At 41.4% G+C, this 57,465-nt stretch carries 64 protein-coding genes and 1 pseudogene (2 of these 65 cut by a window edge); 54 read left to right on the forward strand and 11 right to left on the reverse strand.

What is annotated here, in order from left to right; all coding sequences use genetic code 11:
- A protein-coding gene (gene holA / locus QSJ37_RS14090) for a DNA polymerase III subunit delta (RefSeq protein WP_285755733.1) crosses the window boundary here: on the forward strand, positions 1-1,021 show its 3' portion. The gene continues 14 nt to the left of window position 1, outside the view; the window shows 1,021 of its 1,035 coding nt (coding positions 15-1,035); its start codon lies off the left edge, out of view; the stop codon is at positions 1,019-1,021.
- Positions 1,022-1,070: 49 nt separating this feature from the next.
- On the opposite strand, the gene rpsT is transcribed toward holA, so the two are convergent.
- The gene (gene rpsT / locus QSJ37_RS14095; protein WP_015864556.1) at positions 1,071-1,340 is read right to left on the reverse strand and encodes a 30S ribosomal protein S20; all 270 of its coding nucleotides are present in this window, start codon (positions 1,338-1,340) and stop codon (positions 1,071-1,073) included.
- Between the two features lie 222 nt (positions 1,341-1,562).
- On the opposite strand from rpsT, the gene gpr reads away from it, so the two are divergent.
- The 13 genes from gpr to deoC all read left to right on the forward strand — a co-directional run bounded on the left by gpr (position 1,563) and on the right by deoC (position 16,421).
- On the forward strand, positions 1,563-2,681 hold the full coding sequence (gene gpr, locus QSJ37_RS14100; RefSeq protein ID WP_285755734.1) for a GPR endopeptidase: 1,119 nt from the start codon (positions 1,563-1,565) through the stop codon (positions 2,679-2,681).
- A gap of 87 nt (positions 2,682-2,768) precedes the next feature.
- Positions 2,769-3,968 carry a stage II sporulation protein P gene (spoIIP, locus tag QSJ37_RS14105; RefSeq protein ID WP_285755736.1) on the forward strand — a complete coding sequence of 400 codons (1,200 nt, stop codon included), beginning with the start codon at positions 2,769-2,771 and terminating at the stop codon, positions 3,966-3,968.
- Positions 3,969-3,982: 14 nt separating this feature from the next.
- Entirely contained in the window at positions 3,983-4,312 is a 330-nt protein-coding gene (locus QSJ37_RS14110; RefSeq protein WP_285755737.1) for a YqxA family protein, read from the forward strand.
- 210 nt (positions 4,313-4,522) lie between these two features.
- Entirely contained in the window at positions 4,523-6,352 is a 1,830-nt protein-coding gene (gene lepA / locus QSJ37_RS14115) for a translation elongation factor 4 (RefSeq protein WP_483313615.1), read from the forward strand.
- A 74-nt stretch (positions 6,353-6,426) separates the two neighbouring features.
- On the forward strand, positions 6,427-7,575 hold the full coding sequence (hemW, locus tag QSJ37_RS14120) for a radical SAM family heme chaperone HemW (RefSeq protein ID WP_285755739.1): 1,149 nt from the start codon (positions 6,427-6,429) through the stop codon (positions 7,573-7,575).
- Between the two features lie 76 nt (positions 7,576-7,651).
- Positions 7,652-8,686, forward strand: a complete 1,035-nt coding sequence (hrcA, locus tag QSJ37_RS14125; RefSeq protein WP_062752958.1) for a heat-inducible transcriptional repressor HrcA — start codon at positions 7,652-7,654, stop codon at positions 8,684-8,686.
- A 98-nt stretch (positions 8,687-8,784) separates the two neighbouring features.
- Positions 8,785-9,411: a nucleotide exchange factor GrpE gene (grpE, locus tag QSJ37_RS14130; protein ID WP_285755740.1), complete on the forward strand. Its 627-nt coding sequence runs from the start codon at positions 8,785-8,787 to the stop codon at positions 9,409-9,411.
- A 21-nt stretch (positions 9,412-9,432) separates the two neighbouring features.
- Positions 9,433-11,262, forward strand: coding sequence for a molecular chaperone DnaK (gene dnaK / locus QSJ37_RS14135; RefSeq protein WP_285755742.1), 1,830 nt, complete (start codon positions 9,433-9,435; stop codon positions 11,260-11,262).
- 142 nt (positions 11,263-11,404) lie between these two features.
- Positions 11,405-12,547, forward strand: coding sequence for a molecular chaperone DnaJ (gene dnaJ / locus QSJ37_RS14140; RefSeq protein ID WP_285755743.1), 1,143 nt, complete (start codon positions 11,405-11,407; stop codon positions 12,545-12,547).
- 5 nt (positions 12,548-12,552) lie between these two features.
- Complete coding sequence (prmA, locus tag QSJ37_RS14145) at positions 12,553-13,491, forward strand: 50S ribosomal protein L11 methyltransferase (RefSeq protein WP_285756146.1); 939 nt, start codon at positions 12,553-12,555, stop codon at positions 13,489-13,491.
- A gap of 15 nt (positions 13,492-13,506) precedes the next feature.
- Positions 13,507-14,256 carry a 16S rRNA (uracil(1498)-N(3))-methyltransferase gene (locus QSJ37_RS14150; RefSeq protein WP_285755744.1) on the forward strand — a complete coding sequence of 250 codons (750 nt, stop codon included), beginning with the start codon at positions 13,507-13,509 and terminating at the stop codon, positions 14,254-14,256.
- Positions 14,257-14,267: 11 nt separating this feature from the next.
- Positions 14,268-15,623, forward strand: a complete 1,356-nt coding sequence (mtaB, locus tag QSJ37_RS14155; protein ID WP_285755746.1) for a tRNA (N(6)-L-threonylcarbamoyladenosine(37)-C(2))-methylthiotransferase MtaB — start codon at positions 14,268-14,270, stop codon at positions 15,621-15,623.
- A 126-nt stretch (positions 15,624-15,749) separates the two neighbouring features.
- Entirely contained in the window at positions 15,750-16,421 is a 672-nt protein-coding gene (deoC, locus tag QSJ37_RS14160; RefSeq protein ID WP_285755748.1) for a deoxyribose-phosphate aldolase, read from the forward strand.
- On the opposite strand, the gene QSJ37_RS14165 is transcribed toward deoC, so the two are convergent.
- On the reverse strand, positions 16,418-17,350 hold the full coding sequence (locus QSJ37_RS14165) for a Na/Pi symporter (protein WP_285755749.1): 933 nt from the start codon (positions 17,348-17,350) through the stop codon (positions 16,418-16,420). The genes deoC and QSJ37_RS14165 overlap by 4 nt on opposite strands.
- Positions 17,351-17,503: 153 nt before the next feature.
- Between QSJ37_RS14165 and rpsU the strand changes: the two genes are divergently transcribed.
- From rpsU to QSJ37_RS14270, 21 genes are all read left to right on the forward strand, one after another.
- A complete protein-coding gene (gene rpsU, locus QSJ37_RS14170; RefSeq protein WP_008879912.1) occupies positions 17,504-17,677 on the forward strand; it encodes a 30S ribosomal protein S21 in 174 nt (57 codons plus the stop codon).
- 14 nt (positions 17,678-17,691) lie between these two features.
- Positions 17,692-18,141 (forward strand): GatB/YqeY domain-containing protein, encoded by a 450-nt coding sequence (locus tag QSJ37_RS14175; protein ID WP_015864539.1) that lies wholly within the window; start codon positions 17,692-17,694, stop codon positions 18,139-18,141.
- Positions 18,142-18,258: 117 nt separating this feature from the next.
- Positions 18,259-18,543 carry a sporulation protein YqfC gene (gene yqfC / locus QSJ37_RS14180; RefSeq protein ID WP_015864538.1) on the forward strand — a complete coding sequence of 95 codons (285 nt, stop codon included), beginning with the start codon at positions 18,259-18,261 and terminating at the stop codon, positions 18,541-18,543.
- A 21-nt stretch (positions 18,544-18,564) separates the two neighbouring features.
- Complete coding sequence (gene yqfD, locus QSJ37_RS14185) at positions 18,565-19,752, forward strand: sporulation protein YqfD (protein WP_285755769.1); 1,188 nt, start codon at positions 18,565-18,567, stop codon at positions 19,750-19,752.
- Positions 19,753-19,754: 2 nt separating this feature from the next.
- On the forward strand, positions 19,755-20,717 hold the full coding sequence (locus QSJ37_RS14190; protein WP_285755771.1) for a PhoH family protein: 963 nt from the start codon (positions 19,755-19,757) through the stop codon (positions 20,715-20,717).
- 54 nt (positions 20,718-20,771) lie between these two features.
- Entirely contained in the window at positions 20,772-22,877 is a 2,106-nt protein-coding gene (locus tag QSJ37_RS14195) for an HD family phosphohydrolase (RefSeq protein WP_285755773.1), read from the forward strand.
- The gene (ybeY, locus tag QSJ37_RS14200) at positions 22,874-23,344 is read left to right on the forward strand and encodes an rRNA maturation RNase YbeY (protein ID WP_285755774.1); all 471 of its coding nucleotides are present in this window, start codon (positions 22,874-22,876) and stop codon (positions 23,342-23,344) included. Before QSJ37_RS14195 ends, ybeY begins: the two co-directional genes overlap by 4 nt.
- 3 nt (positions 23,345-23,347) lie before the next feature.
- Entirely contained in the window at positions 23,348-23,701 is a 354-nt protein-coding gene (locus tag QSJ37_RS14205; protein WP_285755776.1) for a diacylglycerol kinase family protein, read from the forward strand.
- A 47-nt stretch (positions 23,702-23,748) separates the two neighbouring features.
- Positions 23,749-24,228, forward strand: coding sequence for a cytidine deaminase (locus tag QSJ37_RS14210; protein WP_015864532.1), 480 nt, complete (start codon positions 23,749-23,751; stop codon positions 24,226-24,228).
- Positions 24,221-25,129, forward strand: a complete 909-nt coding sequence (gene era, locus QSJ37_RS14215; protein WP_285755777.1) for a GTPase Era — start codon at positions 24,221-24,223, stop codon at positions 25,127-25,129. Before QSJ37_RS14210 ends, era begins: the two co-directional genes overlap by 8 nt.
- Before the next feature lie 98 nt (positions 25,130-25,227).
- Entirely contained in the window at positions 25,228-25,371 is a 144-nt protein-coding gene (locus QSJ37_RS14220; RefSeq protein WP_285755779.1) for a YqzL family protein, read from the forward strand.
- A 29-nt stretch (positions 25,372-25,400) separates the two neighbouring features.
- Positions 25,401-26,192 (forward strand): DNA repair protein RecO, encoded by a 792-nt coding sequence (recO, locus tag QSJ37_RS14225; RefSeq protein WP_285755780.1) that lies wholly within the window; start codon positions 25,401-25,403, stop codon positions 26,190-26,192.
- 126 nt (positions 26,193-26,318) lie between these two features.
- Positions 26,319-26,948 (forward strand): transcriptional regulator CcpN, encoded by a 630-nt coding sequence (ccpN, locus tag QSJ37_RS14230; RefSeq protein ID WP_281255503.1) that lies wholly within the window; start codon positions 26,319-26,321, stop codon positions 26,946-26,948.
- Between the two features lie 20 nt (positions 26,949-26,968).
- Positions 26,969-27,769, forward strand: coding sequence for a pyruvate, water dikinase regulatory protein (locus tag QSJ37_RS14235; RefSeq protein WP_285755781.1), 801 nt, complete (start codon positions 26,969-26,971; stop codon positions 27,767-27,769).
- 312 nt (positions 27,770-28,081) lie between these two features.
- Positions 28,082-28,531 (forward strand): YaiI/YqxD family protein, encoded by a 450-nt coding sequence (locus tag QSJ37_RS14240; RefSeq protein ID WP_285755782.1) that lies wholly within the window; start codon positions 28,082-28,084, stop codon positions 28,529-28,531.
- 37 nt (positions 28,532-28,568) lie between these two features.
- A complete protein-coding gene (dnaG, locus tag QSJ37_RS14245; RefSeq protein ID WP_285755783.1) occupies positions 28,569-30,374 on the forward strand; it encodes a DNA primase in 1,806 nt (601 codons plus the stop codon).
- A 31-nt stretch (positions 30,375-30,405) separates the two neighbouring features.
- On the forward strand, positions 30,406-31,530 hold the full coding sequence (gene rpoD / locus QSJ37_RS14250; RefSeq protein ID WP_285755784.1) for an RNA polymerase sigma factor RpoD: 1,125 nt from the start codon (positions 30,406-30,408) through the stop codon (positions 31,528-31,530).
- 80 nt (positions 31,531-31,610) lie between these two features.
- Positions 31,611-32,150, forward strand: coding sequence for a hypothetical protein (locus tag QSJ37_RS14255; RefSeq protein WP_285755786.1), 540 nt, complete (start codon positions 31,611-31,613; stop codon positions 32,148-32,150).
- 127 nt (positions 32,151-32,277) lie between these two features.
- Entirely contained in the window at positions 32,278-32,640 is a 363-nt protein-coding gene (gene cccA / locus QSJ37_RS14260) for a cytochrome c550 (RefSeq protein ID WP_285755787.1), read from the forward strand.
- Positions 32,641-32,735: 95 nt separating this feature from the next.
- The gene (locus QSJ37_RS14265; RefSeq protein ID WP_285755788.1) at positions 32,736-33,440 is read left to right on the forward strand and encodes a tRNA (adenine(22)-N(1))-methyltransferase; all 705 of its coding nucleotides are present in this window, start codon (positions 32,736-32,738) and stop codon (positions 33,438-33,440) included.
- Positions 33,437-34,558, forward strand: coding sequence for a Nif3-like dinuclear metal center hexameric protein (locus tag QSJ37_RS14270; protein WP_285755789.1), 1,122 nt, complete (start codon positions 33,437-33,439; stop codon positions 34,556-34,558). The genes QSJ37_RS14265 and QSJ37_RS14270 overlap by 4 nt, the downstream gene beginning before the upstream one ends.
- A gap of 41 nt (positions 34,559-34,599) precedes the next feature.
- Here QSJ37_RS14270 and QSJ37_RS14275 read toward each other — a convergent pair whose 3' ends face one another.
- Both QSJ37_RS14275 and vrrA read right to left on the reverse strand, forming a co-directional pair.
- On the reverse strand, positions 34,600-35,547 hold the full coding sequence (locus QSJ37_RS14275; RefSeq protein WP_015864519.1) for a 4-hydroxy-3-methylbut-2-enyl diphosphate reductase: 948 nt from the start codon (positions 35,545-35,547) through the stop codon (positions 34,600-34,602).
- 93 nt (positions 35,548-35,640) lie between these two features.
- Positions 35,641-36,171, reverse strand: a complete 531-nt coding sequence (gene vrrA / locus QSJ37_RS14280) for a VrrA/YqfQ family protein (RefSeq protein ID WP_285755790.1) — start codon at positions 36,169-36,171, stop codon at positions 35,641-35,643.
- A gap of 180 nt (positions 36,172-36,351) precedes the next feature.
- On the opposite strand from vrrA, the gene QSJ37_RS14285 reads away from it, so the two are divergent.
- Both QSJ37_RS14285 and QSJ37_RS14290 read left to right on the forward strand, forming a co-directional pair.
- Positions 36,352-37,659, forward strand: coding sequence for a DEAD/DEAH box helicase (locus tag QSJ37_RS14285; protein WP_285755791.1), 1,308 nt, complete (start codon positions 36,352-36,354; stop codon positions 37,657-37,659).
- Positions 37,660-37,687: 28 nt separating this feature from the next.
- Complete coding sequence (locus tag QSJ37_RS14290; protein ID WP_285755792.1) at positions 37,688-38,584, forward strand: deoxyribonuclease IV; 897 nt, start codon at positions 37,688-37,690, stop codon at positions 38,582-38,584.
- A gap of 12 nt (positions 38,585-38,596) precedes the next feature.
- Here the strand turns inward: QSJ37_RS14290 and QSJ37_RS14295 are convergent, their stop codons facing one another.
- Positions 38,597-38,863 carry a DUF2624 domain-containing protein gene (locus tag QSJ37_RS14295; RefSeq protein WP_285755793.1) on the reverse strand — a complete coding sequence of 89 codons (267 nt, stop codon included), beginning with the start codon at positions 38,861-38,863 and terminating at the stop codon, positions 38,597-38,599.
- Positions 38,864-38,955: 92 nt separating this feature from the next.
- Between QSJ37_RS14295 and QSJ37_RS14300 the strand changes: the two are divergent.
- The 4 genes and pseudogenes from QSJ37_RS14300 to zur all read left to right on the forward strand — a co-directional run.
- Positions 38,956-39,124, forward strand: a pseudogene (locus QSJ37_RS14300) (YitT family protein); the annotation flags it as partial.
- Positions 39,125-39,223: 99 nt separating this feature from the next.
- Positions 39,224-39,982: a metal ABC transporter ATP-binding protein gene (locus QSJ37_RS14305; protein WP_062752932.1), complete on the forward strand. Its 759-nt coding sequence runs from the start codon at positions 39,224-39,226 to the stop codon at positions 39,980-39,982.
- Positions 39,983-39,997: 15 nt separating this feature from the next.
- Positions 39,998-40,831 (forward strand): metal ABC transporter permease, encoded by an 834-nt coding sequence (locus tag QSJ37_RS14310; protein ID WP_285755794.1) that lies wholly within the window; start codon positions 39,998-40,000, stop codon positions 40,829-40,831.
- A gap of 6 nt (positions 40,832-40,837) precedes the next feature.
- The gene (gene zur / locus QSJ37_RS14315) at positions 40,838-41,263 is read left to right on the forward strand and encodes a zinc uptake transcriptional repressor Zur (protein ID WP_285755796.1); all 426 of its coding nucleotides are present in this window, start codon (positions 40,838-40,840) and stop codon (positions 41,261-41,263) included.
- 22 nt (positions 41,264-41,285) lie between these two features.
- On the opposite strand, the gene QSJ37_RS14320 is transcribed toward zur, so the two are convergent.
- On the reverse strand, positions 41,286-41,846 hold the full coding sequence (locus tag QSJ37_RS14320) for a hypothetical protein (protein ID WP_285755797.1): 561 nt from the start codon (positions 41,844-41,846) through the stop codon (positions 41,286-41,288).
- Positions 41,847-42,133: 287 nt separating this feature from the next.
- Here QSJ37_RS14320 and QSJ37_RS14325 point away from each other — a divergent pair, with 287 nt between their 5' ends.
- Complete coding sequence (locus QSJ37_RS14325; RefSeq protein WP_285755799.1) at positions 42,134-42,484, forward strand: DUF4190 domain-containing protein; 351 nt, start codon at positions 42,134-42,136, stop codon at positions 42,482-42,484.
- Between the two features lie 25 nt (positions 42,485-42,509).
- On the opposite strand, the gene ispG is transcribed toward QSJ37_RS14325, so the two are convergent.
- Together ispG and QSJ37_RS14335 are read right to left on the reverse strand one after the other, a co-directional pair.
- Complete coding sequence (ispG, locus tag QSJ37_RS14330) at positions 42,510-43,601, reverse strand: flavodoxin-dependent (E)-4-hydroxy-3-methylbut-2-enyl-diphosphate synthase (RefSeq protein ID WP_285755800.1); 1,092 nt, start codon at positions 43,599-43,601, stop codon at positions 42,510-42,512.
- Between the two features lie 89 nt (positions 43,602-43,690).
- Entirely contained in the window at positions 43,691-44,020 is a 330-nt protein-coding gene (locus tag QSJ37_RS14335) for a LysM peptidoglycan-binding domain-containing protein (protein ID WP_285755801.1), read from the reverse strand.
- 176 nt (positions 44,021-44,196) lie between these two features.
- On the opposite strand from QSJ37_RS14335, the gene QSJ37_RS14340 reads away from it, so the two are divergent.
- The 3 genes from QSJ37_RS14340 to pstA are packed head-to-tail and all read left to right on the forward strand — an operon-like array spanning position 44,197 to position 46,957.
- A complete protein-coding gene (locus tag QSJ37_RS14340) occupies positions 44,197-45,093 on the forward strand; it encodes a phosphate ABC transporter substrate-binding protein PstS family protein (protein WP_285755803.1) in 897 nt (298 codons plus the stop codon).
- 60 nt (positions 45,094-45,153) lie between these two features.
- Complete coding sequence (pstC, locus tag QSJ37_RS14345; protein WP_285755804.1) at positions 45,154-46,044, forward strand: phosphate ABC transporter permease subunit PstC; 891 nt, start codon at positions 45,154-45,156, stop codon at positions 46,042-46,044.
- A gap of 1 nt (position 46,045) precedes the next feature.
- A complete protein-coding gene (gene pstA / locus QSJ37_RS14350; protein WP_285755805.1) occupies positions 46,046-46,957 on the forward strand; it encodes a phosphate ABC transporter permease PstA in 912 nt (303 codons plus the stop codon).
- A 28-nt stretch (positions 46,958-46,985) separates the two neighbouring features.
- On the opposite strand, the gene QSJ37_RS14355 is transcribed toward pstA, so the two are convergent.
- Positions 46,986-47,762, reverse strand: a complete 777-nt coding sequence (locus tag QSJ37_RS14355) for a DUF1189 domain-containing protein (RefSeq protein ID WP_285755806.1) — start codon at positions 47,760-47,762, stop codon at positions 46,986-46,988.
- Between the two features lie 232 nt (positions 47,763-47,994).
- Here QSJ37_RS14355 and sodA point away from each other — a divergent pair, with 232 nt between their 5' ends.
- From sodA to pstB, 4 genes are all read left to right on the forward strand, one after another.
- Entirely contained in the window at positions 47,995-48,609 is a 615-nt protein-coding gene (sodA, locus tag QSJ37_RS14360) for a superoxide dismutase SodA (RefSeq protein ID WP_015864503.1), read from the forward strand.
- A gap of 135 nt (positions 48,610-48,744) precedes the next feature.
- Positions 48,745-50,031 carry an MFS transporter gene (locus QSJ37_RS14365; protein ID WP_285755807.1) on the forward strand — a complete coding sequence of 429 codons (1,287 nt, stop codon included), beginning with the start codon at positions 48,745-48,747 and terminating at the stop codon, positions 50,029-50,031.
- Between the two features lie 92 nt (positions 50,032-50,123).
- Positions 50,124-52,253, forward strand: a complete 2,130-nt coding sequence (locus QSJ37_RS14370) for a peptidoglycan D,D-transpeptidase FtsI family protein (protein WP_285755808.1) — start codon at positions 50,124-50,126, stop codon at positions 52,251-52,253.
- Positions 52,254-52,481: 228 nt separating this feature from the next.
- Positions 52,482-53,294 carry a phosphate ABC transporter ATP-binding protein PstB gene (gene pstB / locus QSJ37_RS14375; RefSeq protein WP_285755810.1) on the forward strand — a complete coding sequence of 271 codons (813 nt, stop codon included), beginning with the start codon at positions 52,482-52,484 and terminating at the stop codon, positions 53,292-53,294.
- 47 nt (positions 53,295-53,341) lie between these two features.
- Here pstB and QSJ37_RS14380 read toward each other — a convergent pair whose 3' ends face one another.
- Positions 53,342-53,791, reverse strand: coding sequence for an endolytic transglycosylase MltG (locus QSJ37_RS14380; protein WP_285755812.1), 450 nt, complete (start codon positions 53,789-53,791; stop codon positions 53,342-53,344).
- Positions 53,788-54,141 (reverse strand): hypothetical protein, encoded by a 354-nt coding sequence (locus QSJ37_RS14385; RefSeq protein ID WP_373467248.1) that lies wholly within the window; start codon positions 54,139-54,141, stop codon positions 53,788-53,790. The genes QSJ37_RS14380 and QSJ37_RS14385 overlap by 4 nt, the downstream gene beginning before the upstream one ends.
- 161 nt (positions 54,142-54,302) lie before the next feature.
- Between QSJ37_RS14385 and rpmG the strand changes: the two genes are divergently transcribed.
- The 5 genes from rpmG to QSJ37_RS14410 form a co-directional block, all read left to right on the forward strand.
- Positions 54,303-54,452, forward strand: a complete 150-nt coding sequence (rpmG, locus tag QSJ37_RS14390) for a 50S ribosomal protein L33 (protein WP_015864497.1) — start codon at positions 54,303-54,305, stop codon at positions 54,450-54,452.
- An 86-nt stretch (positions 54,453-54,538) separates the two neighbouring features.
- Complete coding sequence (locus tag QSJ37_RS14395) at positions 54,539-55,108, forward strand: 5-formyltetrahydrofolate cyclo-ligase (protein ID WP_285755813.1); 570 nt, start codon at positions 54,539-54,541, stop codon at positions 55,106-55,108.
- Complete coding sequence (locus tag QSJ37_RS14400) at positions 55,101-55,880, forward strand: DUF92 domain-containing protein (protein WP_285755814.1); 780 nt, start codon at positions 55,101-55,103, stop codon at positions 55,878-55,880. Before QSJ37_RS14395 ends, QSJ37_RS14400 begins: the two co-directional genes overlap by 8 nt.
- Positions 55,881-55,996: 116 nt before the next feature.
- The gene (locus QSJ37_RS14405) at positions 55,997-56,173 is read left to right on the forward strand and encodes a hypothetical protein (RefSeq protein WP_285755815.1); all 177 of its coding nucleotides are present in this window, start codon (positions 55,997-55,999) and stop codon (positions 56,171-56,173) included.
- A 205-nt stretch (positions 56,174-56,378) separates the two neighbouring features.
- Positions 56,379-57,465, forward strand: the 5' portion of a protein-coding gene (locus tag QSJ37_RS14410; RefSeq protein ID WP_015864493.1) for a rhomboid family intramembrane serine protease. The gene runs 83 nt beyond the window's last position; 1,087 of the gene's 1,170 nt are visible here — the first part of the coding sequence; its start codon is at positions 56,379-56,381; its stop codon lies off the right edge, out of view.

The following is a 57,465-nucleotide window of genomic DNA, read 5'->3' on the forward strand; positions in this document are numbered from 1 at the left end:
TTGGGGAAAAATTAAAAAACGACGTTTGTCTTCCCTTTATTTATTGTATGGAACTGAATCATTTTTATTAACGGAAACGTATGAACTTCTGGTTCGTACGGTATTAACGGAAGAAGAGCGGGAATTTAATGTATCTGTGTACGACTGCGAAGATACTCCTGTGCAAACAGCGCTAGAAGATGCGGAAACATTTCCGTTTTTAGGGGAAAGACGAGTGATTCTTATTAAAAATCCTTATTTTTTTACAGCGGAGAAAGAGAAAGAAGTAGAGCATGACTTAAAAAAATTAGAATCGTACATAATGTCCCCTTCCCCTTTTTCGATTGTCGTCTTCGTTGGACCGTATGAAAAACTAGATGAACGCAAAAAAATAACGAAGCTAATGAAGGAACACGCGGAAGTTTTTGTCGCATCTCCGCTTGCCGAAAAAGAGCTGCGCGAATGGATTGTGGAAAGAGCAGGACAAAGCGGCGTAATGGTGGAAGAACATGCGATTGACACTTTGCTAAAGCTGGCAGGAACGAATTTAATGACACTTGCGAACGAATTGGACAAGCTCGTTTTGTTCGTTGGACCGGGCGGAATGATCCAGCAGGAAACCGTTGAAAAGCTTGTATCGCGCACGTTGGAGCAAAATGTGTTTGTATTAGTGGAGAAAGTGACGAAACGGCAAATCGGTGATGCACTGCAAGTATTTTATGACTTGCTGGAGAATAATGAAGAGCCGCTGAAAATTTTATCGCTTCTTGCCGGTCAATTTCGTCTTTTATATCAAGTAAAATGGCTTGCGGCAAAAGGATATGGGCAGCAACAAATTGCTTCCATCTTAAATGTGCATCCGTTTCGGATTAAACTTGCCATGGGACAAGCGGCGCTGTTTTCGGAAGAAGAGCTTACGACAGTGATGCGGCAAATTGCTGAGGCTGACTATGAAATGAAGAGCGGAACAATGGACAGGCAGCTCGTTATGGAGCTATTGTTGATGAGATGGAATGAAGGGATCGCAAAGAATATCCAATGAAACAATTTTATCAGAATAAGAAAAACGACCTGCTGCCAGGTCGTTTTTCTTAAGATGCAATAATGCTGTTTAGTTTTTTTGCTAAGCGGGATTTCTTGCGACTTGCTGTGTTTTTATGAATAAGACCTTTTGTTACCGCTTTGTCTAATTTTTTGGAAGCAATGATGAATGCTTCTTGAGCTTTTTCCACATCTTTTAATTCAACAAACGCTTCAAATTTTTTGATCGCCGTACGCATTGCAGATCTCATTGAAGCGTTATGAGCGCGACGTTTTTCACTTGTTTTTGCACGTTTAATTGCGGATTTAATGTTTGCCACGTTCTCTCACCTCCGTCATCTTGCCATCTCTGTCCTTGGTTGATCATTTCCGTTATTAGGAACATGTAAGAACAAGTGTTATTCTATCAAACGAGGTTAAATTATGCAAGAGTATTCAAGCAAAAATACTTTACTGATTGCGAAAATGTTTGCGCAAAACGAATGGAAAATGCAAAAAGCGGTGAAAATAAAAGAAAAATGATACGTTTTAGGAGGAACGATATGAACCGCTCAATCGATTTAAGCATGTATTCGGTACGAACCGATTTAGCGATCGAAGCACATGAAATAGCTGTGGAAGAGCGTCTCCAACAAAAAAGGGAAAGCGCTTCCCCTATTGAAGGAGTCATTATTCACGATCGCGAAATAGACGGGATTAAATTGTCGCATGTAGAAGTAACGGAAGAAGGAGCAAAATCGATTGGTAAAAAACCGGGAAAGTATTTAACCATTGAAGCACAGGGAATTCGTGAACATAATACGGAGTTGCAACAGAAAGTACAAGATATATTTGCGAAAGAGTTCAACGCATTTTTGCGAAAATTGGACATTAGAGAAGAATCAAGCTGTCTTGTTGTAGGATTAGGTAATTCGAATGTGACACCAGATGCGTTAGGTCCGCTAACGGTGGAAAATCTACTTATTACAAGACATTTATTTTATCTTCAACCGGAGAGCGTAGAAGAAGGATTTCGTCCAGTAAGCGCGATTGCTCCAGGTGTGATGGGGACGACAGGGATTGAAACAAGCGATATTATTCACGGAATTGTGGAAAAAACAAAACCAGATTTTGTGATCGTCATTGATGCGTTAGCGGCACGATCGATTGAACGGGTCAACGCAACGATTCAAATTTCTGATACGGGAATTCATCCAGGTTCAGGTGTAGGGAATAAACGAAAAGAATTAAGTAAAGAAACGTTAGGTATTCCCGTTATTTCTATCGGTGTTCCAACGGTTGTCGATGCTGTATCGATTACAAGTGATACGATCGATTTTATTTTAAAACATTTTGGAAGGGAAATGCGTGAAGGGAAGCGGCCGTCTGGTGCTCTCGCTCCAGCGGGATGGACGTTTGGAAAGAAAAAGAAGCTTACAGAGGAAGATATGCCATCAACGGAGCAACGTTCGACATTTCTTGGCATAATTGGCACGTTAGAGGAAGAAGAAAAACGCAGACTCATTTATGAAGTGCTTTCTCCACTCGGTCATAATTTAATGGTTACTCCGAAAGAAGTCGATATGTTTATTGAAGATATGGCAAATTTATTAGCGAGCGGATTAAATGCTGCATTGCATGAACAAATTGATCAAGATAATACCGGTTCTTATACACATTAATGAAATAAAATAGAGAAAAAAGAAGTTCTATCTTTCCTGGCTTGCCCATACGTTAAATTAGTAGACAAGCTGGGAAAGGGTGAGAACATGAAAAAGTGGCGTTCTCCGCAAATGATGGTTACGGTACAAGGTGCGAGTCTAAAAAAAGTGATTATTTTAGCGGTATTAGGATGTATGATGATGTTTATGCTAGTAGGAGCTATTACGTCATTAAAACCGGAATACCGTATTTCGTCTTCCTCTGTCAACAATATGACGAACCATTTTTCACAAGAAACGTTTATTCATTTATTTAGTTTTGAAAATCATTATTTTTCGCAACTGTTGCCAAAGGAGCGGCAAAAGCCGAATTATTCAGCATTATTGTTTCGCATGGCCACAAGCATCAACCCTGACGACCCGCGCAGTTTGCTTGGCGGCGAGCTCCCGGGATTTGCGCTGTATGACAGCAAAATTATCGTAGCAGGGGAAGGGACGGATTATACAAACATGCCGTACGAATCTGCTCCGCCGCTGGAGGTAATGCTAGCAGAACGGCAAGCTTCTTTAGAGAACTTGGAAGAAGCAGACAAAAAAAATAATGAAAAACAAATTCCTCCACCGTCCCAAACGACAGGAGGAAAAAAAGTTGTATATATTTATCATACACATACACGTGAATCGTACTTGCCTGCCTTAAAAGGAGTTACAGATCCTGATTTAGCGTTTCATCGCACAGTAAACATCACGAAAGTGGGAGAAAAACTAGCGGAAGAGATGGAAAAACGAGGAATTGGAGCGGAAGTAAGCACCATTGATATTGTAGGAGAGCTGCAGAAAAAAGGCATGAAATATTACCAAGCGTACGATATGTCTAGAAAAACAGTTGTCGAAGCAATGAGCCGCAATCATGATTTGCAATATTTGATCGATATTCACCGTGATTCACGAAGACGGAAATATACGACCGTTACGATTAATGGAGTGGATTATGCCCGCATTGCGTTTATTATCGGAGGAGAAAACGCAAAGTACGAAAAAAATTTGCAGCTGGCCACACAACTCCACCATTTGCTGCAAAAGAAATATCCTGGGCTGAGCCGAGGGGTTATCGAAAAAAAAGGAGCGGAAACGAACGGAAAGTTTAATCAAGACTTATCGGAAAATGCGATTTTAATTGAGTTTGGTGGAGTCGACAACACGTTTGAAGAGCTATTCCGGTCTGTATCTGCTGTTGCCGATGTTTTTAGCGAATATTATTGGCAAGCGCAAAAAGTTCAAGCACCCGCACCGGCAGAAAAACGATAAAGGAGCGGAGTGGTATGGTTAAATTTACTATTAAATTTTTTTTAGCGGCAATGATTCTTTTTTTTGGAGTGTTGCTCGGCATGCAGCAGGCGAATGAAGGCCTGCAAAAGATGAGAGGATATGATGATTCATCGTTTCCTTCCGTATTTCATATTTCAAAAGACAAAAATGGGGAAGTAGAAGCGTCCGTATTGGGAAACAAAGTGATGGCAGAAGATTTGCAAGAAAAGAAAGAAAAAATCGAAAATATGAAAACGTTCAATCTGTTTTCCGAGCTTGGCAAACAATTTGCCGAAGCGGTAAGATCATTGATGGAACAGGTGCTTTCCTTTTTCGAAAAATGATAGGAAAACAGCGTGTTATTGGCATGTTTCTATGTGATCAAAAATAAATAGAAAGATGGCGTGATAACATTGGCGGAATAGTACAAATTTTCGCCAATGTTTTTCTTTATCATCATGAAAGTTTGCAAAACTATGTCATTGAATCTTGCTTGTTGTGTTGCTATAATCAAAGCTAGTGTAGTTTCGGGAAATAGCGGGAGTGAGAAAATGATGAATCGGGAAGAGAAATTAAAACGACGCGATCGAATTCGCAACTTTTCCATTATCGCTCATATAGATCATGGAAAATCGACGTTGGCAGACCGAATTTTGGAAAAAACCGGAGCGCTTTCGGAGCGGGAAATGAGAGAACAAATACTAGATTCGATGGAATTGGAACGGGAGCGCGGAATTACGATTAAGCTGAACGCTGTTCAGTTAAAGTATAAAGCAAAAAATGGCGAAGAATATATTTTTCATTTAATTGATACACCTGGGCATGTCGATTTTACGTACGAGGTGTCGCGGAGCCTTGCCGCTTGCGAAGGGGCGATTCTTGTCGTCGACGCAGCACAAGGAATTGAGGCACAGACGCTGGCAAACGTCTATTTAGCGATTGATAATAATTTAGAAATTTTGCCGGTCATTAATAAAATCGATTTGCCAAGCGCTGAACCGGAACGCGTTCGTCAAGAAATTGAAGAGGTAATCGGGCTTGACGCATCGGAAGCAGTACTTGCTTCTGCGAAGGTCGGCATTGGCATCGAAGAGATTTTGGAACAAATCGTTGAGAAAATTCCAGCACCGTCCGGAGATCCGGATGCACCGTTAAAAGCGCTTATTTTTGATTCGATGTACGATTCGTATCGCGGTGTAGTTGCTTATATTCGCGTGATGGATGGAACAGTAAAGCCTGGGCAAAAAATTAAAATGATGTCGACAGGCAAAGAATTTGAAGTGGCAGAAGTCGGTGTGTTTACGCCGAAACCGAAGCTGGTCGATGAATTAACGGTGGGCGATGTCGGCTTTTTAACTGCGTCCATTAAAAATGTGAGCGATACGCGCGTCGGCGATACGATTACCGATGCGGAAAATCCGGCAGCGGAGCCGCTGCCAGGATACCGTAAGCTAAATCCGATGGTATTTTGCGGCATGTATCCGATTGATACGGCACGTTATAACGATTTGCGCGAAGCGTTAGAAAAATTGCAATTGAACGATGCTGCTTTGCACTTTGAACCGGAAACATCGCAAGCGCTTGGGTTCGGCTTCCGATGCGGCTTTTTAGGATTATTGCATATGGAAATTATTCAAGAGCGCATTGAACGCGAATTTAACATTGATTTAATCACAACAGCGCCAAGCGTTGTATATAAAGTATATTTAACGGATGGTACGGAAGTCCAAGTTGACAATCCGTCCAATATGCCGGATCCACAAAAAATCGATCATGTCGAGGAGCCGTATGTAAAAGCGACCATTATGGTGCCGAACGATTATGTCGGACCAGTGATGGAGCTATGCCAAGGAAAACGCGGCAACTTTGTCGATATGCAATATTTAGATGAAAAACGAGTAACATTAATTTATGAAATTCCATTGTCGGAAATTGTGTACGATTTCTTTGATACACTAAAATCAAGCACAAAAGGATACGCATCGTTTGACTATGAACTGATTGGTTATAAACCGTCGAAACTCGTGAAAATGGATATTCTTCTTAACGGCGAAAAAATTGATGCGCTTTCTTTCATTGTTCATCGTGATTCTGCTTATGAACGTGGGAAAGTGATTGTAGAAAAATTGAAAGATGTAATCCCTCGGCAACAGTTTGAAGTGCCTGTGCAAGCAGCAATCGGCAATAAAATTATCGCTCGTTCCACGATTAAAGCGTTGCGCAAAAACGTCTTGGCGAAATGTTACGGTGGAGACGTATCACGGAAACGAAAGCTTCTTGAGAAGCAAAAAGAAGGAAAGAAACGAATGAAGCAAATCGGCTCGGTGGAAGTTCCACAGGAAGCGTTTATGGCGATCTTAAAAATCGACGATAATAAAAAGTAAGGAAGATTGTATACAAGGCTGTCTCTTCGCTTTTTTGGGATAGCCTTGTTTATTTTTAAGAAAGGATGTTTATCTTGGTAAAATCAGCTTATTTCCATATTCCGTTTTGTGCGCAAATATGTTATTACTGCGATTTTAATAAAGTATTTTTTCATGGACAGCCAGTCGATGAATATTTAGAAGCAATGGAAAATGAAATGAAACGGACGGTGGAAGCATTTCCAACGGATCGGATTGATACGTTGTTTGTTGGCGGGGGAACCCCGACTGTTTTAGAAATGAAGCAGCTCGATTTTTTCCTGCAAAGCATTTATAAGCATTTCCGCTTTTCTATTCATGAAGTAGAGTTTACGTTTGAGGCAAATCCGAATGAGCTTTCCAAAGAAAAACTACAGTTGTTAAAAGAAGCGGGGGTCAATCGCTTAAGTTTCGGTGTTCAAACGTTTGATGATTCATTATTAAAAGCAATTGGACGAACTCATCGTTATGAAGATGTCATGAAAACGATTGCCTTGGCAAAAGAAATCGGTTTTGAAAATATTAGCATTGATTTAATGTACGGACTGCCGCAACAGACGTTAGCACAGTTCCAAGCGGATTTAGAGATCGCCTTTTCTCTTGACATTCAACATATTTCTGCTTATTCACTCATCATTGAACCGAAAACCATTTTTTACAATTTGATGAGAAAAGGAAAACTGCTATTACCAACTGAGGAAGAAGAAGCGCAAATGTATGAAGAAGCGATGCGGCAAATGGAAATACACGGGTACCACCAATATGAAATTAGTAATTACGCGCGTCCTTCCTTTGAAAGCCGCCATAACTTAACGTATTGGAACAATGAAGAATATTATGGAATTGGCGCGGGCGCTCACAGCTACGTAGGCGGCGTTCGGCGTGCGAATATCAAACCGATCAATAAATATATTGAGACAGTTCAAGAAACAGGTTTCCCGTATTTGGAAGTTCACCATGTAACGGTATCGGAACAAATGGAAGAAGAAATGTTTTTGGGGCTAAGGAAAACGGAAGGAGTATCTAAGCAGCGCTTTCTTGAAAAGTTTGGGATGAGCGTCCATGATGTATTTGGCCGAGCGATCGCTGCGGAAAAACAAAAAGGGCTGCTCGAAGAAACACAAACGCATATTCGATTGACTCATCGGGGGAAATTGCTAGGAAACGAGGTGTTTCAAGCGTTTATCGCGGAATCTAAACATTGACATTAGCATATGGATTTGATACTGTAATAATAGATTTAGCACTCGGGATGTTTGAGTGCTAACAGAGGTGATGAGCGTGTTAACGGATCGCCAATTGCTTATTTTACAAGTCATTATCGATGATTTTATTCGTTCAGGACAGCCTGTCGGTTCGCGGACGTTATCGAAAAAACATGAAATTGCTTTAAGTTCGGCGACAATCCGCAACGAAATGGCTGATTTAGAAGAACTTGGATATATTGAAAAAACGCATGTTTCATCAGGCAGGGTACCGTCGGAAAAAGGCTATCGTTATTATGTCGATCATTTGTTGTCCCCGCAACGTTTGACACAGGAAGATATTCAAAAAATCAAATCTATTTTTGCTGAGCGAATTTATGAACTGGAGAAAGTGGTCCAAAAATCAGCGCAAATTTTATCTGATTTAACAAATTATACATCGATTGCACTTGGGCCAGCTGTGAAAGAGAATAAGTTAAAACGAATTCAAATTATTCCGCTGAATCAGCAAACAGCTGTAGCCATTATTGTTACAGATACAGGACATGTGGAAAACCATGTGATTACCGTTCCTGCTTCTGTAAACCCTTCTGACCTCGAAAAAATGGTCAATATTTTAAACGAACGGTTAATCGGGGTTCCGCTTATAGATTTGAAAGATAAAATTTATAAAGAAGTGGCGGACGTTTTGCGAACGCATATTCATAACTATGACAGCATGTTGAAAACCATTGTAGATACGCTTGACATACCGCAAGAAGAAAAAATGTTCTTTGCCGGGACAACGAATATGTTAAACCAGCCTGAATTTAGCGATATTCAAAAAGTCCGTTCACTAATGAAAATGATTGAGCAGGAAAAAGATTTTTACCGGTTGTTGCGCAAACATAATCGAAAAGGAATTCAAGTAACGATTGGCCGGGAAAATCAATTAAGCGGAATGGAAAACTGCAGCCTCATTACCGCTACGTATTCGATTGGCAATGAACAGCTGGGGACGATCGCTATCCTTGGACCGACACGAATGGAATATTCACGTGTCATTACCATTTTAAATCGTGTCGCTTCTGACTTATCAACCGCATTGACAAAATGGTATCAAAACAATTAACAATGGTCATATTGGATAATGGATGGATTTGCACAATCCATCCTTTCCTTGTGACTATTTATACATAGAATAGGCCGCTTTAAAGGGAGGTGAAACCGATGGAAAAAGAGCAGAAAGCAGCACAAGAACAGGCTACATACGAACAGGAACCGTTAAATACGGAACCGCAAGAGGAAAAAGTAGAGAAACATGAAGTAAATGAACATCAAGAAGAAATTGAAATAGAAGAGCAAGAAAAAGCACAAGAAGAGCAAAACGATGAATTGGCGGCGGCAAATGCAAAAATTGCTGAACTGGAAGCGAAAATAAAAGAAATGGAGAACCGCTATCTTCGTTTATACGCCGATTTTGAAAATTTCCGCCGTCGTACAAAAATGGAAATGGAAGCAGCTGAAAAATATCGCGCCCAAAGCTTGGTTAGCGACCTTTTGCCTGCTTTGGACAACTTTGAGCGTGCGTTAAAGATAGAGGCTGATAACGAACAAGCAAAATCGATTCTGCAAGGAATGGAAATGGTGTATCGCTCCGTGTTGGATGCGCTGAAAAAAGAAGGAGTAGAAGCGATCGAAGCGGTTGGCAAACCGTTTGATCCGAACTTGCATCAAGCCGTGATGCAAGTAGAAGACAGCAATTATGAGCCGAATACAGTTGTGGAAGAATTTCAGAAAGGTTATAAACTGAAAGATCGTGTCATTCGTCCAGCAATGGTGAAAGTAAGCCAATAAAGTAGTAGGAGGGTGATGTTTATGAGTAAAATTATCGGTATTGACTTAGGTACAACCAACTCATGCGTCGCTGTGCTAGAAGGCGGCGAACCAAAAGTAATTCCAAACCCAGAAGGAAACCGAACCACTCCTTCTGTTGTGGCGTTTAAAAACGGCGAACGTTTAGTCGGAGAAGTCGCCAAACGTCAGGCAATTACCAATCCAAACACCATCATTTCGATTAAACGCCATATGGGAACGGATTATAAGGTAGAAATTGAAGGAAAAAAATATACACCACAAGAAATTTCGGCAATTATTCTACAATACTTAAAATCATATGCAGAAGACTATTTAGGCGAACCAGTGACAAGAGCGGTAATTACCGTTCCGGCGTACTTTAACGATGCGCAACGCCAAGCGACAAAAGACGCAGGGCGCATCGCTGGATTGGAAGTAGAACGGATCATTAACGAGCCGACAGCAGCGGCGCTTGCGTACGGTTTGGATAAAGAAGAAGATCAAACGATCCTCGTTTACGACTTAGGCGGCGGTACGTTTGACGTATCGATCCTTGAACTTGGTGACGGGGTATTTGAAGTAAAAGCGACTGCCGGCGACAACCATCTTGGCGGCGACGATTTTGACCAAGTCATCATCGATTACTTAGTAGAGCAATTCAAACAAGAACACGGCATCGATTTATCCAAAGACAAAATGGCGTTGCAACGCCTTAAAGATGCTGCGGAAAAAGCGAAAAAAGAACTTTCCGGCGTAACGCAAACGCAAATTTCATTGCCGTTCATTAGCGCAAATGAAACGGGGCCATTACACTTAGAAACGACATTAACAAGAGCGAAATTTGAAGAGCTATCCGCCCATCTAGTTGAACGGACAATGGGACCGGTACGTCAAGCGTTGCAAGATGCGGGATTGACGCCTTCGGATATCGATAAAGTGATCCTTGTCGGCGGTTCGACGCGCATTCCAGCGGTACAAGAAGCGATTAAACGCGAGCTTGGAAAAGAGCCGCATAAAGGCGTTAACCCAGACGAAGTGGTAGCGATCGGCGCGGCGATTCAAGGCGGTGTCATTGCCGGTGAAGTAAAAGACGTCGTTCTTCTTGACGTAACGCCGCTATCGCTTGGAATTGAAACAATGGGTGGCGTGTTTACAAAATTAATTGAACGCAACACAACGATTCCAACAAGTAAATCACAAATTTTCACTACGGCAGCCGATAACCAAACAACGGTTGACATTCATGTGCTGCAAGGCGAACGTCCGATGGCTGCTGACAACAAAACGCTCGGCCGTTTCCAATTAACAGATATCCCACCTGCACCACGCGGCGTACCGCAAATCGAAGTAACGTTTGACATCGACGCCAACGGTATTGTCCATGTTCGCGCGAAAGATTTGGGCACAAACAAAGAACAATCCATTACGATTAAATCTTCATCCGGTCTTTCTGAAGAAGAGATTCAACGAATGATTAAAGAAGCAGAAGAAAACGCGGAAGCGGACAGAAAACGTAAAGAAGCGGCAGAACTTCGCAACGAAGCCGACCAATTAGTATTCACGACCGAAAAAACATTAAAAGAGGTAGAAGGAAAAGTAGACGAAGCAGAAGTGAAAAAAGCGCAAGAAGCAAAAGACGCGTTAAAAGCTGCGCTTGAGAAAAACGACATCGATGACATTCGCAAAAAGAAAGAAGCGCTTCAAGAAATCGTACAGCAGCTTTCCATTAAGCTATACGAACAAGCGGCAAAACAAGCACAAGCTCAGCAGCAGGCAGGAGCCGGCGGCGCTGAGAAAAAAGACGAAAATGTTGTCGATGCAGAATTCGAAGAAGTAAAAGACGACAAATAATAAATCTAAAAAAGTCAAAGTCAGGCCTGTCTTGGCTTTGACTTTTTTGCTAATAAGGAGATGCCGGTTAAATCTATTGCAATAAAAAAGAGATAAATGTAAAATAACCCTTATGTGAGTGAATCGGGAGTGGATGATCATCATGGCGAAACGAGATTATTACGAAATTCTCGGAGTGAGCAAAAACGCGACAAAAGAAGAGATTAAAAAAGCGTACCGAAAACTTTCGAAAAAGTATCATCCAGATATTAACAAAGAACCAGATGCGGCAGAAAAATTCAAAGAAATTAAAGAAGCGTATGAAGTACTAAGCGATGATCAAAAACGTGCGCATTACGATCAGTTTGGGCATGCGGATCCAAATCAAGGGTTCGGCGGGTTCCGCAGCGATGATTTTGACTTTGGCGGTTTCAGCGGTTTCGGTGGTTTCGAGGATATTTTCAGCACCTTTTTTGGCGGCGGCCGCCGGCGCGATCCAAATGCGCCAAGAGCTGGTGCCGATTTACAATATACGATGACATTAACATTTGAAGAGGCGGCATTCGGAAAAGAAACGGATATTGAAATTCCACGGGAAGAAACGTGTGACACATGCCACGGCACGGGCGCAAAACCGGGAACGAAAAAAGAAACATGTTCATATTGTCATGGAACAGGCCAAATCAGCACAGAGCAGTCCACACCGTTTGGCCGCATCGTTAATCGCCGCACATGCCCATATTGCGGAGGGACAGGGCAATATATCAAAGAAAAATGCACAACATGCGGCGGGACTGGCCGCGTGAAAAAACGGAAGAAAATCCATGTCAAAATTCCAGCTGGAATTGATGATGGACAACAATTGCGGGTTGCTGGCCAAGGAGAACCGGGAATTAACGGCGGACCTCCGGGAGATTTATATATCGTTTTCCATGTGGAGCCACATGAGTTTTTTGAGCGTGATGGTGATGATATTTACTGTGAAATACCGCTTACATTTGCCCAAGCTGCGCTCGGTGACGAAATCGAAGTGCCGACGCTTCATGGCAAAGTGAAGCTGAAAATACCAGCAGGCACTCAAACAGGAACAAAATTCCGCTTAAAAGGGAAAGGGGTGCCGAATGTACGCGGCTATGGCTATGGCGACCAACATGTGATTGTCCGCGTTGTGACGCCGACAAAACTGACAGAAAAACAAAAGCAATTATTGCGCGAATTTGATCAATTAGGCGGTTCAAGCATGCATCAAGGACCACACGGCCGCTTTTTTGACAAGGTAAAAAAAGCGTTTAAAGGGGAATCATGAATTTTATGAAATGGTCAGAAATTAGTATCCATACGACGCATGAGGCAGTGGAGGCGATTTCGAATATTTTGCACGAAGCAGGTGCTGGCGGGGTAGTCATTGAAGACCCTAATGATTTAATAAAGGAACGAGATGCTTCTTTCGGCGAAGTTTATGAATTAAATCCAGACGATTATCCGGAAGAAGGAGTAATTATTAAAGCATATTTACCGGTTAATAGCTTTCTTGGTGAAACAGTTGAGGCGATTAAACAGGCGATCAATAATTTATTATTGTATGATATTGATATTGGCAAAAATAAAATCACCATTAGCGAAGTGAATGAGGAAGAATGGGCAACCGCCTGGAAAAAATATTATAATCCTGTCAAAATATCAGAGAAATTTACGATCGTTCCAACATGGGAAACATATGAACCGGTGTCAAGCGATGAGTTAATTATTGAGCTGGACCCAGGCATGGCGTTTGGCACAGGAACACATCCAACGACGGTGATGTGTATCCAAGCGCTTGAAAAATATATGAAACCTGGTGATACAGTCATTGATGTCGGCACAGGTTCGGGAATTTTAAGCATTGCTGCGGCGATGCTCGGAGCAAAATCCGTCCGTGCGCTTGATTTAGATCCGGTTGCTGTCGATAGCGCGAGACTAAATGTAAAATTAAATAAAGTGCAGCATATTGTTACCGTTTCTCAAAATAATTTACTCGATCATATTGAGGAACAAGCGAACGTAATTGTTGCGAATATTTTAGCAGAAATTATATTGCGCTTTGTCGATAATGCGTATCGTCTTCTTGAAAAGAACGGATATTTTATCACCTCGGGAATTATTCAGGCGAAAAAGCAAGAGGTAAAAGAAGGGTTAATGAAAGCAGGATTTGCTATTGAGGAAACGTTAGTGATGGAAGACTGGATTGCATTTATTGCAAGAAAAGCATGAAAAGAAGGTGTCGCTTTGCAACGGTATTTTGTTTCGAACGACCAAGTGAAAAACGACCGTCTTATTATTCAAGGGGATGATTATCATCATATTGTCCGTGTCATGCGTATGGAAAAAGGAAGCGAATTGATCTGTGTTCTTCCTAGCAATAAGACAGCATTGTGCAAAATTGAACAAATTACCAATGAGCATGTGATCGTTCGTGTAGTAAAATGGATAGATGAACAAACAGAACTGCCGATTCAAATTTATATTGCTCACGGGCTGCCGAAAGGGGATAAACTGGAGTTTGTTATTCAGAAAGGAACGGAGCTTGGCGCTTCATCATTTATCCCTTTTGTGGCGGCTCGCTCTATTGTTAAATGGGACGCAAAGAAAGCAAATAAAAAGCTGGAGCGTTGGAAAAAGATTGCAAAAGAAGCGGCGGAACAATCACATCGTGGAAAAATTCCTGATGTGCACGCGCCGATGACGATACACGAACTTATAAAATTTGCGAAGACGGTCGATTATCGGATTTTTGCTTATGAGGAAGAAGCGAAGCAAGGAAACCATCAAACGCTCGCTGCCGTTTTTCAGCAAATGAAGCGCGGACATTCTCTTCTTGCCGTGTTTGGCCCGGAAGGAGGATTTTCCGATGAAGAAGTTGAGCTATTTAAACATCATGGCTTTTTTTCGTGTAGCCTTGGGCCGCGGATTTTACGGACAGAAACGGCGCCGCTTTATCTTTTGGCAGTTGCTTCGTATCAATTCGAACTACAGTGAGGTGAAAACGAATGCCAACAGTTGCATTTCATACGCTTGGATGTAAAGTAAACCATTATGAGACAGAAGCAATTTGGCAGTTGTTTAAAAAAGCCGGTTACGAACGTAAGGATTTTGACAGCCGTGCGGATGTATATGTCATCAATACATGTACGGTGACGAACACAGGCGATAAAAAAAGCCGGCAAGTCATTCGCCGCGCGATTCGAAGAAATCCGGACGCCGTTGTTTGTGTAACAGGATGTTACGCCCAAACATCCCCGGCGGAAGTGATGGCAATTCCGGGTGTGGACATTGTGATCGGTACGCAAGATCGTGGGAAAATTTTGGAATATATCGAACGGTTCCAACGTGAACGCCAGCCGATTAACGGGGTCAGCAACATTATGAAAACGCGCGTATTTGAAGAAATGGACGTTCCGGAATTTACGGATAGAACACGCGCATCGTTAAAAATTCAAGAAGGCTGCAATAACTTCTGTACATTTTGCATCATTCCATGGGCGCGCGGGCTAATGCGTTCCCGTGATCCGAAAGAAATCATTCGTCAGGCACAGCAGCTAGTCGATGCTGGTTATAAAGAAATTGTGTTAACGGGTATTCATACAGGCGGTTACGGCACCGATTTGAAAGACTATAGCTTCGCAGCGCTGCTCCGCGATTTGGATGAGCAAGTTGTCGGTTTAAAACGGCTCCGCATTTCGTCCATTGAAGCAAGCCAAATTACAGACGAAGTCATCGAAGTGTTGCAACGTTCAGATAAAATTGTCCGTCATTTGCATATTCCGCTTCAATCCGGTTCGAATACGGTATTAAAACGGATGCGCCGCAAATATACAGTCGAATTTTTTGCAGAGCGGCTTCAACGTTTGCGCGAAGTCTTCCCGGAACTTGCGATCACATCAGACGTGATCGTTGGTTTTCCTGGTGAGACGGAAGAAGAATTTATGGAAACATACCATTTTATTCGCGAACAACGTTTTTCCGAACTTCATGTCTTCCCGTATTCGAAACGGACAGGCACACCGGCAGCGCGTATGCCAAACCAAGTGGATGAAGAAGTAAAAAATGAGCGCGTACACCGTTTAATTGCATTGTCCGACCAGCTTGCAAAAGAATATGCATCGCAGTTTGAAGGACAAGTGCTCGAAGTCATTCCGGAAGAACGAGATAAAGAAAACCCTGAAAGCGGGTTGTACATCGGGTATACGGACAACTATCTGAAAGTGAAATTCCCTGCCACGGAAGATATGGTTGGGGAAATCGTAAAAGTGAAAATTACAAAAGCCGGATATCCGTATAATGAAGGGGAATTTGTCCGCGTTGTTACCGATGACATCCCTCAATCCGTAAAATTAAGCTCATAACCCAGCTCGTGCAGCTGGGTTTTTGTTTACAATAAAAAAATTGTGTAAACTAGTTTTTTTGTTAAAATAATGGTATGATGATAGATGTCAGACTTCTATGCTGCTAATGAAAGGAGATTTGTTAAAATGGGAAATAACATTGCAAAAATGATTGATCATACGTTATTGAAAGCGGATGCAACAAAAGCGCAAATTGTGAAGCTATGCGAGGAAGCAAAACAATACGGGTTTGCTTCTGTTTGTGTCAATCCGACATGGGTGGCAACCGCTGCTGAACTATTAAAAGACACAGACGTGAAAGTATGTACGGTGATCGGCTTTCCGCTCGGAGCGAACACACCGGAAACGAAAGCATTTGAAACAAAAAATGCAATTGAAAACGGGGCGGCGGAAGTCGATATGGTTATCAATGTCGGCGCGCTTAAAGATGGAAACGATGACCTTGTGGAACGCGATATTCGCGCCGTTGTCGAGGCGGCAAAAGGGAAAGCGCTTGTGAAAGTGATTATTGAGGCGTGTCTGCTTACCGAAGAAGAAAAAGTGCGCGCTTGCCAGCTCGCCGTTAAAGCAGGTGCGGATTATGTGAAAACATCGACTGGATTTTCAACAGGCGGTGCTACGCCGGAAGATGTCGCACTTATGCGGAAAACGGTCGGACCAAACATCGGTGTAAAAGCTTCCGGCGGCGTCCGTGATATGCAAAGCGCAGAGGCGATGATTCAAGCGGGAGCGACGCGCATTGGGACAAGCTCAGGTGTAGCGATCATCGAAGGAAAAACAGCAAGCTCCAATTATTAAGTATGTTTGCCATGGAAAAATAATATAGCTGACTCTATCCAACGAACAAATGGCAGTGCGGCAACAGAACAAATGACATTAAATAGCACGCTGACATGGGCTAACTGTACGTCCGGAGCAGAGCTAAGCTTTACAGCAGCAAAGGCAAGTGGGTCGATCAGGAAATAAAAGATCATGACTCCGATAACATTAAACCATAAGTGAGTATAAGCGGTTAATTTCGCTTCATACGTTGAACCGATGCTTGCCAGAAGACCGGTTACGCATGTGCCGATATTCGCGCCAAGCAAAATCGCAATGGCAGCTGGAAGTGTGAGAATATGTTCATTCAGAAATCCCATCGAAATGCCGATCGTTGCTGCGCTTGAATGAATAATGGCTGTAAGGATCATGCCGATCATGATTCCGATGAAAGGAGAATGATTCGTTTTTTGCAGCCATTCGTCAACAATGGGATATGTAGATAGCGGTTTTGCGAGTTGACTAAATCCATTCATGGCAAAAAATAAAGAAGCGAGTCCAACGAAGATCATGCCGATGCTATAAGCAGGTCGGTGATGACCGAAAAACACGAGAATTGCCCCAATAAAAAGCATCGGAATAACGTTATCTCCAAGGTCAAGAGTCATAATTTCTGTTGTGATCGTAGAGCCGATGTTGCTCCCTAAAATAATACCGATGGATTGTCGAAATGTAAGATAGCCGGTAGAGACGAGACCAACTGTAATGACCATCACTGCGGTACTGCTTTGCAACAATGCGGTAATAATCGTTGCGGTAAGAAATCCTTGTAAAGGAGTGTTTGTAAAGCGCAGTAACCATTGTTTCAAGCGGTGACCGGATAAAGCATAAAGCCCGGCTTTCATCATGAACATACCGAGAAGGAAAATGCCGGTATAAACGGAAAACCAAATTAACAACTGTACCACTTGTCCTTTCCCCCTTTCATCATATGTGTATGGAAAGGAAAGGAAGACGATGACAGTTTTTTTATTGACCTGTTAGGCAGCCATGTATTATAATTGACGAGTACACGCATAGTATAAAATGTAATGGTTGTTGCTCGGAGGGAGGGAAGTAGGATGTCAAAAACAATCGTTCGTAAAAACGAATCCATTGACGACGCTCTTCGTCGCTTCAAACGTGCCGTTTCGAAAACGGGTACATTGCAAGAAGTAAGAAAGCGTGAATTTTATGAAAAGCCAAGCGTCAGACGGAAGAAAAAGTCTGAGGCGGCTAGAAAGCGCAAGCATTAAAAGAGGGTGTATATATGAGTCTTCTTAATCGTTTAAATGACGATATGAAGCAGGCAATGAAAAACAAAGAAAAAGATAAACTCTCCGTTCTTCGGATGTTAAAAGCGGCGTTGCAAAATGAAGCGATTAAACTAGGAAAAAGCGAATTATCAGAAGACGAAGAGCTAACCGTTCTTTCTCGTGAATTAAAACAGCGTAAAGACTCCCTCCAAGAATTTGAAAACGCTGGTCGTGCGGACCTTGTTGAAAAAACAAAGGCGGAAATCGAAATTGTTCAATTATATATGCCGAAACCACTGACAGAGGAAGAACTTCTAGAAATTGTCAAACAGACGATTGCAGAAGTAGGAGCTTCTTCCAAAGCAGATATGGGCAAAGTGATGGGAGCGATCATGCCAAAAGTAAAAGGAAAAGCGGATGGCTCTCTCGTCAATAGACTTGTTCAACAACAACTTTCACAATAATGACAAACGGGTGTTCCGATTCAATCGGACACCCGTTGTTTTTGCTGTTTGGGAACAACAAGTGGTGCTATAACCCCCTTTCTTCTCATACATATGAGATGAAAGGGGGTTCTTTTTATGGTGAAAAAATGGCGACAGCATATGAGAAGATGGCTTACAGATAAATTGGAGCTTCCCGCCGACATAGTGATGGACCTTCCCCGAATTACGATGGTTGGGCAAATACATATTTATATCGAAAATCATCGTGGTTTACTGACGTTTAGTGATAAAGAACTGCGCCTGCTCTTAGAGCAAGGGCAGCTTCTTGTTCGCGGTGAAAATTTTGTTATTAAGATGATTTTGCCAGAAGAAATTTTACTTGAAGGAAAAATAAACCAAGTGATTTATATAGATGAATAACGTTTCATAGGAGGAAATACGATGAAAAACCAATGGATGAACTTATTGGTAGGTAGCGTAAGGGTGAAAGCACAAGGAAAAGGGGTAGAACGATTGATTAATGCGTGTGTGCGCAACGATATTGCGATTTGGAATGTAAAAAAGCACGGCGATCATATTGCGACGTTTTTTATTTTACTAAAGGATGTCAGACGATTGCGCGTTGTCGCCCGCAAAAGTGATTGTAAACTTTATTTTGTTGGAAAAGCGGGATTTCCGTTTTTTCTAAAAAAAATGCTAACGAACTCAGGATTTTTAGTCGGAGTATGCTTCTTTTTTGTTATCATTTTTTTCCTTTCTAATATGGTATGGGGAATAGAAATTAAAGGCGCAAAACCGGAGACGGAATACCGCATATTGAAAGAACTAAAACAAATGGGAGTGGAAAAAGGAGCATTGCAATTTCTGATCGACGATCCGGAAACGATTCAAAAAAAATTGACCGATCGTATAGATGTCGTTACATGGATCGGTGTGGAACTTAAAGGGACGACTCTTTATTTTCAAGTTGTGGAGAAAAATCAACCGAAAGAGCCTGAAAAAATTGGCGTTCGCCATTTAGTGGCGAAAAAAAAGGCGGTTATTACGGACATGTTTGTTGAAGAAGGGCAACCACTTGTTTCGGTGAACGATCATGTAACAAAAGGGCAGTTATTAGTATCTGGAATCATTGGGAAGGAAGGGCAAACAAAACTTGTGCCAGCGCGAGGAAAAATTTTTGGCGAAACATGGTACAAGTCTACCGTTGTTCTACCGCTTCATGCAAAGTTTGGAGTATTAACGGGAAAATATATGGAAAAACATTATATAGCGATGAAAAATATTTCTATTCCGATATGGGGATTTCAAAAGCCTGCATTTCACCATTATGAAATAGATCAACAGAAAAGGCCGCTCCGCTTTTGGAAATGGGACTTGCCTATTTATTATGAACGCGTCATCTTTTGGGAAAAGGAGGAAGTAGAGCGCAACTATACATGGGAAGAAGCGCTCGCAAAAGCAAAGGAACTTGCTCGCGAGGAATTAAAGGCAAAATTGCCGGAAGATGCATCGATTAAAGGAGAAAAAGTTTTGCATCAGACGAAAGAGAATGGTAAAGTAAGGGTAGAATTGCATTATCAAGTGATTGAAAATATCGCAATACCACAACCAATAGTTCAAGGAGATTGAGAATGTCAGAGGAGTTTGTAACAATCAGTCAGCAATTAGAAAATGCGAACGAAGCGATTGCACTTTTCGGCATTCATGATGCCCATCTAAAACGGATGGAACAAGAATTGGGAGTGTCCATTGTAACACGAGGAGAATCGGTGAGCGTTTCTGGCACCCCCGAACAAGTACAGCTTGTTGATGACCTGCTGCGCCACTTGTTGATCATTGTCCGAAAAGGCATTTCCATTAGTGAACGAGATGTGATGTATGCGATTCAATTAGCAAAAAAAGGAGCACTCGACTATTTAATTAATTTGTACGAGGAAGAAATCACAAAAAACGCCAAAGGAAAATCCATTCGTGTAAAAACGTTAGGACAGCGCCATTATGTTACTGCCATTAAACAGCATGACCTTGTTTTCGGAATAGGACCTGCCGGAACAGGGAAAACGTATTTGGCGGTGGTGATGGCTGTCCGTGCATTAAAAAATGGTCAAGTGAAGCGTATTATTTTAACTCGCCCGGCGGTAGAAGCAGGAGAAAGTTTAGGATTTTTACCGGGAGATTTAAAAGAAAAGGTGGATCCATATTTGCGCCCTCTTTACGATGCGCTGCATGACGTATTGGGAGTAGAGCATACGCAGCGGTTAATTGAACGAGGAACGATTGAAATCGCGCCGCTAGCATATATGCGGGGGAGAACGCTCGAAGATGCTTTCGTCATTTTAGATGAAGCACAAAATACGACACCGGCACAGATGAAAATGTTTCTAACAAGATTAGGCTTTGGCTCCAAAATGGTCATTACCGGTGATATTTCGCAAGTCGATTTGCCAAAAGGCGTGAAATCAGGACTTGCCGTCGCAAAAGAAATATTGACGGCGGTCAGCGGTGTATCCTTTGTCTTTCTAGAACAAACAGATGTTGTGCGCCATCCGTTAGTGGCTAAAATTATTGAAGCGTATGATGAAGCTGGCATATAGAGAGAAAAGACCCGTTTTCAAAGGGTCTTTTCTTTAAAGTGAGGGGAAAAACCGTTGGAAAGGATTCATTTTTTTCTGGAGCATGTTAACCATGTTCGCTTTGTTCGTTATCTTTTGTTTCTGTTTTTAGGGCTTTTTCTATTTGCGGTGTTATATGATCAAGCAAAACCGCATCAATATGAACTGCGCCTGTTCGATATTGCCACCGAAACGATTCGTTCGCCAATTACGATTGAAGATAAGAAGACGACAGAAAGACTAAAAAAGGAAGCGGCGGATAAAGTAACGGATATTTATACATTAAAAAAAGAATATGCCGAAAATCGTGTTGATTTAATTTCTTCGCTATTTACAACCATTGTTGAAATTCAAAATGAAATCAAGGAAGAAGAAAAAGAGCCGGCGAAAATGATAGATGCGCTAAAGGAACGTCTGCCGCAAGAATGGTTTTCTTATTTGTCCGCAGATGAATGGGAAAAGTTGCTTCGTGCAGCTCCAGAAGACATCGAAACAGCAAAAGAAGCGGCGGTAACGGCTGTCCATTCCATTATGGCCGAGCGCATTACGCAATCAGAATTGGAGAGGGCAAGGGCAAAAGTACAAGATGAATTGAAGTATGTCATGCTTTCGCCTTCATTAAAAGAAATTGTTGTCAAGCTGACAAAGCAAGCAATCATTCCAAACGTTATTTACGATCGAACCGCTACAGAAGAAAAGCGAAGACAGGCGATGGATGAAGTAAAGCCGGTAAAAATTTTGCAAGGACAAGTTATTGTCGAGGAAGGGCAATTTATTACAAATGAAATTTATCATCAGCTGCAGCTTGTCGGCTTATTGCAAAACGATCGCTCTTTTCAGCCTCTTATCGGTCTTTTTCTTTTCGTGTTATTATTGCTATCGCCTGTTGTTTATTACTTTGGACGAGAGCAGGCAAACAAGAACTTGTTTGTATATACGGCCATTTTTACGATTATGCTTCTTGTGATGAAGCTCGTTCGTCTCATTCCGGAAAGTGATGCGTTCTCCACTGGGTATCTTGTGCCGGTTGCTTTCGGCACCATGCTCGTCCGTATTTTCATCGGGGAACGAATCGCAATTATGACAAGTATTCTTTATGCCGTATGCGGAAGCTTAATGTTTAACGAGGGAATGGGCGCGAATGGCACTATTCAAGTTTCGTTAGCGATTTATCTAGTTACAAGCGGGTTGGCAGGAAATTTCTTTTTACATAAACATCTTCGAAAAGCGAAAATTTGGCAGGCAGGAGTATTTGTCGCTTTCATTAATATGGTTGTTATGCTGGCATTAATCTTGCTTAAAAATGGCCATTATTCGTTAACAGAGATCGGCATGTTTCTGCTGATGGCGTTTGCTTCTGGCATTTTCTCAGCGATTTTAACTATTGGGCTTTTGCCGGTTTTTGAGGCGTGCTTCGGTATTTTGTCATCGATGAAATTAATTGAATTATCGAATCCAAATCATCCATTGCTTCGCAAAATTTTAACGGAAGCTCCTGGAACGTACCATCACAGCATCATGGTTGCTAATTTAGCGGAAGCTGCTTGTGAAGCGATTGGAGCAAACGGTTTATTAGCGCGTGTTGCTTGTTATTATCATGACATCGGAAAAACGAAACGGCCGCAGTATTTTATTGAAAACCAAATAGGCGGTAATCCACATGATCACTTATCGCCACAGTTAAGCAAAAATATTATTCTTGCCCACGTGTCTGATGGGGTGGCCATTTTAAAAAAACACCGCATGCCGAAAGAAATTGTTGACATTGCTGAACAACATCATGGTACAACATTATTAAAATATTTTTATCATAAAGCACTTGAGCAGACGGGCTATGTGTTAGAGGAAGAGTTTCGCTATCCTGGCCCGAAGCCGCAAACGAAGGAAGCAGCGATTATTAGCATTGCGGATAGCGTAGAGGCAGCGGTACGATCGCTTTCTAATCCGTCTCAGGAGAAAATTGAAAAAATTGTCCGCAGTATTATTGCGGAGCGATTGCAAGATAATCAATTGAACGAGTGTGATATTACGTTAAAAGAACTTGAAATGGTTGCAAGATCGCTTTGTGAAACACTAAATGGCGTATTCCATTCACGGATTGAATATCCAGAAATTCGAAAGGAAAAGGTGAAACACGCATGATTCTCAACATCGATTTTATCGACGAAACGAACGAAGTTACAAAAGAGCAAATGAATATCATCGAACAGTTGTTAAACTACGCGGCAGAAATCGAACATGTCCCTAGCGGAGCGGAAGTGGGCATTTCGTTTGTGGATAACGAGCGGATTCGCATCATCAATCGCGACTATCGGGGAAAGGATCAGCCGACCGATGTTATTTCCTTCGCTCTCGAGGAAAAAGGCGAAGGAGAGGTGGAAATTGTCGATGCGGATATTCCCCCGCTGCTTGGCGATATTATTATTTCAATTCCAAAAGCAAAAGAACAGGCGGAGGAATATGGGCATTCGTTCATGCGCGAGCTTGGATTTTTGGCGGTGCACGGTTTTTTGCATTTGTTGGGATATGATCATAAAACAGAAGAAGAAGAAAAAATAATGTTTTCAAAACAAAAAGATATTCTAGAACGATATGGGTTAACGAGATAAAATATGAACTGGAAGGACGAAAAAAAACGGTTTGCTTGCGCATGGGCAGGAGTGATGGCGGCGGTAAAGGAAGAAGCGCATATGCGCATCCATATTGCGCTGGCTGTTGTTGCGGTTATTGCTGCAGCAATCTTTCACATTTCCAGGATGGAATGGCTTATTCTTTTGTTAACGATCGGAAGTGTCATTGCTTTGGAATTAATCAATACGGCAATTGAACGTGTAGTTGATTTAGTGACGGCCGACTTCCATCCTTTAGCAAAAGCAGCAAAAGATATCGCTGCAGGCGCCGTTTTGGTCGCTGCGATTGTTGCTGTTATTGTTGGAATCACCATCTTTCTGCCATATCTCGTATAATCAATGAGTGAGAAAATTCTAATTTTTCTGTTATATTTTCATCAAGAATGATGAAATTTACAAAGATTTTTTGTAAAATAAAAGTAAGGAAGCTTATTGCTTCCCAAGTTGTGAAAGGAAGAGAAACATTGAAAATAAACGAACTCATAGAAGAAGCAAAAAAAGCAAGAGGATACGCTTATGTTCCTTATTCAAAATTTAAAGTTGGCGCCGCTTTGTTAACAAAAGACGGCAAAGTGTATCGCGGTTGCAACATTGAAAATGCTGCTTATAGCATGTGTAATTGTGCGGAACGAACTGCGCTTTTTAAGGCGTATTCGGAAGGGGATAAAGAATTTGCTGCACTTGCTGTTATTGCTGATACGCCCCGTCCGGTACCGCCGTGTGGTGCATGTCGCCAGGTTATTTCTGAGCTATGTCCAAGTGATATGAAAATAATATTGGCAAATTTAAACGGGGATATCACCGAACTAACAGTGAAAGAACTACTACCAAATGCTTTTTCAGCGGAGGATTTGCATGAATAAGGAAGGATATAAATCAGGATTCGTTTCTATTGTTGGTAGACCGAACGTTGGAAAATCGACATTTTTAAATCGCGTCATCGGTCAAAAAATCGCTATTATGAGCGATAAGCCGCAAACGACGCGCAATAAAATTCAAGGTGTTTACACGACAGATGATGCACAAATTATTTTTATTGATACGCCAGGAATGCATAAACCAAAACATAAACTTGGCGATTTTATGATGAAAGTAGCGCTGAACGCGTTAAGAGAAGTGGACCTCATATTATTCATGATTAATGCAGAAGAAGGGTTTGGACGCGGCGACGCATTTATTATTGAACAGCTTAAAGAAGTAAATACGCCAGTGTTTTTAGTCATCAATAAAATTGACAAAGTTCATCCAGATGATTTATTGCCGCTAATCGATCAGTATAAGGACCTTTATCCATTTGCTGAGATTATTCCAATTTCTGCATTGCAAGGGAACAATATCGAAACATTAGTGGAACAAATCAAAAAATATTTGCCGGAAGGTCCGCAATATTATCCACCTGACCAAATAACAGATCATCCGGAACGGTTTATCATCGCTGAGTTGATTCGCGAGAAAGCGCTTCATTTAACGCGTGAAGAAGTTCCGCATTCCATTGCTGTCGTGGTAGAAACGATTGAGCGGCGCGAAGATAGCGATACAGTGTATGTCGGCGCGGTTATTATTGTAGAACGAGATTCGCAAAAAGGAATTATTATTGGAAAACAAGGACGAATGTTAAAAGAGATCGGGCAGCGGGCGCGTATGGATATTGAAGCGCTCCTTGGGTCAAAAGTATTTTTAGAACTATGGGTAAAAGTACAAAAAGATTGGCGCAATCGGTTAGCACAGCTGCGTGATTTCGGATTCCGGGAAGAAGAGTATTAATTAGAAAATTTTATGTAACATAAACGTTTCCTAGCGTGGTCAACCTATAATTAGATGGGAAAACAAGCAATGCTGCGGGCGGAAAGAGGTGTGGTTCCATGCTTGAATTTACTTGGAAGTTATTTAGCCAAACCGGCAATATCGACACCTATCTTCTTTTTAAAGAGCTAGAAAAAGAACAGCAACCTAGTAGCGATGAACAAGAAACGGAACTAAAGGAAGTCGATCAACCTATTTTTTGATTTGTGTTTTAGGGTCGGTGGTGATACGATTGTTTGAAAAATGTGAAGCAATTGTCATTCGCGCAATCGATTATGGCGAAACAAATAAAATTGTCACATTCTTCACGAGAGAATGGGGAAAGGTGGCTACGATGGCACGCGGAGCAAAAAAGCCAAGTAGCCGCCTTTCTGCCGTTACACAACCGTTTACGCATGGCTATTACTTAATTCAAAGAAGCCGCGGTGTCGGTGTTTTACATCAAGGAGATATTATCGATTCGATGCGAACGATCCGCGAAGACATTTTCACCGCAGCATATGCATCTTATATTGTGGAGATGACAGATAAAGTAACAGAAGAACAGCAGCGCAATCCGTATTTGTTCGAGCTGCTTTTGCAGACATTACAATATATGAATGAAGGGCTCGATTTAGAGATTCTTGCTTGTATTTATGAAATGAAAATGTTATCTGTAATGGGGATTCCTCCTAAATTAGATCATTGCGCTGTATGCGGCCGGACAGAAGGAAAGTTTTCTTTTTCCATAAAAGAAGCTGGATTTCTTTGCCACCGCTGCGAGCAAACCGACCCGTACCGAATTCCGCTTTCCGCAGCTTCTGTAAGGCTATTGCGTTTATTTTACTATATAGATTTATCAAGGCTTGGTACAATTTCTGTAAAAGAGGAAACAAAAAAAGAGCTTCGCGCCGTTCTTTCATCCTATTATGATGAATATTCGGGATTGTCGTTAAAAACAAAGCGATTTTTAATGCAAATAGATGAACTAAAAAAGATTGGCTATCCTTATCAAAATCAAACGGAAAATGGAAGCGGCGGATGAAAAAGCGGTCATTAGTTGTCTTTATAAAGACAAAGTTTCCTTCTTTAAAACAGAGTGTAGTATAATAAAATAATAAATGGATGAGAAGATAATATGATCCAGCTTTTTATAAGGTGGTGAGCAGCGATCGAACTGAATAAACGCCAAGAACAAATTTTGCAAATTGTCAAGGATCATGGTCCGATTACAGGTGAAAGTATCGCTGAAAAGTTGAATTTAACAAGAGCGACATTACGCCCGGATTTAGCGATATTAACAATGGCTGGTTATTTAGAAGCACGACCTCGAGTAGGGTATTTTTATACAGGAAAAACCGGATCTCAACTGCTTGCCGATAAAATAAAAAAGATAAAAGTAGGTGACTATCAATCTATCCCGGTCGTTGTTAATGAAAATGTCAGTGTATATGATGCGATTGTCACCATGTTTCTTGAAGATGTCGGCACATTATTTGTCATCGATGATGAATCGCTTTTAGTTGGTGTTTTATCGAGAAAAGATTTATTGCGTGCAAGTATTGGCAAACAGGAGTTAACAACGATTCCTGTCAATATTATTATGACGAGAATGCCGAATATAGCGGTTTGTTATAAAGACGACCCGCTTATTGAAGTAGCGGAACAATTAATTGAAAAACAGATTGATGCGATGCCGGTAGTGCGAAAAACAGAAAAAGGATATGAAGTCATTGGGAGAATAACGAAAACAAATATGACAAAAGCGTTCGTTGCGCTAGCGAAAGACGATTTGTTATAGGACAAAAAAGGAGGAGGAAGATGAATCAGCGCCTTGTTTATGTCGTTTCCGATTCAGGAGGGGAAACGGCGGAACTTGTAGTGAGAGCAGCAGCAAGTCAGTTTTATAATTCTCACATTCAATTAAAGCGCGTACCGTATGTGGAAGATAAGACGACGCTAGCAGAAGTGGTTGCGTTAGCAAAAATGAATCAAGCAATTATTGCGTTTACGCTAGTTGTTCCGGAAATGCGCCAGTTTCTTATTGAGGAAGCTGCACGCGAAGGAGTAGTAGCGTACGATATTATTGGACCGCTTATTGAAAAAATGAGCGATTTATTTAAGTTGACGCCACGATATGAGCCGGGACAAGTGCGTGTGCTTGATGAGGATTATTTTAAGAAAATTGAAGCGATTGAATTTGCTGTGAAATATGATGACGGACGTGATCCACGGGGAATTTTGCGTGCTGACATTGTGTTAATCGGTGTATCGCGCACCTCAAAAACACCGTTATCCCAATATTTAGCGCATAAGCGATTGAAGGTGGCAAACGTGCCGATCGTACCAGAAGTCGAGCCGCCAGAACAACTTTTTAAAGTACCTCCCGAAAAATGTTTCGGGTTAAAAATCAGTCCGGAAAAACTGCTTTCGATTCGCCGTGAGCGCCTAAAATCGCTCGGATTGAACGACCAGGCTATTTATGCGAACATGGATCGCATTAAAGAAGAACTTGCTTATTTTGATGGGATAGTGAAAAAAATTGGCTGCGATGTTATCGATGTAACCAATAAAGCAGTCGAAGAGACAGCAAACATTATTATGAAAAAAAGAAGATTATAGCACATTCACGATAATGTGAACTGTGCTTTTACTTTTTTATAGCATATTTTCACCATTTGTATTATAATAAAAAATTGCGAGAAAAATGAACAATGCAGGTTTAGAGTGCATAAAGAACGAGTAAACTATTTATAGCCAACTTGTCAATAGGAAAGGGGAAACTTTTTTCGACAAAATTCGTTTATTATATAGGAGAAAAAGAAGGATTTTCGAGAACGGTGTAGAATAATTAGGAGGTGTGAATCTGATTGCTCGATTGGCTTTAACCCGAAACGGAGCTGGCAATATGATGACAGCAATCAGATCTGGACATTGAGACCGACCGTTTTTGTGGACGCGGATGCTTGCCCAATAAAAAGTGAAATTTTCTCGCTTGCTTGTAAATATAATATACCAAGTGTGTTTATTTCTTCGTACAATCATTTTTCTCCCTTCCAGAAAATGAAATGGGTATATGTCGATACAGAAAAAGAAGCGGTGGATTTATATATTTTGAATCATGCCGCAAGAGGAGATGTAGTTGTTACCCAAGACATCGGGTTGGCAAGCATGCTTGTTAACCGTGGTGTGCATGTGATTTCTCCACGTGGAAAGGTGTACGAAGAAGGGGAGATGGATAGCGCTCTTTATCATCGTTATCTTCAGGCAAAACAGCGAAGGCAAGGTGTATATCCAAAGGGAATGAAGCGGTTTTCTGATCACGATCGTCGCCTCTTTCTGCAAAATTTCGAAAAAATTTTGTCGAAACTCGAAGGAAAATAGACATAGGTCGAGAATAATAAGATACGGAGTTGTTTATATGGGATACCGTATTCCCGAGGAAACGATTGAAGCGATTCGTCGTGCTGTTGATATTGTCGATGTAATTAGCGATTATGTCCAATTGAAAAAACAAGGACGTAACTATTTTGGATTATGCCCATTTCATGGGGAAAAGACGCCATCGTTTTCGGTTTCCCCAGAAAAGCAAATTTTTCATTGTTTCGGCTGTGGAGCCGGTGGAAATGTATTTTCGTTTCTAATGGATATTGAAGGAATTTCCTTTATTGAAGCAGTAAAACGATTAGCGATAAAGGCAAACGTCGATTTAGCGGATTTAGAGCTGGACGATGCGAATAAACAAAGCCGTGCTGATACGAGCGAAACAAAAATAATGGTAGAAGCGCATGAGCTTCTGAAAAAATTTTACCATCATTTGCTTGTAAATACAAAGGAAGGACAGGAAGCTTTTGATTATTTACAGGCGCGTGGATGGACAAGGGAAATTATTGATCAATTTGAAATCGGCTATGCCCCTGATTCATGGGATTTTGCCGTCAAACTTTTGTCAGGGCGCGGTTTTTCGCTCGAGCTGATGGAAAAAGCCGGATTAATTATTCGAAAAGAAAACGGCGGTGGCTATTTTGACCGTTTTCGTCATCGAATTATGTTTCCGATTCATAATCATCATGGAGATGCTGTTGGTTTTTCGGGCAGACTTCTCGGAGAAGGTCAGCCGAAATATTTGAACAGCCCGGAAACACCCATTTTCCATAAAGGAAAAATTTTATACAATTTTCATCAAGCGCGTTTACATATCCGAAAACATCAAGAAGCCATTTTATTAGAGGGATTTGCTGATGTCGTTTCCGCTGTGCAAGCAGGCATTGCCCATTCAGTAGCAACGATGGGAACAGCGTTAACGGAAGAGCACGCGCGTATTCTTCGACGCAATGTCGATACCGTTATTATTTGCTATGACGGTGATGCTTCAGGAATAGAAGCGACATTCCGTGCAGCGGAGCTGTTAGCAGATGCAGGCTGTCATGTGAAAATTGCAACAATTCCCGACGGTCTTGACCCAGATGAATATATAAAGAAATATGGTTCAGATCGATTTCGCCGCGATATTATTGATGCCAGCAGTTCGCTGATGGCGTTTAAAATGATGTATTTTCGCAAGGGAAAAAACTTGCAAAACGAAAATGATAAAATTCGCTACATTGAAGAAGTACTTCAAGAAATTAGCAAATTATCGAATCCCATCGAGTGGGATTACTATTTACGGCAGTTGGCTGACGAGTTTTCCCTTTCGTTATCTGCTTTGCAAGAACAATTGAATCGTCATCGAAATAATAAAACACATTCTAACAATGCGCAAAGCAAAGCGGCGCCGAGACCGCCGCTACAAAAGAAGCTTCTTCCTGCCTTTCAAAATGCTGAACGAATGTTGCTTGCCCATATGCTTCGCAGTCGCGATGTGGCTATGATTGTTCAGCAGACGATTGCAGGGGCATTCAATATCGAAGAACATCGGGCGATTGCTGCTTATATTTACGCATTTTACGAAGAAGGGAATGAGCCTGATGTCAGTTTGTTGCTTTCGCGTCTTCCTGATGATTTGAAACCTCTTGTGACAGAACTGTCGCTATTGTTGATCACTGATGAAATTTCCAATCAGGAACTGAACGATTATATGCGGCATGTGTTGAATCACCCAAAATGGTTAAAGCTAAAGGAAAAAGAACAAGAAAAAATTGAAGCAGAGCGAAAAAAAGACTTTTTAACTGCTGCGCGCATTGCAAAAGAGATCATCGAAATGAAAAAGATGTTATCATCTTCGTAATATTGTGTTATAAGTTAAAGGAGGTAGTGAAATGGCTGAAAAACCAGCTCGTTCAAAACAAGCCGATACAGACGTAACACTTGAACAAGCGAAAGAACAGCTGACAGAGCTTGGTAAAAAACGCGGTATTTTAACATATGAAGAAATTGCTGAACGTTTATCCGGTTTTGATCTTGATTCCGACCAAATGGACGAATTTTACGAATACTTAGCTGATCAAGGGATCGAAGTCATTAGTGAATCTGATTTAGACGCTGATCCTGATATCGATGATTTATCAAAAGAAGAAGAATTTGATTTAAATGATTTATCGGTTCCTCCTGGCGTAAAAATTAACGATCCTGTGCGCATGTACTTAAAGGAAATCGGGCGCGTTCCACTGTTGTCTGCTGAAGAAGAAATTGAACTAGCGAAACGAATCGAACAAGGCGACGAAGAAGCAAAACGCCGCTTAACAGAAGCAAACCTTCGTCTTGTTGTTAGCATCGCTAAACGTTACGTTGGTCGCGGCATGCTATTTCTTGACTTAATTCAAGAAGGAAATATGGGTCTTATTAAAGCAGTCGAAAAGTTTGATTATCGTAAAGGATATAAATTTAGCACTTATGCAACATGGTGGATCCGTCAAGCAATTACGCGTGCGATTGCTGATCAAGCACGGACCATTCGTATACCAGTGCATATGGTGGAAACGATTAATAAACTTATCCGCGTGCAACGGCAATTACTTCAAGATCTTGGACGTGAACCAACTCCAGAAGAAATTGCTGAAGAGATGGATTTAACTCCAGAAAAAGTACGCGAAATTTTAAAAATCGCCCAAGAACCGGTTTCTCTTGAAACGCCAATTGGCGAAGAAGATGATTCACATTTGGGTGATTTTATTGAAGACCAGGAAGCGACATCGCCATCCGAGCATGCGGCCTACGAGCTGTTAAAGGAACAGCTAGAAGATGTATTAGATACACTTACAGACCGCGAAGAAAACGTGCTTCGTTTGCGTTTTGGGCTAGACGACGGTCGTACGCGGACGCTCGAAGAGGTCGGAAAAGTATTTGGTGTTACCCGCGAACGCATTCGTCAAATTGAAGCAAAAGCGCTTCGCAAGTTGCGTCATCCAAGCCGTAGCAAACGGTTAAAAGACTTTTTAGAGTAACTACTTTCTAAATAGTTTACTTCTTGTACTATTTGAGAAGTAAACTGTTTTTCCTTTCCTTTTCGAGAGGCCGATTAATTATGAACAAACAAAGGCGCGAAATTATTGTACGGGAAATTGAATATTGGAAACGTTCTCGCCTCCTTCCAGAGCAATATTGCGATTATTTGCTGGCACTATATACGGAGGGCGAGTATAAAAAACGTCCAAGCGACATCCTCCGAACCCGTCAACGGGGGATGATCCGCTTCCTTTTAGTAGCATTTATTTGTCTATTGTTGCCAGCAAATGCTCTTGTCATTTATTTTACTGAATTGTCATTCGTTTTGCAAATGCCCCTTTTATTTCTTTTTTTCTTTATATGTGTCATAGTTGCATGGATGTGGAAGGGGCAAGGAAATATTGTTCATATCCCGCTTATTAGTGGTGCGTTCATTTTTCTTATTGCATCGATCGAGGTTGGCGAATATTATTTTCCGAAACAAAAAGCGATTATTGCATCGATTGTTTTCGTAAATTGTTTATTATGGATCTTCGTAGGAAAGCGGTTCCGTTTCCTTTATTTGTTTATATCAGGCGTGCTCGGAATAGGAGTTTTAGTCTTTTTTCTTTTATTTTAACTTTTTGGCAATTTTGCCGCAGAATGAGATTAGGGGCTTTTCCTTTGCGGTAATTTACAGTAAAATAAAATTGTTTGTAGCGGTTACATTTTCCGAACAATGGTTATACATAAGGGAGGTAAAAAAAATGAATCGAAACCCGTTAATCCCATTTTTTATCATTATGCTGATTGGGATCGGACTTACTCTTGGGCTTTCATTTAAGGGGCTCGGCGATGCAAAAGAACTTGCAAAAGAGAAAAAAGGCGGCGAGAAAACAGAGCAAACGGCTGCGGCAAATCCAGAAGAATTTTATCAACAAACATGCAGCGGCTGTCATGGACAAAATTATGAAGGCGGTGCTGGTCCGGCATTAAAAGGTGTAGGCAAACGGCTTTCGGTAGACGAAATTAAAAACGTGATCCAAAACGGTCGCGGCGCCATGCCTGCAGGCCTCGTTCCGCCGGACAAAGCGGATGAAATGGCAAAATGGCTTTCTAAGCTGAAATAAGCTGAAATAAACAAAAAATCCCTTTGCCTTAGGTGAAGGGATTTTTTGTTTATGATACAATATACAGAAGAGTGAAAGGGATGTGAATAGAAAAGATGAATGAATTTCGTCTGTCCAAACGTCTTGAAACAGTTGCCTCTTTCATTCCAAAAGGCGCGAAGCTAGCTGATATCGGTTCAGATCACGCATATTTGCCGTGTTATGCATATTTGCATGGATATATTATAAAAGCGGTAGCGGGCGAAGTAGCAGATGGCCCGCTTCGTTCCGCCAAACAGCAAGTGGAAAGGACAGGACTAAAAGACGTCATTTCTGTACGAAAAGGCGACGGATTGGAAGTGATTCAATCTGGCGAAGTGGACTGTATTACGATTGCCGGTATGGGAGGTACATTGATCGCTAACATTTTAGAGGCTGGAAAAGACAAGCTTTCCGGTGTAAAGAGACTGATTTTGCAACCGAATGTCGGCGCGCATATTGTGCGCAAATGGCTGATGGACCATGACTGGGAATTGATTGCGGAGCGCATATTGGAAGAAGAGGGGAAAATTTACGAAGTGCTTGTTGCTGAAAAAGGCGATGGAAAAAGGCCATATGAAAATATAGAGACGGAATTATTGTTAGGCCCATTTTTATTGAAAGAAAAAAATGCTGTGTTTTTAAAAAAATGGCGTCATGAACTTGCTCACTGGAAACAGATTTACCGCCAATTAAATGAAAAGGCAGAAACGGAGTCTGCCGTCGCAAAAAAACAAGAACTAGAGAAAAAAATGAAGATGGTTGAGGAGGCATTGCGGTGAACAAAGTTCCAAGCGGTCATGAAATCATTCAATTATTTGAGCAATTTGCACCGAAACATTTAGCGATGGAAGGCGACAGAATCGGTTTGCAAATTGGAACGTTAAATAAACCAGTCAAAAAGGTAATGATTGCCTTGGATGTTTTAGAAGAAGTAATCGATGAGGCTGTAGCGGAAGGGGTAGATCTTATTATCGCGCACCATCCACCGCTTTACCGTCCGCTAAAGCAGATCATTACTGATCAAGCGCAAGGACGTATCATTGAAAAATGTATGAAACATCATATTGCTATTTATGCTGCTCATACGAATTTAGATATCGCCAATGGAGGAGTAAATGACTGGTTAGCGGAAGCACTGGGGCTGGAGCATGTAGATGTATTGATTCCGACGTATGAAGAGCCGCTGAAAAAACTAGTCGTTTATGTTCCGGAGACACATGCCGACCTTGTTCGTGAGGCGATCGGTAACGCAGGAGCAGGCCATATCGGCAACTACAGCCATTGTACGTTCAACGGCCGCGGTATCGGTACTTTTTTACCGCTAGAAGGGGCGAATCCGTTTATCGGGAAATCTGGGACACTGGAGCAAGTGGAAGAGGTGCGTATTGAAACGATTGTCCCGGCTTCCTTGCAAAACAAGGTTATTTCTGCGATGTTAAAAGCACATCCGTACGAAGAAGTGGCGTATGACATATATCCGCTTGAAAATAAAGGAAAAGTATTCGGATTAGGAAGAATTGGCCGCTTGCCGGAAGCGATGACACTTGGGGAGTTTGCAGAGCATGTGAAAAAAGCGTTGGACGTTCCGGCGGTGCGCGTTGTTGGCCATTTGCAAGATATGGTTCAAAAAGTCGCAGTGGTTGGCGGTGATGGAAATAAATATATATCACAAGCAAAATTAGCCGGCGCTGATGTTTATGTGACGGGGGATGTATATTATCATGTTGCGCACGATGCAATGATGCTTGGGCTAAATATCGTGGATCCGGGACATAATGTGGAGAAAGTAATGAAACAAGGGGTCGCCCGCTTTTTAGAAAATGCGTTTGCTAAACAGCAGTTTGCAACGGCCGTCTGCATTTCGAAAGTGCATACCGATCCATTTACGTTCGTATAAACATATAGCCGATATTCGCTAAACGAATATCGGCTATTGTTTTATTCTTTTTTTGCTTTTACTTTCGGTAAAATTTTTTGCAACGGTACTTTCCGCTCGCGTTTCCATGTATTAGGATCATTTGGATCAAACTGCTCTAAAAAATCGATTACTTCTTTTGTAATCGGAGTTGGCGTTGAAGCTCCTGCTGTAACGGCTACTTTTTTTGCGTCTTTAATCCAATTAATATCAATTTCTGTTACATCGGCAACGCGGTACGCTTTCGTACCAGCAATTTCTTCCGATACTTGCGCAAGGCGATTGGAGTTGTTGCTTCTTGGATCGCCAACGACGATCGTGACATCGGCGTCTTTTGCCTGTTCCGCCACTGCTTCTTGACGGAGCTGGGTTGCCATGCAAATTTCTTTATGCATTTCGACATGTGGATATTTTTCTTTTACTTTTGCCATAATATCGGCAACATCCCATTGGCTCATCGTTGTTTGATTTGTCACCATGATGCGGTCGTTTTCAATCGTTAGACGTTCCACATCTTCCATCGTTTCGACAAGATGGATGCGCGTCGGATCAATGCCGACCGCTCCTTCTGGTTCGGGATGGCCCTTTTTGCCAATATAAATAATTTCATATCCGTCCGCCAGCTTTTCTTTAATTAAGTTGTGGGTTTTTGTCACGTCTGGACATGTCGCATCGATCGTGACAAGCCCTTTTTCGCGGGCGCGCCTTTTCACTTCGGGCGATACGCCATGCGCAGTAAAGATCACTGTCCCTTTGTCAATTTTTTCGAGAATCTCTAATCGATTTTCTCCATCGAGCGTAATAATTCCTTCCTCGGCAAATGCGTCGGTAACATGTTTATTGTGAACGATCATTCCGAGAATATAAATCGGTCTTGGCAACGTAGGATCTAATGCTACATTTCTTGCGATTACCATCGCATCAACAACCCCGTAGCAGTAACCGCGAGGGGTAATTTTGATCACTTCCATATTGGTTCCTCCTAAACTCCGACATACGGAGAGACTATCTCTTTCTTTTACATTATATCGGAGAAAGAAGAAGAACACAAAGTATAACACGTTTTAAACATATAGTTTTGGCGTAGATGGCTTTGGTGTTTTTGTAGATTGGGATGATTTATTTTCGGATGTTTTCACTTTCGGTACAGTGCGTTTTTTGGATGAAGATGATGTTTTTTTCTTATTTTCTGGAATGTTTTTTTCTGTTTTGTTCTCTTCTTGCTCGGTTGTTTTTAATTCTCTAAATATTTTTACCATAGCTGGAAGGTTTTTTATCAGCGGTCCGTATTGCTGTACCATTGGCATGACGTTTTGTGCGACGCCTAACATTTTTTGGATGTTCGTCAACATGCCGATAAAGCCCCCGCCTGTGTTTGCGCCAGCGCCCGTAGTGGCAGCGGCGTGACGAATCGCAGGTGTTATCCACGGAGATGGGGAAGCGATCGGCCGTCCTCTTGAAAAGAATTGCGATAAGAAACCGCCAAAGCCCGGGCGGGGACCGGGTGTTCTCATCATAGGAAAGGAAGGCGGCATTCCTGAAAAGGAGCGTGGCATCGGGGAAAAAGGAAATATCGGTGGCCGGTTGTAAATCATCGCATTTTCCTCCTTTCTAGGCTGAAGTAAGAGAATATCTCTTTCATAAAGTATGCGAAAAAATGGGAAATGTTTTTCGTTTACGTTCTAAGTTGCAGCCTCGCGCAAAAATCAGATATAATGATGAATCGAGTTATTCGGATTTGGTCGTTAAATTGAAGCAGAAGGGAGTAGTGGCGAATGAAGGAAACGTTATTTGAGAGATTTTCATTTCAGCCATTTATTATTGAAGCGATTAAGGAGCTTCGTTTTTATAAACCAACAGAAATTCAGGAGCGCATCATTCCGAGCATTCTTCGCGGCGAAAGTGTGATTGGTCAGTCACAAACAGGAACAGGAAAGACTCACGCCTATTTATTGCCGATCATTGAAAAAATTGACCCGGATCACGAGGCGGTACAAGCGGTTATTACCGCACCGACGCGGGAGCTTGCAACGCAAATTTACCATGAAATTTTAAAAATTATAAAATTTTGTCCGAGCGATAGACAAATTACAGCACGTTGCTTTATTGGAGGAACAGATAAGCAAAAAGCGATCGAAAAATTGAAAACACAGCCCCATATCGTAGTTGGAACTCCAGGAAGAATTAACGACCTCATTCGCGAGCAAGCACTAAATGTTTGGACAGCAACTACACTTGTCGTTGACGAAGCAGACTTAATGTTAGATATGGGATTTATTGTCGATGTCGATCAAATTGCAGCACGCATGCCAAAAGAACTGCAAATGCTTGTCTTTTCTGCGACAATCCCGGAAAAGTTAAAACCATTTTTGAAAAAATATATGGAAAATCCAAAATATGTTCATGTTGCACCAAAGCAAGTGACAGCGGAAAAAATTGAGCACGTTCTTGTGCCGCTTCGCAGCCGTGATAAAGTGAAGCTGCTGCACGAAATGTTAGTTGCGTATAATCCGTATTTAGCAATTGTATTTACCAATACAAAAAAAATGGCGGATGAAGTGGCAGATAGGCTGATCGAAAAAGGGATGAAAGTCGGGATTTTACACGGTGATCTAACGCCGCGCGAACGTAAAAAAATGATGAAGCAAATTCGCGATTTGGAGTTTCAATATATTGTTGCTACCGATCTAGCTGCCCGCGGCATTGATATTGAAGGAGTAAGTCATGTCATTAACTACGAACTGCCAAAAGATTTACAGTTTTACATTCATCGTGTCGGCCGCACTGCGCGCGCTGGTTACACAGGAATTGCGACGACGATTTATGAACCATCGGATCAAGATGCAATAACCAAATTAGAAAAAATGGGAATTGAGTTTCTTCACCGCGATCTTATCCGTGGAGAATGGGTAGATTTGCCGCCTTGGAATCGGCGAAGCAAGCGGGCCAAGCAAGATGCGGAAATAGAGCAGCTTCTTGCGAAAATGAAAAAATCGAAACAAATCAAGCCAGGTTATAAGAAAAAGTTGCTTGCCGAAATAGAAAAACAAAAAAAGCGGTTGCGGCGTTTAAAGAAACAATAACATGTTAAACAGGAAAGGGAGAAGAGAAATGTTAAAAATTGGATCACATGTGTCAATGAGCGGAAAAAAGATGCTGCTTGCAGCAAGTGAGGAAGCCGTTTCCTACGGAGCAAATACGTTCATGATCTACACGGGGGCTCCACAAAATACACGGCGCAAAAAAATTGAGGAGCTGAATATTGAAGCAGGGCTTGCCCATATGAAAGAGCATGGCATTGAAGAAATTATTGTGCACGCTCCATATATCATTAATATCGGCAACACAAAGAATCCAGACACGTTTGCTCTTGGCGTAGAATTTTTACGCTCTGAAATCGAACGGACCGAGGCGATTGGCGCGAAACAAATCGTTCTTCATCCTGGAGCGCATGTCGGAGCAGGTCCAGAAGCAGGAATCAGCAAAATTATTGAAGGGTTAAACGAAGTATTAACGCGTGAACAAACGGTGCAAATCGCATTAGAAACAATGGCGGGAAAAGGTTCGGAATGCGGCCGCAGTTTTGAGGAACTCGCCCAAATTATTGATGGTGTTACTCATAACGAAAAATTGTCCGTTTGCTTTGATACGTGCCATACGCATGATGCCGGTTATAACATCGTCGATGATTTTGATGGGGTATTGGAAGAATTCGATCGAATTATCGGCTTAGACCGGCTTAAAGTGCTCCATATTAACGATAGCAAAAACCCGCGCGGAAGCCGGAAAGACCGTCACGAAAACATCGGTTTTGGACATATCGGTTTTGCCGCATTAAACTATATCGTTCATCATCCGCAGCTTGCCGACATTCCGAAAATTTTAGAAACACCGTATGTCGGAGAGGATAAAAACAATAAAAAACCGCCATATAAGCACGAAATTGCCATGTTGCGCGCGCAAATATTTGATGAAGAGTTGTTGACAAAAATTATGAGTGATGAATAAAAAGGGCAAAAGTCAGATGCCCTTTTTATTGATAAATTTTAAAAATAGTTCATTTGCTTTTTTAGCGGTTTGCGGTGATGTAATTTTGGCAAGTTCTTTCACCCATTTTTTTCGTTCTTGTGGATCAAACACATTAATTTTATTCGTCCGGGCGATATGGAGAACTTTTTTTGCTTGTTCCACCGTTAATGGAATGCCGTAATCATGACTATATGAAACAAGTTCCTCGGGGGTGATCATTTTTATTTTTTGCTGAATGAGCTGTTGATAAAGGTTCATTTTCGACTCCTCCTCTTCCATAGGCATCATATGAAATGAGGAGCCTAAACGTGTATTGTAATGAAATAAAAACAAAAAAGGAAGGGTGTTTTTTGGCACAGAAACAACATAAAAAGGAGGCTCTCAGCCATATTGTTTCTTTATTTTTTTATGGGAGCTTCCCTTGCGTCATTTTCGATCGAGCAACTTTTAATCCCAAACCGAATTATTGATGGTGGGGTTATCGGGAGTTCGCTTATTTTAGATTATTTAATTCCAGATTAAATCGGCGATTCATTAACATTTACAAATGCCGTTCGATCGGTTATACTACGTTCGTAGTTAAATCGTAATTATTCTGAATTAGCAGGGGAGAACAGAATGAAAACAGAATATGTGTTGAAAATCGAACATGTCTCATTTCGGTACGAAAGAGAGAACGTGTTGGAAGATATCAATTTGGCCGTGCCTAAAGGTGCGTTTTTAGGGATCGTCGGTCCGAATGGATCAGGGAAATCGACGCTTTTAAAATGCGTATTAGGCGTATTAAAACCGCAGCAAGGCAATATTTATTTGTTTGGGACGCCAATCGAGTCGTTTAAAGATTGGCACCGCATCGGCTTTGTATCACAAAAGGCAAACAGCTTTAATACCGGATTCCCTGCCACTGTGTACGAAGTTGTCGCAAGCGGATTAACGGCTAAACGCGGAATGTTTCGCTTTTTTACAAAAAAAGATAGACAGGCGGTATTGGAGGCAATTGAAGCGGTTGGGATGAGCGATTTTTCCCGCCAAAACATCGGAGAATTATCCGGCGGGCAACAGCAGCGTGTATTTATTGCCCGGGCGATTGTCAGCAAACCTGAATTGCTTATTTTAGATGAGCCGACTGTTGGTGTTGATATTCATCACGTACAAAGTTTTTACAACATGCTTGATGTGCTAAACCGGCGCCTTGGCATTACGCTTGTACTCGTCACGCATGATATTGGAACCATTACCAAAAAAGTGACGCATGTTGCATGTCTAAATAAACATTTATATTTTCATGGGAAAGCCGAAGAATTTGAGAAGCTCGAGGAGCAGGCATTGTCGCAATTTTACGGGCATTCACTTCATGTGCTTTCTCATCAACATTGATGGAGGAATGGCACGATGATTGAAGCAATATGGCAATACGAATTTTTACGCAACGCATTTATAGCTGGAATATTAATCGGCTTGGCTGCTCCGCTTCTCGGTGTATTTATTGTTGTTCGTCGTCTGTCGTTAATTGCCGATGCGCTCAGCCATGTGACGCTTGCCGGTATTGCGGCAAGTTTGCTGTTAGGTAAAAGCTTTGCTTATTTTACAAACTGGAATCCGCTTTATGTAGGAATGGGATTTTCTGTTGTTGGTTCATTGTTTATTGAAAAATTGCGAGCAATATATAAACATTATCAAGAATTAGCGATTCCGATCATTCTTTCTGGTGGAATTGGTCTTAGTGTAATTTTTATTTCACTTGCCGATGGGTTTAATACGGATTTATTTTCCTATTTGTTTGGCAGTGTAAGTGCAGTGAGCCGTCAAGACGTATGGACGGTATTTATCATTGCTTGTGTTGTCATTGGCATTGTTTTATTGTTATATAAAGAATTATTTCTCCTTTCATTTGATGAAGAATATGCAGCGATCTCCGGCATTCGTGCGAAGCTTATTCATTTTATATTTATCGTTTTAGTCGCGCTCGTGATTGCTGCATCAATGCGGATTGTCGGCGTATTGCTTATTTCTTCGTTAATGACGCTGCCTGTGGCGGCGAGCATTCGGATTGCAAAAGGATTTAAGCAGACGATTGGTTATTCGATTTTGTTTGGTGAATTATCTGTTATTGTTGGTTTGCTGCTGTCATATCAGCTTGATTTAGCGCCTGGTGGAACGATTGTTATGCTTGCCGTTTTCATTTTGCTTATCGTAATCATGTGGAAAAATTGGAAAAGGGGATGAGGAGCGATGAATGTTGAGGAAGCAATTCGCTTAATGAAAAAAAAGGGATTTAAACACACTGGCAAGCGGGAAGATATACTGCAGCTATTTGCTAACACCGATAAATATTTAACTGCCAAAGATGTTTTAGAAGCATTACGGGACGATTATCCGGGATTAAGTTTTGATACGATTTATCGCAATTTATCGCTATTTGTAGGGCTTGGTATTTTGGAAATGACCGAGTTATCAGGAGAAAAACACTTCCGTTTTACATGCAGCGCGCCTCATCATCACCATCATTTTATTTGTATAGAATGTGGAAAAACAAAAGAAATTTCGGTTTGCCCGATGGACGATTTAACAGGGCAATTGCATGGATATGAAATATCCGATCATAAATTTGAAATATACGGGAAATGCCCGGAATGCCAAAGGGATATCTCAACATAAAAGGAGATATCCCTTTAATCATTTATAGAAGCCGTTCAATATGTTGCTTTGCTTCCAACCAGTCTTTGACGCGAATCACTTGCTTAGGAAGGGGGCCTTGATTATATGGCGTATCAAATAAAATGACGGGAATATTGCATTCTTCGGCAATATCGCAGGCATTGTCGTATTTGTCTTCAAAAAAGGCGGAAATGCGATAAGTTTTTACGGCTTCAATTTTGTCGTGAGAGCCGACTAATTCGATGTGGTGGTAATGAACACCGTTTTTTTGAAACCATCGCTCCGTTAGGTCATATAAATGTCGGCCGCGCGCACTGATATAAAACAACTCGTATTTGTTTTTCCAGCTATTGATGACTTCAAGCGCATGTTCCGCCAGCGGAGCACATTCGTAAATCATTGCCTCGTATTTTTCCATCCATCGATCCATTTCTTCTTCCGTTGTATCATACAGTGGAGCTAAATTATATTGGGTAATGTCATTCAATGTTAAATTTTTTTGAAAAGATTGGTTCAAATATGGAATAAAAGTACTCGGACAAGTAACCGTCCCATCAATATCAATACCAAGCCGCTTTTTCATATTTATTTTTGCACTCCTTTAATCCAAACATCCGTGTATATTGTAGCACCATTAGAACAAGTATGCATTATTTTGTGTTCATGATCCGTCGTGTTGTTATTAGAAGACGGAAGTAAAGCCCACAGTAATTGTCAGAAAAGATATGGATGGCGATGTTTTTATTGGTCAACGGACAAATCGAATGATTCCTATTCGCTTTTTGCCATAGAAAATATTCACATTTATAATTTCGCATAAACGTCTCATACTAATTAATGCTCCTTACTTAGGGAAAGCGAGGGAAGCACATGGTTGAAGATCGCAACCGCACGTATAACGAAAGCTACGTACAATCAATAGGAAAAGAAGAACCAGAACGTGATTTTATGGAAGAAACGGCGACAGAAATAGCAGAACCAGTTCGCCGCTATGATGAACGGGACGAAAAAGCAGCAAATGATGGAGCAGGATTAGGTTGGTTAGCGCTTGCTCTTTCGATTATTTCCTTATTTATTTGGCCTGTCTTATTAGGAGCAACAGGCATTATTGTCGGCTTTATCGCACGCCGGCGTGGTGCGGAAACGCTAGGTGCATGGGCCATCGGTATTGGAGTTGTAGCGATCATCGTCCGTCTGTTCATCATGCCGTTTTATGATTAATGTAAAAAGCTTGGCGCATGAAGCGTCAAGCTTTTTGTTTTGCGAAGTATTCTTCGGCTAATTTGTCGACTTCTTTTTTCAATTCTTCAACCATCTTTTCTTCTGGAACTTTACGGACGATTTTGCCATGACGGAATAACAATCCTTCGCCGCGCGCTCCGGCGATGCCAATATCCGCTTCGCGCGCCTCGCCAGGCCCGTTGACAGCGCACCCGAGCACCGCGACTTTAATTGGTGCTTTAATTTTTGAAATATATTCTTCAATCTCGTTAGCGATGCTGATTAAGTCAATTTCAATGCGTCCGCATGTTGGGCAGGAAATTAATGTAGCCGCATTGGACGCTAATCCGAACGACTTTAATATTTCTTTTGCTACCTTTACTTCTTCAACCGGGTCAGCGCTAAGCGATACGCGAATCGTATTGCCGATTCCTTTGCTTAAAATAGCACCGAGCCCAACCGCGCTTTTTACCGTTCCGGCAAAAAGCGTACCTGATTCAGTAATGCCGAGGTGGAGCGGATAATCAAATGTCCGTGCTGCTTTTTCATATGCTTCAATCGCCAAGCGAACATCGGACGCTTTTAACGATACGATAATATCGTGGAAATCAAGCTCTTCTAAAATGCGAATGTGGTATAATGCGCTTTCGACCATGCCGTCAGCGGTAGGATATCCGTATTTTTCCAAAATCCGCTTTTCCAACGATCCGGCATTGACGCCGATGCGGATCGGCACACCGCGTTCTTTTGCTGCTTTTACGACCGCTTCTACTTTTTCACGGCGTCCAATATTTCCAGGATTGATGCGAATTTTGTCTACTCCGCCTTCAATTGCTTTCAGCGCTAACTTATAGTCAAAATGAATATCCGCCACCAGCGGAATGTTAATGCGCTTTTTAATTTCCGGAATGGCGTTGGCCGCCCGTTCATCTGGACAAGCGACACGGACGATTTGGCATCCCGCTTCCTCAAGCCGTTTTATTTGAGCGACTGTTGCTTCTACATCATGTGTTTTTGTTGTTGTCATGCTTTGAATAATAACCTCGTTATTTCCGCCAATTGTTAAATTGCCAACGCGAACAGGACGAGTTTTTGAACGATGAATAATTTCACCCACGAGAAATTCGCTCCTTTAAGAAACAAGTTCATGCCGTTTTCTGAACTATTGTAACAATGTTTATCGTCACTTGACAAGAAATTCGCTGCTTAACGTTTGTATATCGGTATTTTATATTTTTTTCCAATTTGTAATGTTTGTGCTTTTTTACCTGGATTCAATGCTTCAAAATCGGCGATCGCCTTGTCAATCGGAACAGGAATCGGCCCGTTTTGCAACTCTTCCATAATGGACAATAGCGTATCTCCCGGTTGGACGGTCACCGTTTGATACGGAATATGAACGTTTATTTTGCCGTCTGTCGTATGTTCAGGGGCTGCTGTTGCTTTCGTTGAAACGATCAATGTCCCTGTTGTTACATCATGATAAATGATATAGATGGCGAGACATAGGACGAAGGCGCGGATTGCTTTTTTCACCTATTATTCCTCCAATGAACGTTGTTAGTAACTATGTATGCTCGTCCCGAAAAAAATATGTAAAATATGCCTGCCCGTTTTACGTAAACTTAACATTTGCTTAATAAAGGCATAAAACTCGCTCGTTACAATGAGCATGTACATGGGCAACAGAAAATAATTAGGAGGGTCAATCGATGATGTGGAAAAAACCAATCAGATTCGGAATTGCTGCATTGTTAATAACGGGGATGCTTGCGGGGTGCGGAAAATCGGATAACACAACAGAAGAAAATGCTGGAAACACAGAAACGAAACAAGAAGAATCATATTCTGGAACGATTACGTTAGCTGGATCAACCGCTCTTCAACCGCTTGCTGAAGAAGCAGCAAATCAATTTATGGAAAAATATCCTGCTGTTTCGATTACTGTACAAGGGGGAGGAAGCGGAACAGGCGTTAACCAAGTTGCCGCTGGTGCTGTACAAATCGGAAACTCGGATGTTCCATCTGCAGAAAAGCTGGAAGATAAATCAAAAGCTGGAGAGCTTATCGATCATAAAGTAGCCGGAATTGCTTTCGCGCTTGTAGTGAATAAAGATGTCAATGTTGATTCTTTAACAGTAAAACAAATTCAAGATATTTTCTCTGGAAAAATTACAAACTGGAAAGATGTTGGCGGAAAAGACGAAAAAATTAACGTCATTAATCGTCCTGCTTCCTCTGGAACACGTGCAACTTTTGAAAAAACGGTGATGAAAGATGTAAAAATAAATGAAGCGATTGGAACTGTTCAAGATTCCAATGGCGCGGTCGAACAAGCGATTAACTCAACGCCGGGATCGATTAGTTATGTTGCGATGTCGTATTTAATTGGTGAAAAGAAAGATTTAAAAACGTTAAAAATCGATGGGGTAGAACCAACGATCGAAAATATCAAAACGGAAAAGTATCCTTTCTGGTCTTATGAATACATGATTACAAAAGGCGAGCCGAAAGATGCAGTGCGCGGATTTATCGAATACGTGAAAAGCGAAGAATTTGCTCCGAAAGTAAAAGAAATGGGCTACATTCCTATTTCTGAATTAGAGTAATTCCATTAAAGGCTGGCTACATCGTTTAGCCAGTCTTATTCTTCATGAGGTGATGGAAGAATGAAAGAGAAAAGAAAGCTCAATTATTGGAAAAACGAATATATCGGAAGGATCCTAGTCACTTTTTGCGGTCTGCTGATCGTTATTACTACTCTTTCTATTATTGCGTTTATTTGTGGCAAAGGAATCCAGTCATTTACAGAAAGCGGAATTTCTCTGAAGGAAATGCTGTTCTCGACAGAGTGGAGGCCAAGTGATTCGAATCCAAAATATGGAGCCGTTATTTTTATCGTCGGGTCAACGCTTGTATCGATTGGAGCGGTGTTGTTAAGCACGCCGATTGCGATCGCTCTTGCTATTTTCATGCATTTTATTTCTCCAAAATTCGGTTCATCTGTATTAAAACCAGTATTGGAGCTGCTTGTCGGCATTCCGTCCGTTGTTTACGGTTGGTTAGGTGTTACAATTCTTGTTCCGCTTCTTCGTGAATGGTTTGGCGGCGTGGGATTTAGTTTGTTAGCTGGAATTATCGTATTAAGCGTAATGATTTTACCGACGATCACAAGCATCACGTCAGATGCGCTGAACAGTGTTCCGTTTTCTTACTTGGAAGCGTCATACGGACTTGGTTCAACGAGATGGCAGGCGGTTAGCCGAGTCATCGTTCCCGCAGCAAAAACGGGAATTTTAACTGGCATCGTCCTTGGGTTAGCGAGAGCGTTCGGCGAAGCATTAGCGGTGCAAATGGTGATCGGAAACACGGTGAAACTTCCTTCAGGATTATATAGCCCAACAGCGACATTAACCGGAATTTTAACGATGGATATGGCTAATACGATAAACGGTACTGCTTGGAACAATGCGTTGTGGACATTGGCGATGATTTTGTTGCTTATTTCCTTTTTCTTTATTGTGCTTATACGAATGATCGGACAAAAAGGGGAACGATAATATGAGATCGAGAGTGGTCGATAAAATTTGGACGGGCATATTTTATGTGATTGCTGCTTTCGTCATTGGTCTGCTTGTATTATTTTTTGTGACGGTTTTGTCAAAAGGCTGGGGATTTTGGCAGCCAGATTTTCTGTTTGGAAAACCGAGCAATACGCAAGCAGGTGGAGGAGTTGGTCCTCAGCTTATTAACTCGCTTTATATGCTTGTTATTACGTTATTGATTTCTGTTCCATTAGGATTAGGAGCGGGAATTTATTTGGCGGAATACGCCAAACAAGGAAGAATGCTTAATTTTATTCGGTTGTGCATCGAAACGATGGCATCTCTCCCATCGATTGTCGTTGGATTGTTTGGATTATTGGCGTTTGTGACGCTTACAGGATGGGGCTATACGTTAATTGGCGGCGCGTTGGCGATTACCATATTAAACTTGCCAGGATTGACGCGTATATGTGAGAATGCGATTTTAGATGTTCCTTCGAGCATAAAGGAAGCTAGTCTTGGGTTAGGAGCGACGCGGTGGCAAACGTTAGTGAAAGTAATTCTTCCGGCTGCGCTTCCGCAAATCATGACAGGGGTCATTTTAGCAGCGGGGCGAATTTTTGGTGAGGCAGCTGCATTAATTTATACCGCAGGATTAACGACTCCGTTATTAAACTTTGCTGCCGATTTATCGAGCAAAGCACACCCATTGAATGTTTTTCGGCCAGCAGAAACGTTAACCGTACACATTTGGAAACTAAATTCAGAGGGAATTGTTCCAGATGCGAAAATAATTGCGGCGAAATCGGCAGCGATACTTGTTATTATGGTTCTTTTGTTTAATATTATCGCTCGTTTTGCCTCCGCTGCATTGCAACGCTATTTTTTAGGAAGTCGTCGAACAAAAAAGGGGAGTAGCGCTGCATAAAAAGGCCACTATCGTTGCCGATAGTGGCCTATTCGTTTTGCGGTTTTGCGGAAGGAACTTCTTTCATTGCCAAAAATAGCACGGCAATCGAGACGAACCAATGAATAAATGGAGCATATGGCACAACTGTTTGCAGCGCCTCCATAACGGTGAAAAACACCGTTGATAAAGTGACAGCATATGCTGACATAATCCAAGTATGGCGATATTGTAGTTTTTTATCAAGAGTGCTGCGCAAAATTAATCCGAAGAAGGCAAGAATACAGATGCCAATAAATTTACTCGCGCTTGCGAATAAGTAAATAATAAGAAGCGACAACGGAATGAAAACAGGCAGCAGTGACTGCAGGGTTTCGATAAAAGTGTGGACGTCTTTGTCTGTTATTTTTATATCTGGAAACGTAGAATAGCTATAATATTGTGGTTGATGATTGGCAACTAATACAGCTTCGTGTTTTAAAAGCCCGATGGCGTTGCTAAAGCGCTCTACGTCTTCTTTTGTTACTTGGCCGGTGCTGTCAAAAATAATGGTAAAGCCGTGCTGATCAATATGAATGGGCTCTTTTGCAGAAGAATGCAATTGACCGTTTTCAATCGTAAACGAAGGGAGTTCATTTTGTAAAAGAGCGCTTGTATTACGAATTCCTTCGACAAAAGAAGTGGTTAAGTAATAGGCCATCGGTAAGATAGAAAGAAAGGTTAACAAAAATACATATCCAATAGTTTTTCCAATTCCTTGAAAGCGAAAACGCGCGATATCTTTCGGGGAATATAAACTTTTCCATAGCTGCACAAACATATTCATCCTTGACACATCCTTCCTGTCCTCCATTGTTCATTGTATATTGTGCGCGTTGATAATTCAACTAAAGACGCACGTATAAAAAATCTCCCTAGGAACGTTTCTGTTCCTAGGAGTTACAAGCAAATAAATTGAAACATTGTGGCAATTTTGGTAAGCTAATTTTAAACGAACGCACAGTGGTTATACTATATTTTGCGTTCGGATACATAAAAACAAAAAAGGAGGAGTTAATATGGCTTTCGAATTACCGCAATTGCCTTATGCTTATGATGCGTTAGAGCCACACATTGACAAGGAAACAATGAACATTCACCACACAAAACACCATAACACTTATGTCACAAACTTAAATGCCGCTTTAGAAGGACATGCGGACTTACAAAACAAATCGATTGAGGAACTGCTCAGCAATTTGGAAGCACTTCCAGAAAGCATTCGCACAGCAGTTCGCAATAATGGCGGCGGACATGCTAACCACTCTCTATTCTGGACGATTCTTTCGCCAAACGGCGGCGGTGAGCCAACAGGCGAACTAGCAGATGCGATTAACAAAAAATTTGGCAGCTTTGCTGCGTTTAAAGAAGAATTTACAAAAGCAGCTGCGACTCGCTTCGGTTCTGGTTGGGCTTGGCTTGTTGTCAACAACGGTGAGCTTGAAGTGACAAGCACTCCAAACCAAGACTCTCCATTAATGGAAGGAAAAACCCCAATTCTTGGTTTAGACGTTTGGGAGCATGCATATTACTTAAAATATCAAAACCGTCGTCCAGAATACATTGCTGCATTCTGGAACATTGTCAACTGGGACGAAGTAGCAAGACGCTACAGCGAAGCAAAAGCGAAATAATGAACTGCTGCAGTGCACAGACTGGGCTAATTTAGCCCGGTCTTTTTTGTTTTTGCAAGTGATTTTTACATCCCCGATGCATAGAACAACGAAAATTTGCAACACTACCCTTTAGACGAAAAAGGGGAGTTTATCATGGCAATCATCAAAAAAATTACTGGTCAAGAACAAATTACTCGGGACTTAGTGTTGCTGCTGTGCATCGGCGGATTTTATGCATTGAGTGTTGCGCTTTCCAATACGTTTGTCAATGTGTATTTATGGAAACAGTCTGGGGAGTTTCGTGATTTAGCGCTATACAATTTGTCCGTTGTTACATTGCAGCCGCTGACGTTTATTTTCGCTGGAAAATTGGCCAAAAAAGTGGACCGCATTATTGTATTGCGGTTAGGCGTATCGTTTTTGGCAATTTTTTTTATTACGGTTTTGCTTTCCGGAAGTCGTGCCCATAACTACTTGATCGTGCTGGGTGCGCTTTTAGGTATCGGCTATGGATTTTATTGGCTTGCTTTTAATGTATTGACATTTGAAATTACCGAACCGGAAACTCGCGATTTTTTTAACGGGTTTTTCGGGATTCTTACTTCTATGGCTGGAATGATTGGCCCGATCGTTGCGGGATATATTATTTCTTCATTGGCAAATACGAAAGGATATACGTTTATCTTTTCTATTTCACTTAGCTTGTTTGTTATTGCTGTCATTTGCAGTTTTTTTCTCAAGCGACGCCCCGCGAAAGGAAATTATTTATTTCTTCGCATTTTAAAAGAACGGCGTTATAATAAAAATTGGCGGTTAATTACGAACGCTCATTTTTTCCAAGGGTTGCGCGAAGGAACGTTTATGTTCGTCATTTCCGTATTAGTGTATATTACTTCGAAAAGCGAGATGGCATTAGGGAAATTTGGCTTCGTGAACTCGCTGACATCATTTATTGCCTACTATGTTGTTTCCAGGTTGATGAAACGGAAATATCGAAAAAAAGCGATTTTATGTGGCGGCTTATTGCTATATGGGGCTGTTTTTCTTATCGTTTTTCATGTCTCCTATCCGCGCCTGATCTTATATGCGATTGCGATTGCCATCGCTTATCCTCTACTGCTCGTTCCGTATTCGTCATTGACGTTTGATGTGATAGGGAGAAGCTGGAAATCGGCGGAAATGCGGATTGAGTATATCGTTGTCCGCGAGTTGTTTTTAAACGGCGGACGTATCGTATCCATTCTCGCTTTTTTAACTGCGATTACATTGTTTGAGGAAAGAACAGGAATATCGATTTTAATGTTAATACTTGGCGCAGGGCATTTCATCATTTATTTATTTGTACGACATATTCATTTAGATGACAGAGGAACGAATGAAGAAAGGCATCCGTTTATTTCACCAAAGTTGGCGAATGAAGAAGGGGGCTCTCCAGCGTAGGCAGCCCTCTTTTCCCATGGTTTTTTTCTAGAAAAGTTGCCATCTTTCTTTTACAATAGAAAGTAAGTGCTAAAAGAAGAGGAGGAGGCTAGTTGAAAAAGAAAAAAAGAGCACAAGTGCCGTTTCGATTGAATATACTTTTTTTTGTTGTGTTTTTGCTGTTTTCGGCACTTATTTTACGGCTTGGCGTCGTACAAATTGTTTACGGGGAATATTACCGGAAAGAGGCAGAGCGTACGGAAGATGAAATTGTCAGCACCCCAGTGCCGCGCGGGAAAATTTACGACCGTTTTCATCGCGTCATTGTGGATAATACTCCGAGAAATGCGATTACATATACACGTTCCAAAACGACGAAACCGGAAGATACGCTCAAAATTGCACGCAAATTGGCTAAATATATCAACAAACCAGTTGACAAAGTTACGGAACGTGATATGAAAGATTATTGGATTTTAACAAGAAAAGAAAAAGCAGAGAAAAAAGTAAGTAAAAAAGAACGAGAACGATTAGAAAAACAGGGATTGTCGCAGAAAGAAATCGATAAAAAAATATATGAACTCACATTAAAACGCATTACACCAGATGATTTGCGCGAGATTACAAAAAAGGAATTAGAAATTATCGCAATCAAACATGAAATGGATAGCGGATATGCGCTAACTCCGCAAACGGTGAAGAATGATCATGTAACAGATAAAGAATATGCAGTGGTGAGTGAGCATTTAGAGGAATTGCCAGGAGTAAATACGACCGTCGACTGGGACCGTCACTATGTATATGGAAATACGTTTCGTTCTGTACTCGGCAATGTGACGAAAGATGATGAGGGAGTTCCGCGCGAACGGCTCGACTATTTTTTGGCACGTGACTACAGCCGCAATGATCGCGTTGGGAAAAGCTACCTTGAAGCGCAATTTGAAGGTGTATTGCATGGCAAAAAGGCAAAAATCAAAAATGTCGTGGACAAGTCCGGCAATGTGACTTCGATAGAGCAAATATATGACGGAGAGCGCGGAAAGGATCTTGTACTGACGATCGACATCGAACTTCAGAAGCAAGTGGAAAACATCATTCAAGAAGAAATCATGGCTACAAAACGGAGGGGAAATTCCCCTTTGCTTGATCGGGCGTTTGTGGTGATGATGAACCCGAAAACGGGAGAAGTTTTATGCATGGCTGGAAAGCTGCTTGCAAAGGGTGAAAGCGGAAAAAGGGAATTTGTTGATTTTGCTATTGGTAATCTCACCTCTGCTTACGCCATGGGATCAGCAGTAAAGGGTGCGACGGTGCTGACGGGCTTTCAAACAGGAGTATTGCATCCGAATACTTACATCCTTGACGAACCATTATATATAAAAGGCACAAAACCTAAAAAATCATGGCAGACGATGGGGACGATCAATGAGTTGACCGCGCTGCAGCGTTCCTCGAACGTATATATGTTTAAAACGGCGATCGCCATCGGCGGCGGGAAGTATCGTCCACACCGGTCATTAAGCATTAATCCTGAAGCGTTCACGACCATTCGCAAGTATTTTAGCCAATTCGGGCTAGGAATGAAGACAGGAATTGATTTGCCAAATGAGCTCAGCGGTTTTCAGGGAAAAGAAACGAAAGCCGGTCTATTGCTAGACCTTGCCATTGGCCAATACGATATGTACACCCCGCTGCAAATGGCGCAATATGTATCAACGATTGCCAACGGCGGCTATCGGATGAAGCCGCAAATTGTTAAAGAGATTCGCAAGCCGACGGATAACGCAAAGGAATTGGGGCCGATTGTCCGACGCTTTGAGCCGGTTGTATTGAACCGGATCGATATGAAGACGGAGTATATTAAACGGGTGCAGGAAGGATTCCGCCGGGTGATGCAGGAGCCGAAAGGAACAGCGTATTCGTTTTTCGCCGATGCACCATATAAGCCGGCCGGAAAAACAGGAACAGCGGAAGCTTTCTATGACGGACCGATCCAAAGCAGACGAAATGATCCAACATATAATTTGACATTAGTCGGATATGCTCCTTATAACGATCCGGAAGTTGCATTTGCTGTTGTCGTTCCTTGGGCGACGCAAGGGCATAGCGACGGCATTAACAATAGAATCGGCAGACGAATCTTAGATACGTATTTTAAGCTAAAGGCTGAGAGAGCAAAAGGAAATGTTGCGAACAATACTACAAGCGGAGATATAGAGACAAACACGGACGAAAATGAATAACAACAATGAATAGGAAAAGAAGGCACTGTTTCGTATGGTGCCTTCTTTTTTTAAATTTTCCTTAACAAAAGCTTAACACTTAATTAAAATGCCGTTAATAGTTCCGGTGTATCCTAAGTTCAGAGGCTTAGTGAAAATAAGTGGGCGATAGAAACGTTTTTAGTGAAAACGATAGTGAATTAAAGGCGGGTTTTACCTTTTTATAGCAAAATAAAAGGGGAGACATTTATGGGTGTAACAGTAATAATGGAACGACCTCATATGAATATAAGAGAAACCGCGAAAAAGGAGACGGTATATCATACAAACCAACTAAACGTATGGTACGGAGAGCATCACGCTTTAAAAAATATTAACTTATCTTTTTATGAAAACGAAATTACGGCAATTATCGGTCCATCTGGTTGCGGCAAATCCACTTACATTAAAACGTTAAACCGAATGATTGAATTATCGCCAAATGTCCGCATTACTGGGGAAATCAGCTATCGCGGCCGCAATATTTTTGATCGTTCTTACCATGTTGAAGAATTGCGCGCGAGCGTCGGAATGGTTTTCCAAAAACCCAACCCGTTCCCTAAATCCATTTATGATAATGTTGCTTACGGTCCACGCATTCATGGGATACGAAATAAAAGCGTGTTAGACGGCATTGTCGAGAAAAGTTTACGTGCCGCAGCGCTTTGGGATGAAGTAAAAGATCGCCTTTATGAGCATGCGCATATGCTTTCGGGAGGACAGCAACAACGGCTATGCATCGCTCGCTGTTTAGCGGTTGAGCCGGATGTTATTTTGATGGATGAGCCTACTTCCGCATTGGACCCAGTGTCAACGGCGAAAATTGAAGAATTGATGCAACAGCTGAAAGAAAACTATAGCATTATTATCGTTACACATAATATGCAGCAAGCGGCGCGTATTTCGGATAAAACGGCATTTTTCCTAAACGGGGAAGTCATCGAATTTGGAGATACGCACCAATTGTTTTCGAATCCGAGAGATAAACGAACAGAAGATTATATTACAGGACGATTTGGATAAAAGTCGAAAACGGGGTTATTCCCTTGTTTTAGGGAGTAACCCCATTTTTATTTGGATTTGTTCGTGATTAGATCGCCTATTTCTTCATAACTCATACCGCTATGTACTTTGTAAGTGCCGGCACGAACGTAGCGGGTCAGCCCATGTGTTTCTAAATAGGTTACAAATGCGTTGGCATCGGAAATAATATGAGCATCTTCTAACTTTTGCGCGAAGTCGTTTGGCACTTCGCCTTTTTGAATCGTAAGAAAGTAAACATATATGGTTTTGGATGAAGGTGGATGGTCGGAAATAGAAGCAGGATTATCCTGTTTAACTGCTTCTTTTAACCTTTTATATTCTGATTCACTGATTGCAATCAGCCCTTCTTTTTTCAGTGCGTCATGAAGTTTTGCCGTTGTCAATGTGTCGAATTCCATGTAGTAAGCAGCGCCGATTACGGAAGTAGCAAATAACATTCCAAGAGCAATCGCGCGTATTGTCTGCTTCGTCATCATCGTGCCAGTCCCCTTAAAATCATGCGCACTTCTTCTGTTGTAAGGGCGGTTTCGCGGGCGATTTGTTCATAAGAAAGACCTTGCTTATATAGCGTGAATACACGATTTTTGGTTAAAGTGGATCGATCGCTGTCATGAGCCGAAGCGATATGCGTCGGATTTTCATGATGAATTAACAATTCTTCTTCTAATACTTGCAATCGTTTTTTCAATTGATATGATTCTTGTGCGAATGATAGTGTAAGATGATCAAGCTGTTCTTCCATTTGTTTTATATTGTCTTTTGCGAGAAAAGAAATAAAAAAAAGAAAAATAGAGAAGACGATAAGACCTATCATGATGTATTCCATTATGCTCATCACCCCATTTCACTATATCATAGGTTTGTTTTTTCAATAAATACTTAATTGATAATTTGTAAAAAGCGTAAATTAGATGTGGAAATCGACATAAAAAAATGCTATCATAGAAAAGTCTGATTATAAGTTATTATAGTTTGGAGGGAAGAAACATGCGTGTTAACGTTACACTAGCTTGCACAGAATGCGGTGAACGTAACTATATTACATCGAAAAATAAACGCAATAATCCTGACCGTCTCGAATTAAAAAAATATTGTCCAAGATGCAAAAAGGCGGTACCTCATCGTGAAACGAAGTAAGCAGTGGGAAATTGATTCCTGCTGCTTTTTGTCTTTTTCTGTTTCATTTACTAGGCGGATGGATGCCGGTGAAGGAGGAAAAGGAGATGGAGGAAAAGAAGCAAATTCGCAAGATGATAAAAGCAAAATTGCAACAATTAACCGATGAAGAAAAGCAGGCATATGATAAACAAATCGCGGATAGATTGTATGGGCTTCCGTTATGGAAAAGCGCAAAAACAATCGGCATTACTATTTCTAAAGAAAAAGAAGTGGATACAAAACCAATTATTGAACGAGCATGGCGTGAAGGCAAAACGGTGAGCGTACCGAAATGCGATCCGGCAACAAAAACGATGGTGTTTCGGAAAATTCAATCTTTTTCTCAATTGGAGTCTGTTTATTTTGGCCTATGGGAGCCGATTGAAAAGATCACAGACGAAGTCGAAGGAAATGATATGGATATAATGGTCGTTCCTGGAATATGTTTTTCAAAAAATGGCTATCGCATTGGATATGGAGGGGGGTATTATGACCGCTATTTGCGGCATGTATCCGTTCCAACGATTTCATTAGCTTATTCATTCCAAGTGATGGACTCTCTTCCTGTGGAAGAACATGACATCCCTGTTCAATTGATTATTACAAACGAAGGAGTTATAAGATGTAATGAATGAATGGTTATACGTATTTGCTTCCGCTATTGTGGCGATTGGCGGCTATTTTATTCGTTCCCTTTCCATTTCCGGCGCAATAGCAGCAGTGCTTGTTGGGACAATCGTTGGAAAAGGGTTTTCCTGGAAAGGAATGATATTATTAGGTATATTTTTCGTTAGTTCTAGCATCTGGAGTAAGATTGGCAAAAAGAGAAAACAGCAACTGATAGAGAAAGTAGAAAAAGGAGAATGTCGCGACTATATACAAGTATTTGCAAACGGGGGAGTTCCCGCACTGATCAGTTTTCTTTCCATTTTGAATCCATCGCCGCTTTGGCTTAACCTCTTTATCATTTCCATCGCCGCTGCAAACGCGGATACGTGGGCATCGGAAATCGGCAGTTTAAGCCGGCAAGCCCCAAGGTTATTGCCGAATTTCAAAAAAGCGGAAGTCGGAACATCGGGCGCGGTAACGTTATTAGGTACGATTGCCGCTTTTTTGGGAGCAGCTTTTATCGGCTTTGCAAGTGCTTTTCAATGGGACAACATTTCCATTATGACGGTAGCGTTTTTTGGATGGCTCGGCAGTTTTTTTGATACATTGTTCGGCGCGGCTTGGCAGACTGTTTATCGCTGTCCTGTATGCGGTCTCAAAACAGAACGAAAGGAACATTGCGGACAAAAAACCGTGCACATAAAAGGGAGCCGCTTTGTAAACAATGATGTTGTAAATGTTTTATCGATTGCATGTTCTACGATTATTTATGTTTTTGTTATTTATCTTGGCAAATGATCAAAAACGGTCCATTTTATGGCCCGTTTTTTGCTATTTTATAGTGATTTCATAATTTACAAGCGAATGGGAAAAAACAATAAAGAGGAATTTTTGTAAGGAAGGAGAAAGAGAATATGAACAAATTTGTTTATTTCGTGTTTATGTTTATAGGTAGTATAGTGGTGTATCGCTGCCGCTACCGGATTGTGAACGCTATATTGCGTGTTCGCCTTTTACAACAATGGCTTGTACGCTTTGCAATGAATATCCCGCTTGTCCGCAATACAATCATTTCTCAAGTATTTCGATAAGTGTGGTACAATGAAACAGTGGGATGTTTTGATCTCAAGACATATTGGCTATGTGCGGACATTTCGTGCTGCCATTTCCCATTGTTTTGCGACATTTTTTCGAAAGATGTTCATTTTTTCTTCATAGTTTCGTACATTTGAATTGTTTTTTAGCCAAAAGGAATTACGAGGAGTTTCATTTGGTGGAACGAAGGGAGAGGGGACTTTGAATGGAAAAATGGAATTATTATTTTGGCAGCTTGTTTATTTTTTTATAAAACAGCGTTATCGTATAATTCAGCTGTCCAATCATTCACATGAAATTTGGCTGGAGTCGCTTGAAAATAAACACGTTCCTATTGTTCGGGTTGTGCGTTATGACATCGATTGGAGTCAATGGTTGAAGCGGGATATGGAATATGCTTGGCGCATTGCCGAACAAATTCAAAAACGGCGGATAAGAAGATTCAGGGAAATTGTCAATATTTATGTTTCCACATACCCTCCTGTTGATGATTGGGAGTTTCTTATCGAGAAGCCGCTGCCGCTTTCACAAAAGCGAAATGCTGTTTTTCGAACATTTCTTATTCATTCCGGAAACGTAAATATGTCATTGCAACAGTTAACGGAAATTGTCCAAACACCTATTGTCCTTCCGACAGTAGTGAATGATATTGATCCATTTTTTGAAGCGGAGCGGTTGAAGCAGGATATTTTACGGGAAGCGAGAGAACAGCATGAAAGAGAAAGACGATTGTTTGAATACGGGAAGCCTGTTTTTACATATATTTTTATCGCATTGCAAGTGCTCGTCTTTCTGTTAATGGAATGGAGTGGAGGTAGCACGAATCCGGCGGTTTTGATCCAATATGGCGCAAAATTTAATCCCCTTATTCAAGAAGGGGAGTGGTGGCGCTTTTTTACACCGATTTTTTTGCACATTGGCTTTTTGCATTTATTGATGAATACGTTCGCCCTTTACTATTTAGGTATGACGGTCGAACGTCTTTACGGATCGTGGCGCTTTTTCTTTATCTATCTTATTGCGGGGTTTTTTGGGACGCTGGGCAGTTTTTTATTTACTACTTCTCTTTCCGCAGGAGCATCAGGCGCCATTTTTGGTTTATTCGGAGCGCTTCTTTATTTTGGCACTGTATATCGGCATCTATTTTTCCAAACGATCGGAACCAATATTATCGGTTTGATTATTATCAACCTGTTATTTGGGATAATGGTGCCTGGAATTGATAATGCCGGGCATATTGGCGGATTAATTGGCGGATTTCTCGCTTCGGGTATTGTCCATTTGCCAA

This window comes from Parageobacillus sp. G301 (assembly GCF_030268025.1).
GTDB lineage: Bacteria > Bacillota > Bacilli > Bacillales > Anoxybacillaceae > Parageobacillus_B > Parageobacillus_B toebii.

Coding starts and splice junctions, on each gene's coding strand:
- gpr (WP_285755734.1), top strand. CDS start 1,563: ATGAACCGCTCAATCGATTTAAGCATGTATTCGGTACGAACCGATTTA.
- spoIIP (WP_285755736.1), top strand. CDS start 2,769: ATGAAAAAGTGGCGTTCTCCGCAAATGATGGTTACGGTACAAGGTGCG.
- QSJ37_RS14110 (WP_285755737.1), top strand. CDS start 3,983: ATGGTTAAATTTACTATTAAATTTTTTTTAGCGGCAATGATTCTTTTT.
- lepA (WP_483313615.1), top strand. CDS start 4,523: ATGAATCGGGAAGAGAAATTAAAACGACGCGATCGAATTCGCAACTTT.
- grpE (WP_285755740.1), top strand. CDS start 8,785: ATGGAAAAAGAGCAGAAAGCAGCACAAGAACAGGCTACATACGAACAG.
- dnaK (WP_285755742.1), top strand. CDS start 9,433: ATGAGTAAAATTATCGGTATTGACTTAGGTACAACCAACTCATGCGTC.
- dnaJ (WP_285755743.1), top strand. CDS start 11,405: ATGGCGAAACGAGATTATTACGAAATTCTCGGAGTGAGCAAAAACGCG.
- prmA (WP_285756146.1), top strand. CDS start 12,553: ATGAAATGGTCAGAAATTAGTATCCATACGACGCATGAGGCAGTGGAG.
- mtaB (WP_285755746.1), top strand. CDS start 14,268: ATGCCAACAGTTGCATTTCATACGCTTGGATGTAAAGTAAACCATTAT.
- deoC (WP_285755748.1), top strand. CDS start 15,750: ATGGGAAATAACATTGCAAAAATGATTGATCATACGTTATTGAAAGCG.
- rpsU (WP_008879912.1), top strand. CDS start 17,504: ATGTCAAAAACAATCGTTCGTAAAAACGAATCCATTGACGACGCTCTT.
- QSJ37_RS14175 (WP_015864539.1), top strand. CDS start 17,692: ATGAGTCTTCTTAATCGTTTAAATGACGATATGAAGCAGGCAATGAAA.
- yqfC (WP_015864538.1), top strand. CDS start 18,259: ATGGTGAAAAAATGGCGACAGCATATGAGAAGATGGCTTACAGATAAA.
- yqfD (WP_285755769.1), top strand. CDS start 18,565: ATGAAAAACCAATGGATGAACTTATTGGTAGGTAGCGTAAGGGTGAAA.
- QSJ37_RS14190 (WP_285755771.1), top strand. CDS start 19,755: ATGTCAGAGGAGTTTGTAACAATCAGTCAGCAATTAGAAAATGCGAAC.
- ybeY (WP_285755774.1), top strand. CDS start 22,874: ATGATTCTCAACATCGATTTTATCGACGAAACGAACGAAGTTACAAAA.
- QSJ37_RS14205 (WP_285755776.1), top strand. CDS start 23,348: ATGAACTGGAAGGACGAAAAAAAACGGTTTGCTTGCGCATGGGCAGGA.
- QSJ37_RS14210 (WP_015864532.1), top strand. CDS start 23,749: ATGATGAAATTTACAAAGATTTTTTGTAAAATAAAAGTAAGGAAGCTT.
- era (WP_285755777.1), top strand. CDS start 24,221: ATGAATAAGGAAGGATATAAATCAGGATTCGTTTCTATTGTTGGTAGA.
- QSJ37_RS14220 (WP_285755779.1), top strand. CDS start 25,228: ATGCTTGAATTTACTTGGAAGTTATTTAGCCAAACCGGCAATATCGAC.
- QSJ37_RS14235 (WP_285755781.1), top strand. CDS start 26,969: ATGAATCAGCGCCTTGTTTATGTCGTTTCCGATTCAGGAGGGGAAACG.
- dnaG (WP_285755783.1), top strand. CDS start 28,569: ATGGGATACCGTATTCCCGAGGAAACGATTGAAGCGATTCGTCGTGCT.
- rpoD (WP_285755784.1), top strand. CDS start 30,406: ATGGCTGAAAAACCAGCTCGTTCAAAACAAGCCGATACAGACGTAACA.
- QSJ37_RS14255 (WP_285755786.1), top strand. CDS start 31,611: ATGAACAAACAAAGGCGCGAAATTATTGTACGGGAAATTGAATATTGG.
- cccA (WP_285755787.1), top strand. CDS start 32,278: ATGAATCGAAACCCGTTAATCCCATTTTTTATCATTATGCTGATTGGG.
- QSJ37_RS14265 (WP_285755788.1), top strand. CDS start 32,736: ATGAATGAATTTCGTCTGTCCAAACGTCTTGAAACAGTTGCCTCTTTC.
- QSJ37_RS14275 (WP_015864519.1), bottom strand. CDS start 35,547: ATGGAAGTGATCAAAATTACCCCTCGCGGTTACTGCTACGGGGTTGTT.
- vrrA (WP_285755790.1), bottom strand. CDS start 36,171: ATGATTTACAACCGGCCACCGATATTTCCTTTTTCCCCGATGCCACGC.
- QSJ37_RS14285 (WP_285755791.1), top strand. CDS start 36,352: ATGAAGGAAACGTTATTTGAGAGATTTTCATTTCAGCCATTTATTATT.
- QSJ37_RS14290 (WP_285755792.1), top strand. CDS start 37,688: ATGTTAAAAATTGGATCACATGTGTCAATGAGCGGAAAAAAGATGCTG.
- QSJ37_RS14295 (WP_285755793.1), bottom strand. CDS start 38,863: ATGAACCTTTATCAACAGCTCATTCAGCAAAAAATAAAAATGATCACC.
- QSJ37_RS14305 (WP_062752932.1), top strand. CDS start 39,224: ATGAAAACAGAATATGTGTTGAAAATCGAACATGTCTCATTTCGGTAC.
- QSJ37_RS14310 (WP_285755794.1), top strand. CDS start 39,998: ATGATTGAAGCAATATGGCAATACGAATTTTTACGCAACGCATTTATA.
- zur (WP_285755796.1), top strand. CDS start 40,838: ATGAATGTTGAGGAAGCAATTCGCTTAATGAAAAAAAAGGGATTTAAA.
- QSJ37_RS14320 (WP_285755797.1), bottom strand. CDS start 41,846: ATGAAAAAGCGGCTTGGTATTGATATTGATGGGACGGTTACTTGTCCG.
- QSJ37_RS14325 (WP_285755799.1), top strand. CDS start 42,134: ATGGTTGAAGATCGCAACCGCACGTATAACGAAAGCTACGTACAATCA.
- QSJ37_RS14340 (WP_285755803.1), top strand. CDS start 44,197: ATGATGTGGAAAAAACCAATCAGATTCGGAATTGCTGCATTGTTAATA.
- pstC (WP_285755804.1), top strand. CDS start 45,154: ATGAAAGAGAAAAGAAAGCTCAATTATTGGAAAAACGAATATATCGGA.
- pstA (WP_285755805.1), top strand. CDS start 46,046: ATGAGATCGAGAGTGGTCGATAAAATTTGGACGGGCATATTTTATGTG.
- QSJ37_RS14355 (WP_285755806.1), bottom strand. CDS start 47,762: ATGAATATGTTTGTGCAGCTATGGAAAAGTTTATATTCCCCGAAAGAT.
- sodA (WP_015864503.1), top strand. CDS start 47,995: ATGGCTTTCGAATTACCGCAATTGCCTTATGCTTATGATGCGTTAGAG.
- QSJ37_RS14365 (WP_285755807.1), top strand. CDS start 48,745: ATGGCAATCATCAAAAAAATTACTGGTCAAGAACAAATTACTCGGGAC.
- pstB (WP_285755810.1), top strand. CDS start 52,482: ATGGGTGTAACAGTAATAATGGAACGACCTCATATGAATATAAGAGAA.
- QSJ37_RS14380 (WP_285755812.1), bottom strand. CDS start 53,791: ATGATGACGAAGCAGACAATACGCGCGATTGCTCTTGGAATGTTATTT.
- QSJ37_RS14385 (WP_373467248.1), bottom strand. CDS start 54,141: ATGGAATACATCATGATAGGTCTTATCGTCTTCTCTATTTTTCTTTTT.
- rpmG (WP_015864497.1), top strand. CDS start 54,303: ATGCGTGTTAACGTTACACTAGCTTGCACAGAATGCGGTGAACGTAAC.
- QSJ37_RS14395 (WP_285755813.1), top strand. CDS start 54,539: ATGGAGGAAAAGAAGCAAATTCGCAAGATGATAAAAGCAAAATTGCAA.
- QSJ37_RS14400 (WP_285755814.1), top strand. CDS start 55,101: ATGAATGAATGGTTATACGTATTTGCTTCCGCTATTGTGGCGATTGGC.
- QSJ37_RS14405 (WP_285755815.1), top strand. CDS start 55,997: ATGAACAAATTTGTTTATTTCGTGTTTATGTTTATAGGTAGTATAGTG.